Source organism: Streptomyces sp. NPDC104307 (genome assembly GCF_055584045.1).
This window is the reverse complement of record NZ_JBVJMU010000006.1, coordinates 114,829-170,135: the sequence shown is the minus strand read 5'-3', so window position 1 is coordinate 170,135 and position 55,307 is coordinate 114,829. Positions and strand designations below refer to the sequence as shown.

The 55,307-nt window shown below is 70.0% G+C and carries 54 protein-coding genes and 1 tRNA gene (1 of these 55 running past the window's edge); 41 read left to right on the top strand and 14 right to left on the bottom strand.

Going from position 1 to position 55,307, the window contains the following annotated elements; translation table 11 throughout:
* The 3 genes in view from repSA to ACZ601_RS18045 are tightly spaced (each overlapping or abutting the next) and all read left to right on the top strand, a layout consistent with a single transcriptional unit that may run on beyond the window.
* Positions 1-1,089 carry the 3' portion of a replication initiator protein RepSA gene (gene repSA / locus ACZ601_RS18055; RefSeq protein ID WP_469539496.1) on the top strand. The gene continues 303 nt to the left of window position 1, outside the view, so only the last 1,089 of its 1,392 coding nucleotides appear in the window; its start codon lies off the left edge, out of view; it ends in the stop codon at positions 1,087-1,089.
* Entirely contained in the window at positions 1,089-1,301 is a 213-nt protein-coding gene (locus ACZ601_RS18050) for an excisionase family DNA-binding protein (protein WP_469538827.1), read from the top strand. The genes repSA and ACZ601_RS18050 overlap by 1 nt, the downstream gene beginning before the upstream one ends.
* Positions 1,301-2,458, top strand: a complete 1,158-nt coding sequence (locus ACZ601_RS18045) for a tyrosine-type recombinase/integrase (RefSeq protein ID WP_469538824.1) — start codon at positions 1,301-1,303, stop codon at positions 2,456-2,458. The genes ACZ601_RS18050 and ACZ601_RS18045 overlap by 1 nt, the downstream gene beginning before the upstream one ends.
* A 51-nt stretch (positions 2,459-2,509) precedes the next feature.
* Here ACZ601_RS18045 and ACZ601_RS18040 read toward each other — a convergent pair.
* Positions 2,510-2,583, bottom strand: a tRNA-Gly gene (locus ACZ601_RS18040).
* Between the two features lie 489 nt (positions 2,584-3,072).
* Here ACZ601_RS18040 and dcd point away from each other — a divergent pair.
* Both dcd and ACZ601_RS18030 read left to right on the top strand, forming a co-directional pair.
* Positions 3,073-3,648 carry a dCTP deaminase gene (dcd, locus tag ACZ601_RS18035; RefSeq protein ID WP_328696417.1) on the top strand — a complete coding sequence of 192 codons (576 nt, stop codon included), beginning with the start codon at positions 3,073-3,075 and terminating at the stop codon, positions 3,646-3,648.
* A 6-nt stretch (positions 3,649-3,654) separates the two neighbouring features.
* Positions 3,655-4,155 (top strand): phosphoribosyltransferase, encoded by a 501-nt coding sequence (locus ACZ601_RS18030; protein ID WP_469538821.1) that lies wholly within the window; start codon positions 3,655-3,657, stop codon positions 4,153-4,155.
* A gap of 79 nt (positions 4,156-4,234) precedes the next feature.
* Here the strand turns inward: ACZ601_RS18030 and ACZ601_RS18025 are convergent, their stop codons facing one another.
* The 4 genes from ACZ601_RS18025 to ACZ601_RS18010 all read right to left on the bottom strand — a co-directional run bounded on the left by ACZ601_RS18025 (position 4,235) and on the right by ACZ601_RS18010 (position 9,886).
* The gene (locus tag ACZ601_RS18025; protein ID WP_469538819.1) at positions 4,235-5,185 is read right to left on the bottom strand and encodes a Yip1 family protein; all 951 of its coding nucleotides are present in this window, start codon (positions 5,183-5,185) and stop codon (positions 4,235-4,237) included.
* Between the two features lie 143 nt (positions 5,186-5,328).
* The gene (locus ACZ601_RS18020; protein WP_469538816.1) at positions 5,329-6,465 is read right to left on the bottom strand and encodes an FG-GAP repeat domain-containing protein; all 1,137 of its coding nucleotides are present in this window, start codon (positions 6,463-6,465) and stop codon (positions 5,329-5,331) included.
* A 255-nt stretch (positions 6,466-6,720) separates the two neighbouring features.
* A complete protein-coding gene (locus tag ACZ601_RS18015) occupies positions 6,721-8,988 on the bottom strand; it encodes a (Fe-S)-binding protein (RefSeq protein WP_469538813.1) in 2,268 nt (755 codons plus the stop codon).
* A gap of 115 nt (positions 8,989-9,103) precedes the next feature.
* Positions 9,104-9,886 (bottom strand): sugar transferase, encoded by a 783-nt coding sequence (locus ACZ601_RS18010; RefSeq protein ID WP_469538811.1) that lies wholly within the window; start codon positions 9,884-9,886, stop codon positions 9,104-9,106.
* Positions 9,887-10,244: 358 nt separating this feature from the next.
* Between ACZ601_RS18010 and dnaK the strand changes: the two genes are divergently transcribed.
* The 4 genes from dnaK (at position 10,245) to ACZ601_RS17990 (ending at position 14,525) form a co-directional block, all read left to right on the top strand.
* The gene (dnaK, locus tag ACZ601_RS18005) at positions 10,245-12,104 is read left to right on the top strand and encodes a molecular chaperone DnaK (RefSeq protein WP_390088015.1); all 1,860 of its coding nucleotides are present in this window, start codon (positions 10,245-10,247) and stop codon (positions 12,102-12,104) included.
* Complete coding sequence (gene grpE, locus ACZ601_RS18000; protein WP_469538807.1) at positions 12,101-12,760, top strand: nucleotide exchange factor GrpE; 660 nt, start codon at positions 12,101-12,103, stop codon at positions 12,758-12,760. The genes dnaK and grpE overlap by 4 nt, the downstream gene beginning before the upstream one ends.
* Positions 12,761-12,883: 123 nt before the next feature.
* Complete coding sequence (gene dnaJ / locus ACZ601_RS17995) at positions 12,884-14,077, top strand: molecular chaperone DnaJ (protein ID WP_469538804.1); 1,194 nt, start codon at positions 12,884-12,886, stop codon at positions 14,075-14,077.
* Position 14,078: 1 nt separating this feature from the next.
* The gene (locus tag ACZ601_RS17990) at positions 14,079-14,525 is read left to right on the top strand and encodes a heat shock protein transcriptional repressor HspR (protein WP_073733498.1); all 447 of its coding nucleotides are present in this window, start codon (positions 14,079-14,081) and stop codon (positions 14,523-14,525) included.
* Between the two features lie 60 nt (positions 14,526-14,585).
* Here the strand turns inward: ACZ601_RS17990 and ACZ601_RS17985 are convergent, their stop codons facing one another.
* Complete coding sequence (locus ACZ601_RS17985; RefSeq protein WP_469538801.1) at positions 14,586-15,605, bottom strand: helix-turn-helix transcriptional regulator; 1,020 nt, start codon at positions 15,603-15,605, stop codon at positions 14,586-14,588.
* 103 nt (positions 15,606-15,708) lie between these two features.
* Positions 15,709-16,683: a helix-turn-helix transcriptional regulator gene (locus ACZ601_RS17980; RefSeq protein ID WP_440577365.1), complete on the bottom strand. Its 975-nt coding sequence runs from the start codon at positions 16,681-16,683 to the stop codon at positions 15,709-15,711.
* Between the two features lie 140 nt (positions 16,684-16,823).
* On the opposite strand from ACZ601_RS17980, the gene ACZ601_RS17975 reads away from it, so the two are divergent.
* Both ACZ601_RS17975 and ACZ601_RS17970 read left to right on the top strand, forming a co-directional pair.
* A complete protein-coding gene (locus ACZ601_RS17975; protein ID WP_469538798.1) occupies positions 16,824-17,168 on the top strand; it encodes a hypothetical protein in 345 nt (114 codons plus the stop codon).
* Positions 17,165-17,485: a Rieske (2Fe-2S) protein gene (locus ACZ601_RS17970; protein ID WP_018522262.1), complete on the top strand. Its 321-nt coding sequence runs from the start codon at positions 17,165-17,167 to the stop codon at positions 17,483-17,485. The genes ACZ601_RS17975 and ACZ601_RS17970 overlap by 4 nt, the downstream gene beginning before the upstream one ends.
* Positions 17,486-17,596: 111 nt before the next feature.
* Here the strand turns inward: ACZ601_RS17970 and ACZ601_RS17965 are convergent, their stop codons facing one another.
* Positions 17,597-18,001, bottom strand: a complete 405-nt coding sequence (locus tag ACZ601_RS17965; RefSeq protein ID WP_469538795.1) for a pyridoxamine 5'-phosphate oxidase family protein — start codon at positions 17,999-18,001, stop codon at positions 17,597-17,599.
* 202 nt (positions 18,002-18,203) lie between these two features.
* Here ACZ601_RS17965 and clpB point away from each other — a divergent pair, with 202 nt between their 5' ends.
* Together clpB and ACZ601_RS17955 are read left to right on the top strand one after the other, a co-directional pair.
* Positions 18,204-20,798 carry an ATP-dependent chaperone ClpB gene (gene clpB, locus ACZ601_RS17960; RefSeq protein WP_469538793.1) on the top strand — a complete coding sequence of 865 codons (2,595 nt, stop codon included), beginning with the start codon at positions 18,204-18,206 and terminating at the stop codon, positions 20,796-20,798.
* 141 nt (positions 20,799-20,939) lie between these two features.
* Entirely contained in the window at positions 20,940-21,500 is a 561-nt protein-coding gene (locus ACZ601_RS17955) for a YbjN domain-containing protein (RefSeq protein WP_311304667.1), read from the top strand.
* Between the two features lie 129 nt (positions 21,501-21,629).
* Here ACZ601_RS17955 and ACZ601_RS17950 read toward each other — a convergent pair whose 3' ends face one another.
* On the bottom strand, positions 21,630-22,001 hold the full coding sequence (locus ACZ601_RS17950; RefSeq protein WP_469538790.1) for an Lrp/AsnC ligand binding domain-containing protein: 372 nt from the start codon (positions 21,999-22,001) through the stop codon (positions 21,630-21,632).
* Between ACZ601_RS17950 and ACZ601_RS17945 the strand changes: the two genes are divergently transcribed.
* Entirely contained in the window at positions 21,885-22,370 is a 486-nt protein-coding gene (locus ACZ601_RS17945) for a prevent-host-death family protein (RefSeq protein WP_469538788.1), read from the top strand. The genes ACZ601_RS17950 and ACZ601_RS17945 overlap by 117 nt on opposite strands.
* Positions 22,367-22,717: a hypothetical protein gene (locus ACZ601_RS17940; protein ID WP_469538786.1), complete on the top strand. Its 351-nt coding sequence runs from the start codon at positions 22,367-22,369 to the stop codon at positions 22,715-22,717. The genes ACZ601_RS17945 and ACZ601_RS17940 overlap by 4 nt, the downstream gene beginning before the upstream one ends.
* 79 nt (positions 22,718-22,796) lie before the next feature.
* On the opposite strand, the gene ACZ601_RS17935 is transcribed toward ACZ601_RS17940, so the two are convergent.
* Complete coding sequence (locus tag ACZ601_RS17935) at positions 22,797-23,981, bottom strand: pyridoxal phosphate-dependent aminotransferase (RefSeq protein ID WP_469538784.1); 1,185 nt, start codon at positions 23,979-23,981, stop codon at positions 22,797-22,799.
* Between the two features lie 136 nt (positions 23,982-24,117).
* Here ACZ601_RS17935 and ACZ601_RS17930 point away from each other — a divergent pair, with 136 nt between their 5' ends.
* The 16 genes from ACZ601_RS17930 (at position 24,118) to ACZ601_RS17855 (ending at position 41,157) form a co-directional block, all read left to right on the top strand.
* Positions 24,118-24,432 carry a hypothetical protein gene (locus tag ACZ601_RS17930; RefSeq protein ID WP_469538782.1) on the top strand — a complete coding sequence of 105 codons (315 nt, stop codon included), beginning with the start codon at positions 24,118-24,120 and terminating at the stop codon, positions 24,430-24,432.
* Between the two features lie 356 nt (positions 24,433-24,788).
* Entirely contained in the window at positions 24,789-25,310 is a 522-nt protein-coding gene (locus tag ACZ601_RS17925) for a DUF2617 family protein (protein ID WP_024494507.1), read from the top strand.
* Positions 25,311-25,394: 84 nt separating this feature from the next.
* Entirely contained in the window at positions 25,395-26,993 is a 1,599-nt protein-coding gene (locus ACZ601_RS17920; protein WP_469538779.1) for a polyamine aminopropyltransferase, read from the top strand.
* Positions 26,994-27,149: 156 nt separating this feature from the next.
* Positions 27,150-28,094, top strand: a complete 945-nt coding sequence (locus ACZ601_RS17915; protein ID WP_469538775.1) for an SRPBCC domain-containing protein — start codon at positions 27,150-27,152, stop codon at positions 28,092-28,094.
* Positions 28,095-28,115: 21 nt separating this feature from the next.
* Positions 28,116-28,913 (top strand): aldose epimerase family protein, encoded by a 798-nt coding sequence (locus ACZ601_RS17910; protein ID WP_469538772.1) that lies wholly within the window; start codon positions 28,116-28,118, stop codon positions 28,911-28,913.
* Between the two features lie 114 nt (positions 28,914-29,027).
* Positions 29,028-29,567, top strand: coding sequence for an orotate phosphoribosyltransferase (gene pyrE, locus ACZ601_RS17905; RefSeq protein ID WP_440578384.1), 540 nt, complete (start codon positions 29,028-29,030; stop codon positions 29,565-29,567).
* A 201-nt stretch (positions 29,568-29,768) separates the two neighbouring features.
* Complete coding sequence (gene fbaA / locus ACZ601_RS17900; protein WP_440578385.1) at positions 29,769-30,800, top strand: class II fructose-bisphosphate aldolase; 1,032 nt, start codon at positions 29,769-29,771, stop codon at positions 30,798-30,800.
* A 96-nt stretch (positions 30,801-30,896) separates the two neighbouring features.
* Positions 30,897-32,063: a MalY/PatB family protein gene (locus ACZ601_RS17895; protein ID WP_469538767.1), complete on the top strand. Its 1,167-nt coding sequence runs from the start codon at positions 30,897-30,899 to the stop codon at positions 32,061-32,063.
* Between the two features lie 188 nt (positions 32,064-32,251).
* Entirely contained in the window at positions 32,252-33,775 is a 1,524-nt protein-coding gene (locus tag ACZ601_RS17890) for an MFS transporter (RefSeq protein WP_469538764.1), read from the top strand.
* Between the two features lie 76 nt (positions 33,776-33,851).
* On the top strand, positions 33,852-34,265 hold the full coding sequence (locus ACZ601_RS17885) for a DUF3151 domain-containing protein (RefSeq protein WP_024493879.1): 414 nt from the start codon (positions 33,852-33,854) through the stop codon (positions 34,263-34,265).
* Between the two features lie 321 nt (positions 34,266-34,586).
* Positions 34,587-35,435, top strand: coding sequence for a tryptophan 2,3-dioxygenase family protein (locus ACZ601_RS17880; protein WP_469538761.1), 849 nt, complete (start codon positions 34,587-34,589; stop codon positions 35,433-35,435).
* The gene (gene kynU / locus ACZ601_RS17875) at positions 35,428-36,654 is read left to right on the top strand and encodes a kynureninase (protein ID WP_469538759.1); all 1,227 of its coding nucleotides are present in this window, start codon (positions 35,428-35,430) and stop codon (positions 36,652-36,654) included. The genes ACZ601_RS17880 and kynU overlap by 8 nt, the downstream gene beginning before the upstream one ends.
* Before the next feature lie 169 nt (positions 36,655-36,823).
* Positions 36,824-37,699 carry an alpha/beta hydrolase family protein gene (locus ACZ601_RS17870; protein WP_440576081.1) on the top strand — a complete coding sequence of 292 codons (876 nt, stop codon included), beginning with the start codon at positions 36,824-36,826 and terminating at the stop codon, positions 37,697-37,699.
* Positions 37,700-37,862: 163 nt separating this feature from the next.
* Entirely contained in the window at positions 37,863-39,113 is a 1,251-nt protein-coding gene (locus ACZ601_RS17865; RefSeq protein ID WP_469539493.1) for a sensor histidine kinase, read from the top strand.
* Positions 39,110-39,823 (top strand): response regulator, encoded by a 714-nt coding sequence (locus ACZ601_RS17860; RefSeq protein WP_469538755.1) that lies wholly within the window; start codon positions 39,110-39,112, stop codon positions 39,821-39,823. Before ACZ601_RS17865 ends, ACZ601_RS17860 begins: the two co-directional genes overlap by 4 nt.
* A 98-nt stretch (positions 39,824-39,921) precedes the next feature.
* Complete coding sequence (locus ACZ601_RS17855) at positions 39,922-41,157, top strand: cytochrome P450 (protein ID WP_469538752.1); 1,236 nt, start codon at positions 39,922-39,924, stop codon at positions 41,155-41,157.
* Between the two features lie 31 nt (positions 41,158-41,188).
* On the opposite strand, the gene ACZ601_RS17850 is transcribed toward ACZ601_RS17855, so the two are convergent.
* The 3 genes from ACZ601_RS17850 to ACZ601_RS17840 all read right to left on the bottom strand — a co-directional run bounded on the left by ACZ601_RS17850 (position 41,189) and on the right by ACZ601_RS17840 (position 44,162).
* Positions 41,189-41,521: a hypothetical protein gene (locus ACZ601_RS17850; RefSeq protein WP_469538749.1), complete on the bottom strand. Its 333-nt coding sequence runs from the start codon at positions 41,519-41,521 to the stop codon at positions 41,189-41,191.
* A gap of 74 nt (positions 41,522-41,595) precedes the next feature.
* On the bottom strand, positions 41,596-43,227 hold the full coding sequence (locus tag ACZ601_RS17845) for an ABC transporter permease (RefSeq protein ID WP_469538746.1): 1,632 nt from the start codon (positions 43,225-43,227) through the stop codon (positions 41,596-41,598).
* Entirely contained in the window at positions 43,224-44,162 is a 939-nt protein-coding gene (locus ACZ601_RS17840) for an ABC transporter ATP-binding protein (RefSeq protein ID WP_469538744.1), read from the bottom strand. Before ACZ601_RS17840 ends, ACZ601_RS17845 begins: the two co-directional genes overlap by 4 nt.
* A gap of 121 nt (positions 44,163-44,283) precedes the next feature.
* On the opposite strand from ACZ601_RS17840, the gene ACZ601_RS17835 reads away from it, so the two are divergent.
* Positions 44,284-44,841 (top strand): GbsR/MarR family transcriptional regulator, encoded by a 558-nt coding sequence (locus tag ACZ601_RS17835; RefSeq protein ID WP_469538741.1) that lies wholly within the window; start codon positions 44,284-44,286, stop codon positions 44,839-44,841.
* 24 nt (positions 44,842-44,865) lie between these two features.
* Here ACZ601_RS17835 and ACZ601_RS17830 read toward each other — a convergent pair whose 3' ends face one another.
* Entirely contained in the window at positions 44,866-45,723 is an 858-nt protein-coding gene (locus tag ACZ601_RS17830; protein WP_469538738.1) for a diacylglycerol kinase family protein, read from the bottom strand.
* 186 nt (positions 45,724-45,909) lie between these two features.
* On the opposite strand from ACZ601_RS17830, the gene ACZ601_RS17825 reads away from it, so the two are divergent.
* The 9 genes from ACZ601_RS17825 to ACZ601_RS17785 all read left to right on the top strand — a co-directional run bounded on the left by ACZ601_RS17825 (position 45,910) and on the right by ACZ601_RS17785 (position 55,211).
* Complete coding sequence (locus ACZ601_RS17825) at positions 45,910-47,193, top strand: adenylosuccinate synthase (protein ID WP_311304700.1); 1,284 nt, start codon at positions 45,910-45,912, stop codon at positions 47,191-47,193.
* A gap of 108 nt (positions 47,194-47,301) precedes the next feature.
* Positions 47,302-48,570 (top strand): AAA family ATPase, encoded by a 1,269-nt coding sequence (locus tag ACZ601_RS17820; protein ID WP_469538736.1) that lies wholly within the window; start codon positions 47,302-47,304, stop codon positions 48,568-48,570.
* Positions 48,570-49,316, top strand: a complete 747-nt coding sequence (locus ACZ601_RS17815) for an RloB family protein (protein WP_469538733.1) — start codon at positions 48,570-48,572, stop codon at positions 49,314-49,316. Before ACZ601_RS17820 ends, ACZ601_RS17815 begins: the two co-directional genes overlap by 1 nt.
* Positions 49,317-49,424: 108 nt before the next feature.
* The gene (locus ACZ601_RS17810; protein WP_469538729.1) at positions 49,425-52,145 is read left to right on the top strand and encodes a type I restriction-modification system subunit M; all 2,721 of its coding nucleotides are present in this window, start codon (positions 49,425-49,427) and stop codon (positions 52,143-52,145) included.
* Positions 52,135-53,343 (top strand): restriction endonuclease subunit S, encoded by a 1,209-nt coding sequence (locus tag ACZ601_RS17805; protein WP_469538727.1) that lies wholly within the window; start codon positions 52,135-52,137, stop codon positions 53,341-53,343. The genes ACZ601_RS17810 and ACZ601_RS17805 overlap by 11 nt, the downstream gene beginning before the upstream one ends.
* 35 nt (positions 53,344-53,378) lie before the next feature.
* Positions 53,379-54,230 (top strand): Scr1 family TA system antitoxin-like transcriptional regulator, encoded by an 852-nt coding sequence (locus tag ACZ601_RS17800; RefSeq protein WP_469538724.1) that lies wholly within the window; start codon positions 53,379-53,381, stop codon positions 54,228-54,230.
* A gap of 12 nt (positions 54,231-54,242) precedes the next feature.
* Entirely contained in the window at positions 54,243-54,431 is a 189-nt protein-coding gene (locus ACZ601_RS17795) for a DUF397 domain-containing protein (RefSeq protein WP_469538721.1), read from the top strand.
* 193 nt (positions 54,432-54,624) lie between these two features.
* Entirely contained in the window at positions 54,625-54,942 is a 318-nt protein-coding gene (locus tag ACZ601_RS17790; protein ID WP_469538719.1) for a hypothetical protein, read from the top strand.
* Complete coding sequence (locus ACZ601_RS17785; RefSeq protein ID WP_469538717.1) at positions 54,942-55,211, top strand: hypothetical protein; 270 nt, start codon at positions 54,942-54,944, stop codon at positions 55,209-55,211. Before ACZ601_RS17790 ends, ACZ601_RS17785 begins: the two co-directional genes overlap by 1 nt.
* Positions 55,212-55,307 lie beyond the last annotated feature (96 nt).

Here is a 55,307-nt window from a genome sequence, read left to right as displayed (position 1 = left end):
CGCGCCGGACTGACCGGCGACGTGAACAAGGGCACCCCGGTCACGGTGCGCACGCACCCCAAGGTCTTCGCCACGCTCACCGCCCCGTCGTTCGGCCCGGTCCACAACCGGCCCGCCCGTGGCGTCTGCCGGTGCGGCACCGACCACCCCGAAGGCTCCCCGCTGTTGGGCTCGGCGCTGAACCCGGGCACGTATGACTACGCGGGTGCGGTGCTGTGGAACAACCATGCCGGGGATCTCTGGCGCCGGTTCACGATCTACCTCCGCCGTGAGGTCGCCGCCCGCGCCGGCCTCTCCCAGAAAGCGGCGGCCGAGGTCTGCCGGGTCTCCTTCGGGAAGGTGGCCGAGTTCCAGAAAAGGGGCGCGGTCCACTTCCACGCGATCGTCCGACTCGACGGCCCGGACGGCCCCGACACCCCGCCCCCGTCCTGGGCCAGCGTCGCCCTGCTCTCCGACGCGATCCAGGCGGCTGCTGCCCGTGTGAGCGTGCCCGTGCCGCCCTCGGGGGACCAACCGGCCCGGACCCTGCGGTGGGGCGCTCAGGTGGACGTACGCCCGATCGGCGCGGACAACGCGAACGACGACCTGACCGAACAGGCCGTGGCCGCGTACGTCGCGAAGTACGCCACCAAGGCAGCCGAGACGACGGGCACCGTTGACCGGCGCATCGGAGAGCTGGCCGAACTCGACAAGCTCACCGACCTGCCCGACCATGCCCGGCGCCTCATCGGCGCGTGCTTCGACCTGGACGACGCCTACTCCGAACGCAAGCTCTGGCGGTGGGCCCACATGCTCGGCTTCCGGGGGCACTTCTCGACTAAGTCGCGCCGCTACTCGACGACCCTCGGCGCTCTGCGACAGGTCCGGGCCGACTTCCGCGCCCGACAGGAACGCCGCGAACGGGGCCTGCCCGACCCCGACGACGCCCCGGAGGGCTCCACACTCACCCTCGCCCACTGGACCTACGCCGGACACGGCCACACCCCCGGCGAATCCTGGCTCGCCGCCACCATCCACCGCGACATCTCTGGAGGACGACAGGCAGCCCGCGAGGCATGTGCAGATCTGACTGGCAACGAGGGGGAGTGATGACGGTGGAAAGACTTCTGACGGTTGATCAGGCTGGGGAGATCCTGGGCACGGGAGCGCGATTCCCTCGGCGTCTGATCGCTGAGCGTCGAATCACGTTCGTCAAGGTGGGGCGCCATGTCCGCATTCCTGAGACCGTGCTGAGCGGCTATATCGAGGCCAACACGGTCGATCCGGTGCAGCGGCGTATTCGGCATCGGAGGGCTGGCTGATGGGGAACGCCAAAGGCACCCGCCGGCGCTTCGGCTCCGTGCGGCAGTATCGATCCGGCCGCTGGACAGCCAGCTACCTCGATCCGGCAGGACTCGAACGCCGTGCGCCTGAGACCTTCGAGACGAAGAAGGACGCCGAGGTGTGGCTCTCCCAGGTCGAGGCGGACCTCACCCGTGGCAACTGGCAGGACCCGGATGCCGGGGCGGTGAACTTCAGGGAGTACGCCCTCCAGTGGGTCGATGAGCGCGGTCTCTCCGCGACGACCGACGAGCTGTACCGGCGGCTCCTACGGCTTCATGTCCTGCCCACCTTCGAGGACCTGGACCTGGACGAGATCACTGCGCCCCGTGTCCGTACCTGGCGGACCGAACGGCTCTCGTCCACCGGGGCCACGACCGTGGCCAAGTCGTACCGGCTGCTCAAGGCCATCATGGAAACTGCGGTCGATGACGAGCTGATCCGGCGCAACCCATGCCGCATCAAGGGCGCCGGGAAGGAGTCGTCCGCCGAACGCCAGATTGCCACCGTCGCCCAGGTCGACGCGCTCGCCAATGCCCTCGGCCCTCGGTGGCGGCTGATGGTCTTCCTTGGCGCGTACGGACCGATGAGGCCAGAGGAACAGGCCGAGCTGCGACGCAGGGATGTGGACCTGGACCAGATGACCATCCGCGTGCGCATGGCCGCCCCGGAGCTGACCACCGGCCGCCGCGCTCCTGGCGACACCAAGTCGGAAGCGGGTAAGCGCGTCGTGGTCCTGCCGACCTTTCTCCGGACCGACCTCTGGCGTCACCTGGACTGGTACGCCGAGAAGGGATCGGATGGGCTGCTGTTCGTGGGGGAGAAGGGCAAGCCGTTCCGCCGGTCGACTTTCGGGCGGAAGTGGCGCAAGGCCCGTGTGGCCGTTGGGATGCCGGACGGCTTTCGCTTCTACGACCTCCGCCACACGGGGCACACGCTCGCCACTCGATCCGGAGCCACCCTCAAGGACACGATGGTCCGGGCCGGGCAGACGTCGGAGAAGGCCGCGATGATCTACCAGCATTCCGACCTTGAGCGGCAGCAGGAAGTGGCCGGCGGCCTGGACGACCTCGTGCGCGTCGCCCGTGCGAAGGCCAAGGACAGGCCTTCTGGTGCGGATCTGGTGCGCGACGCCTGAAGTGGTCCAGACAACAAACAAGGCCCGGGTCGATGACCTGGGCCTTAGTCGTGGAGCGGGTGACGAGAATCGAACTCGCGCTCTGAGCTTGGGAAGCTCATGTTCTACCATTAAACTACACCCGCGTAACGCACTCGCTGATCAGCGATGCATCGTCCCGCACTCTACCCCATTGCGAGTCGCTCGTTGTGTCGTGCCCTGGTGTCGGTGGGGTGGGGGTGTGTGGTGGCGAGGGGTGGATGTGGGTGGGTGGGGCGGGAGTTGGGGGCGTAGCGTGGGTTGTCGGAGTGCCGCGTGGAGTGGCGTCCCGTTCATCCCCTAATGTGGCTTTCTCGTCCACGGCTTGATGGGGAAGGGACTTGATGGAGTCCATGGAGCGCACCGTCGTCCGCTGTGCCGAAGGGCACGTTTTCGCTACCGCCTCGTTCCCGATGCAGCAGCTCGGGTCCGGGCGGATCGGTCCCGGGCGGCTTATCCGCTGTCCTCGTTGCGCCCGGTTGCGGCATGCCGTGCCGGTGGGGTTCGAGGAGCGGTAAGGCTTTCGGGAGCGTGGTGACAGGCGCGCGGGGCGGCCCGATGTGGGTGGGTCCGCGCGTTCTGCGTATCCTCGGTGGGTGCTTCTCTCAGACAAGGACATCCGGGCCGAGATCGACGCCGGACGCGTACGTATTGATCCGTTCGATACGTCGATGGTGCAGCCGTCGAGCATCGATGTGCGGCTCGACCGCTACTTCCGGGTGTTCGAGAACCACCGCTATCCGCACATCGATCCCGCGGTCGAGCAGGTCGATCTGACCCGCACCGTCGAGCCGGACGGGGACGAGGCGTTCATCCTGCACCCCGGTGAGTTCGTGCTCGCCTCGACGTACGAGGTCATCTCGCTGCCCGACGACCTGGCGTCGAGGCTGGAGGGCAAGAGTTCGCTCGGCCGGCTCGGGCTGGTGACGCATTCGACGGCCGGGTTCATCGATCCGGGGTTCTCCGGGCACGTGACCCTGGAGCTGTCGAATCTGGCGACGCTGCCGATCAAGCTCTGGCCCGGGATGAAGATCGGCCAGCTGTGCATGTTCCGGCTGACCTCTCCGTCGGAGTTCCCGTACGGCTCCGAGCGGTACGGGTCGCGGTATCAGGGGCAGCGCGGTCCCACCGCGTCGCGGTCCTATCTGAACTTCCACCGGACGCAGGTGTGATGCCCGATGAGCGATGACGTGCGGGAGAATCTGACGTACGACGGCTTCGGGCACGCCGTGCGGGAGCTGGCGCAGGCCGTCGCCGATGACGGGTACGAGCCGGATGTGGTGCTGAGCATCGCGCGGGGCGGAGTGTTCGTCGCGGGCGGGCTGGCGTACGCGCTGGACTGCAAGAACATCCACCTGGTGAATGTCGAGTTCTATACCGGGGTGGGCACCACACTCGAAATGCCCGTCATGCTCGCGCCCGTCCCCAACGCCATCGACTTCTCGGACAAGAAGGTCCTGATCGCCGACGACGTCGCCGACACCGGGAAGACGTTGAAGCTGGTGCGGGACTTCTGTATCGATCACGTTGCCGAGGTGCGGTCCGCCGTCATCTACGAGAAGTCGCACTCGCTCGTGAAGTGCGAGTACGTGTGGAAGAAGACCGATCAGTGGATCAACTTCCCCTGGAGCGTGGAGAAGCCCGTCGTGCGGCGCAGTGGGCAGGTTCTGGACGCCTGAGCGGCGATGACGATGATGACGATGGACGTGGAAAGACCCCCGGGGCCGGCTGGCTCCGGGGGTCTTTTCGGCTCGGTCGTCAGATCGTGCCCAGCTTGAGGATCGACACCAGCGCGATCAGCTGGATCGCGCTCGCGCCCAGCGCCTTCAGCCAGGGCAGGTCGTGGGACTTGCTCACCATCGAGGTGAACAGGGCCGCCGCCGCCAGCCAGGTCAGCCAGCCGAGGATCTGGACCAGGGAGTTCTCGCCGCCCAGGAACAGCGCGAAGATCAGGCGCGGGGCGTCCGTGATCGACATGATCAGCATGGAGAGGCCCACCGTGGGCTGCCAGGCGCCGTCGCCGCCCAGCTGGCGGGCCAGCGAGTGGGTGACCGCGCCGAGCACCAGTCCGCCGATGACGAAGCCGGCGCCGGTGATGATGACGTAGGGGATGGCGTTGCCGACCGGGGCGTTGATCGCGTCGTCGCGGGCCTGGTCGAAGCCGAAGAGCGCCAGCAGGCCGTAGAGGAACGTGACGATGAGCGCCGGGCCCCAGACGGGGTAGTCCCGCATCTGCCAGAACGTCGCGGCGGGGCGCGTCACGATGCCGGTCAGCAACTGCTTCCAGTGCAGGCGCGGGCCCGACGGCTGGACGGGGGCCTGACCGGCGCGGTAGGTGTTCCCGTCGCCGTAGGGGTCCTCGTTGATGCTGAAGGCCTGCGTGTGGCCCGGGTTGTTCGCGTACGGGTCGCCACCCGGGTGCGGGTGCTGCGGCTGGGGGTACGGGTCGGCGAAGTACTCCGGCTCGTCCGGGCCGCCGCCCTGGTACCCGCCACTGCCCTGGTACCCGCCGTTGTTCTGGCCGCCTCCGTTGTAGCCGCCCTGGTAGCCGCCGCCGTTGTGCGGGGCGCCGTTTCCTCCCGTCGGCGGCCATTGCTGCTGTCCGTACGGCGGCGGTGCCTGATTGCCGTACGGCTGCTGCCGCGGTTGCTGCTGCGCTTGCTGCGGGGTGCGGTTGTCCCGGCCGCGTCCGATCCTGAATCCAGCCACGTAATCGAACGTACCTGGTCCGTCCGGGGTGGGTGGGAGGGGCGGGGGAACTGGGCCGCCTTTGAGGCTCAGCTGTGACATCCCCTAAGGGAACCCTGGGGGGTTGTCCGCAGTGGCGGGGGAGAGGGCCCGCGGGGCGGTGGTCAGCCCGCGTTGAACAGCGCGCTGGTGAACGTGATCAGCGGGCGGTCCGGGGTGGCCGCCGGGTACAGGGCGATCAGGTCGGCCGTCTCGCCGCGGCGGGTGCGCACCACCGTGTCCGGCTTCCGGTCGCCGTCGAAGTCCGCGTACCGCATGAGCAGGGTCGTTTCCGCGCGGGACCGCGCACCGGCCCCCGGACTCCCGCGCAGGGGCGCGGCCGGGAGCTTTCCGGCCGGGGCGCCGAAGCGGTACGGGCCGCCCGGCCGGGCCGGTCCGTCGGCGCTGCCGAGCAGCAGCGTGCCCTTGGCCGCCGTACCCGGCTCGTGGGGGCGGGCGGCGTACACCAGGTCGTCGTACCCGTCCCCGTTCACGTCCGTCCGGGGCTCGGGCGCGGACAGCACGGGACCGGCCCCCGGGATGGTGCCCCCGGCCTTGTGCGGGTGGCCGTCGCGGGTGAAGGGGCCGCGCAGGAAGCTGAGCCGGCCCGCGCTCGCCGTCACGGCCAGATCGGGTTTCCCGTCCCCGTCGAAGTCACCGCAGACGGGGTGGTCTGCCCACTCGTTGCCGAAGCGGGCCCGGTCCGGGATGTGGAGCGCGACCGCCTTGCCGGTGAGGCCCGCGGGGGAGCCGAAGAGGATCTGCAGCGGTACGGGCGGGCGCCCGATGCCGTTGTACGGGGGGTCGGTGGCCACGACCAGGTCGGTGAAGCCGTCCCGGTCCAGGTCGCAGGAGGCCTCCGCGTCGAACGCGGAGGGGAGGGTGTCGCCGATCTTGGCGGCGTTCGCGTGCGCGCTCAGCAACTGGCGTACCGACGGGTCCAGGCCGCGGGAGGCGGAGCCGTACACGATGCCGATGCCCGCGTCGTCGCCGTGGGCGTCGGCCGCCGGTTTCACCAGGTTGTTGAGGGCGAGGTCGCGGTGGCCGTCGCCGTTGAAGTCGTCGGGGGTGTGGCTGCCGGTGCCGCGCGGGACCGGGTGGCGCTGCGCGCCGGCGAGTCCGGACAGCGCGGTGGGCGGGGCGTCGCCGTTCTTGCCCGGTCCGGAGGGTCCGGCGGAGTCCGGGGAGCCCCCGCAGGCCGCCAGCAGGAGGGCGCAGGCGCAGCCGGCCGCGGCGGTGGCCGTCGCCCTCGCGATTCGCATCCGCACTGGAGTAGCCCGCCCGCCCTCATTCGTTCGTTCGTTCCGTGTGACCTGTTTGGCTCTGGGGGCTCTGTGCGCCCAGGGGACTGACTCTGCGCGCCCTGTGCGCCCTGCGTGTCCCCTGGGGCTCGTTGTGCCTCACGCGCCACGGTGGCCGCCCCACATGATGCGTCACCGGGCCGGGAAAGCAGAAGCGGCCGGTCCTGCCCCCGAGGCAGGTCCGGCCGCTTCCGTGACGCCGTGGAGCGTTGCCGGTTACTTCACCGGCTCGGGCTCCGGCGCGTCCGCCGTTTCCGGCTCGCCCGCCGGGTCGGCCGGGGTCTTGACGGAGTCGAGCAGCAGCTGCGAGACGTCGACCACCTGGATCGACTCCTTCGCCGTGCCGTCGTTCTTCTTGCCGTTGACCGAGTCGGTCAGCATGACCAGGCAGAACGGGCAGGCGGTGGAGACGATGTCCGGGTTGAGGGAGAGGGCCTCGTCGACGCGCTCGTTGTTGACGCGCTTGCCGATCCGTTCCTCCATCCACATCCGGGCACCACCGGCGCCGCAGCAGAAGCCGCGCTCCTTGTGGCGGTGCATCTCCTCGTTCCGCAGACCCGGGACCTTCGCGATGATCTCGCGCGGGGGCGTGTAGATCTTGTTGTGACGGCCCAGGTAGCAGGGGTCGTGGTACGTGATCAGACCCTCGACCGGCGTCACCGGGATCAGCTTGCCCACGTCCACCAGGTGCTGGAGCAGCTGCGTGTGGTGGATGACCTCGTACTCGCCGCCGAGCTGCGGGTACTCGTTGGCGATCGTGTTGAAGCAGTGCGGGCAGGTCGCGACGATCTTCTTCGTCGCCTTCGCCTTCTTCGTCGAGTCGTCTTCGTCGTCCTCGCCGAAGGCCATGTTCAGCATCGCGACGTTCTCCTGGCCGAGCTGCTGGAACAGCGGCTCGTTGCCCAGGCGGCGGGCCGAGTCACCCGTGCACTTCTCGTCGCCGCCCATGATCGCGAACTTGACGCCCGCGATGTGCAGCAGCTCCGCGAAGGCCTTCGTGGTCTTCTTGGCGCGGTCCTCCAGGGCCCCGGCGCAGCCGACCCAGTAGAGGTAGTCGACCTCGGTGAGGTCCTCGACGTCCTTGCCGACGATCGGGACCTCGAAGTCGACCTCCTTGGTCCACTCGACGCGCTGCTTCTTGGCGAGCCCCCAGGGGTTGCCCTTCTTCTCCAGGTTCTTGAGCATCGTGCCCGCCTCCGACGGGAACGCGGACTCGATCATCACCTGGTAGCGGCGCATGTCGACGATGTGGTCGATGTGCTCGATGTCGACCGGGCACTGCTCCACGCACGCACCGCAGGTGGTGCAGGACCAGAGGACGTCCGGGTCGATGACGCCGTTCTCCTCGGCCGTGCCGATCAGCGGGCGCTCGGCCTCCGCGAGGGCTGCCGCGGGGACGTCCTTGAGCTGCTCCGCCGTCGCCTTCTCGTTGCCCTCCATGTCCTTGCCGCCACCGGCCAGCAGGTACGGGGCCTTGGCGTGCGCGTGGTCGCGCAGGGACATGACCAGGAGCTTGGGGGAGAGCGGCTTGCCCGTGTTCCAGGCGGGGCACTGCGACTGGCAGCGGCCGCACTCCGTGCACGTGGAGAAGTCGAGGATGCCCTTCCAGGAGAACTGCTCGACCTGGGAGACGCCGAAGGTGTCGTCCTCGCCCGGGTCCTCCCAGTCGATCGGCTTGCCGCCCGACGTCATCGGCTGCAGCGCGCCGAGCGCGACCTCGCCGTCGGCGTTCCGCTTGAACCAGATGTTCGGGAAGGCGAGGAAGCGGTGCCAGGCGACACCCATGTTGGTGTTGAGCGAGACCGTGATCATCCAGATCAGCGAGACGCCGATCTTGATCATCGCGGTGAGGTAGATGAGGTTCTGCAGCGTGCCGAGCGCGAGTCCCTTGAAGGCGAGGACCAGCGGGTACGAGACGAAGTACGCCGCCTCGTAGCCGCCGACGTGGTGGATCGCGCCTTCGAGGCCGCGCAGGGTCAGGATCGCCAGGCCGATGACGAGGATGACGTACTCGACGAAGTACGCCTGCCAGGCCTTCGAGCCCGCGAACCGCGACTTGCGGCCGGCCCGGGAGGGCAGGTTCAGCAGCCGGATGGCGATCAGCACGAGGATGCCGACCGTCGTCATCAGGCCGATGAACTCGATGTACAGCTCGAACGGCAGCCATTCACCGATGACCGGCAGGACCCAGTCCGCCTTGAAGAGCTGTCCGTACGCCTGGAGCAGCGTCGGCGGCAGCGTCAGGAAGCCGATGGCGACGAACCAGTGCGCGAAGCCGACGATCCCCCACCGGTTCATCCGGGTGTGGCCGAGGAACTCCTTGACCAGGGTGATCGTGCGCTGTTTCGGGTTGTCCGTGCGACTGCCGGCGGGGACCGGCTGTCCGAGCGTGACGAACCGGTAGATCTGCGCGACGGCTCGGGCGATGAGCGCAACGCCGACCACGGTCAGCACCAGCGACACGATGATCGCGGCGAGTTGCATTGGGGGCTCCTCGGGCCTGCGAGGGTGGGGTTCAGCGGTGATCGCTGACTACTCAGATGGTTATTCAGATGCGTACTAAGCAGTAACTTAATCAGTCTGTGCTGACACTATCCACTTATTCCGCCGTGCTGTAGTTGGGCAGGCGGTGATCTGTGTCGCTCAGGCATACCTGGCCGCGCCGGGCGAGTCCGCGTACCGCCCGGCGCAGCGGACGGTGTACGGCCTCGGCCAGGATCGCCAGGTCCAGGGCGGTTCCCCGGTGCTCGGCGTAGTGCTGGTCGAGGAGGTCCGCCTCGTCCCACGGCATCGTGGAGCGGCGGCGTACCTGCGCCAGGCCGGTCAGTCCGGGCTTCAGTTCCCGCCGCCAGTCTCTCGCACCGGCGGCCGTGCCCCGTTCATCGCCCGGCGCGAGTGGTTCGGGGCCGACGAGGGAGAGCTCGCCCCGTACGACGTGCGGCAGCCGGGAGAGCGTGTCGAGCCGCAGCCGCCGGGTGCGCAGTGACCGCAGTACGAAGGGCGCGCCCGCCGGTCCGGTGCGCGGGGAGCGGTCCAGTACGCCGCCGGGGTGCCGCCGCACGGTGAGGACGAGGGCGGCCGCCGCGAGGGCGGGGGCGGCCAGCAGCAGGAGGGCCGAGCCGAGGAGTACGTCCAGGGTGCGCTTGGCGGTGGGGCGAGGCGGGGCGAGGGCGCTCAGGGTGGCGAGGGCCGCTCGGGCGCGCGCCGTGCGGGATGGTCGCGGGGGCTGCCAGGGGCGCCGCGCCGGGCCCGGCCGCTGACTCCAGCCCTGCCGTCGGCTCCGTGTCTGCCGCTGACTCCACCCCTGCCATCGGCTCCGCCCCCGCGTCTGCCGCCGACTCCGACTCGGCGTCTGCCGTCGTCCCGGCCTCTGCGTCTGCATCGTTCGCACCTGCCTGGTGTCGCTGTCCGGCATCGGATGCCCTGGGGTGGTCGAGTGCCTGTTTTGTGTGGCTCACGGCATTTTGTGACAGAACGATCCCATGGCGCGATGATGGTGGGGGGTGCGTGGCCCGCGAGGCGGGCAGGTGTCGCCGGGGGGCGGCTCGGATTCGTCCCATGTGGCACGTATGGGGCGTGTGCCTGACATGTGTCCGCCGTCACAAAGGTGGATAATTCGCTGGTGGCGCGAGGTGTGTGCACGATAGTTGAGTCGCCTCGACTCAGGTCTGTTGACTCCGGGAGTGATGTCATGCATCCTTGAGCCAGATCCACTCAAGTAGTCAGTTGGAGGAATTGAAATGGCACGTGCGGTCGGCATCGACCTGGGCACGACTAACTCCGTCGTCAGCGTTCTCGAAGGCGGCGAGCCCACCGTCATCACCAACGCCGAAGGCGCCAGGACCACGCCGTCCGTCGTCGCCTTCGCGAAGAACGGCGAGGTTCTGGTCGGCGAGGTCGCCAAGCGCCAGGCAGTGACGAACGTCGACAGGACCATCCGCTCCGTCAAGCGCCACATGGGCACTGACTGGAAGATCGACCTGGACGGCAAGAGCTTCAACCCGCAGCAGATGAGCGCCTTCATCCTGCAGAAGCTGAAGCGTGACGCCGAGTCGTACCTGGGCGAGAAGGTCGCCGACGCGGTGATCACCGTTCCGGCGTACTTCAACGACTCCGAGCGTCAGGCGACGAAGGAGGCCGGCGAGATCGCGGGCCTGAACGTCCTGCGCATCGTCAACGAGCCGACGGCCGCCGCGCTGGCGTACGGGCTCGACAAGGACGACCAGACGATCCTCGTCTTCGACCTCGGTGGCGGCACCTTCGACGTGTCGCTCCTGGAGATCGGTGACGGCGTCGTCGAGGTGAAGGCCACCAACGGTGACAACAACCTCGGTGGTGACGACTGGGACCAGCGCGTCGTCGACTACCTGGTGAAGCAGTTCGCCAATGGGCACGGCGTGGACCTGTCCAAGGACAAGATGGCTCTCCAGCGTCTCCGCGAGGCCGCGGAGAAGGCGAAGATCGAGCTGTCGTCCTCGACGGAGACCACGATCAACCTGCCGTACATCACGGCGTCGGCCGAGGGCCCGCTGCACCTGGACGAGAAGCTCACGCGCTCGCAGTTCCAGCAGCTCACCGCGGACCTCCTGGACCGCTGCAAGAACCCGTTCCACAACGTCATCAAGGACGCGGGCATCCAGCTCTCCGAGATCGACCACGTCGTTCTCGTCGGTGGCTCGACCCGTATGCCGGCCGTCGCCGAGCTCGTCAAGGAGCTCACGGGCGGCCAGGACGCCAACAAGGGTGTGAACCCGGACGAGGTCGTCGCCATCGGCGCCTCGCTCCAGGCCGGTGTCCTCAAGGGCGAGGTCAAGGACGTCCTGCTGCTCGACGTGACCCCGCTGTCCCTCGGTATCGAGACCAAGGGAGGGATCATGACGAAGCTCATCGAGCGCAACACCACGATCCCGACCAAGCGCTCCGAGATCTTCACGACGGCCGAGGACAACCAGCCGTCCGTGCAGATCCAGGTCTACCAGGGCGAGCGCGAGATCGCGGCGTACAACAAGAAGCTCGGGATGTTCGAGCTGACCGGTCTGCCGCCGGCCCCGCGTGGCGTGCCGCAGATCGAGGTCGCGTTCGACATCGACGCCAACGGCATCATGCACGTCGCTGCCAAGGACCTCGGCACCGGCAAGGAGCAGAAGATGACCGTCACCGGTGGCTCCTCGCTGCCGAAGGACGAGGTCAACCGGATGCGCGAAGAGGCCGAGCAGTACGCGGACGAGGACCACCGCCGCCGCGAGGCCGCCGAATCGCGCAACCAGGGCGAGCAGCTCGTCTACCAGACGGAGAAGTTCCTCAAGGACAACGAGGACAAGGTCCCCGGTGACGTGAAGACGGAGGTGGAGACCGCGCTCACCGAGCTGAAGGAGAAGCTCAAGGGCGAGGACACCGCCGAGATCCGTACCGCCACCGAGAAGGTCGCGGCCGTCTCCCAGAAGCTGGGCCAGGCGATGTACGCCAACGCCCAGGCCGAGGGCGGCCCGCAGGCCGAGGGCCAGCCGGGTGCAGAGCAGGCACAGGGTGACGCCCAGGACGATGTCGTCGACGCCGAGATCGTCGACGACGAGAAGGACACCAAGGGCGGTGCGGCGTGACCGAGGAGACTCCGGGCTTCGAGGAGAAGCCCGACGTCCCCTCCGGCGCCACCCCTGAAGACGCCGGGACGGGGGCCGCCACCCCCTCTTCGGAGGAGGCGGCGGCCCCCGCCGGGGACGCGAACGAGACAGCCGGTCTGACGGCACAGCTGGACCAGGTCCGCACCGCGCTCTCCGAGCGCACCGCAGACCTCCAGCGGCTCCAGGCCGAGTACCAGAACTACCGCCGCCGCGTGGAGCGGGACCGGGTCACGGTCAAGGAGATCGCGGTCGCGGGTCTCCTGTCCGAGCTGCTGCCCGTGCTCGACGACGTCGGCCGGGCCCGGGAGCACGGCGAGCTGCTGGGCGGGTTCAAGTCGGTGGCCGAATCGCTGGAGACGGTCGTCGCCAAGCTCGGCCTCCAGCAGTTCGGCAAGGAGGGCGAGCCCTTCGACCCGACGATCCACGAGGCCCTGATGCACTCGTACGCGCCGGACGTCACGGAGACGACCTGCGTGGCGATCCTGCAGCCCGGGTACCGGATCGGCGAGCGCACCATCCGTCCCGCACGGGTGGCGGTGGCCGAACCCCAGCCGGGGGCGACGCCCGCGGCCGCGAAGGACGCGAAAGAAGAGCAGGCAGCCGACGAGGAGAGCGGTGGCGGCGAGGAGGTCTGACATTCCGTCCGACCACCTGGCAGCACATCGCCCGGCCACCGGGCCTCGCGCACGGACCACGCCGCACACCGGCACGGTCCGTACGCGGGGCCCCGGGCCGGTCGTCCGGAAGGAGGGACGTCGATGAGTACGAAGGACTTCGTCGAGAAGGACTACTACAAGGTTCTCGGCGTCCCCAAGGACGCCACGGACGCCGAGATCAAGAAGGCGTACCGGAAGCTCGCCCGCGAGTTCCACCCGGACGCCAACAAGGGCGACAACAAGGCGGAGGAGCGCTTCAAGGAGATCTCCGAGGCCAACGACGTCCTCGGTGACACCAAGAGGCGCAAGGAGTACGACGAGGCCCGCGCCCTCTTCGGCAACGGCGGCTTCCGCCCCGGACCCGGCAGCGGTGGCGGCAACTTCAACTTCGACCTGGGCGACCTCTTCGGAGGCGCCCCGGGCGGCGGTCAGGGCGGCGGAGCCGGCGGCTTCGGCGGCGGTGGCGGCGGTCTGGGCGACGTGTTCGGCGGCCTCTTCAACCGGGGCGGCGGCGCCGGCACCCGGGTGCAGCCGCGCCGCGGCCAGGACATCGAGTCCGAGGTGACGCTCAGTTTCACCGAGGCGGTCGACGGGGCCACGGTCCCGCTGCGGATGTCCAGCCAGGCGCCCTGCAAGGCGTGCTCCGGCACCGGCGACAAGAACGGCACCCCCAGGGTCTGCCCGACCTGCGTCGGCACCGGACAGGTCTCGCGCGGCACCGGCGGCGGGTTCTCGCTCACCGATCCCTGCGTGGACTGCAAGGGCCGGGGCCTCATCGCCCAGGACCCCTGCGACGTCTGCAAGGGCAGCGGCCGGGCGAAGTCGTCCCGCACCATGCAGGTGCGGATCCCGGCGGGCGTCTCCGACGGCCAGCGGATCCGGCTGCGCGGCAAGGGCAGTCCGGGCGAGCGCGGCGGACCGGCCGGTGACCTCTACGTCATCGTCCACGTCGACGCCCACCCGGTCTTCGGCCGCAAGGGCGACAACCTCACCGTCACCGTGCCCGTCACCTTCACGGAGGCGGCGCTCGGCGGCGAGGTGAAGGTGCCCACCCTCGGCGGACCTCCGGTCACCCTCAAGCTGCCGGCCGGCACGCCCAACGGGCGCACCATGCGCGCCCGGGGCAAGGGCGCGGTGCGCAAGGACGGCAGCCGCGGCGACCTGCTGGTCACCGTGGAGGTGGTGGTCCCCACGGACCTGGGCACGGACGCCAGGGACGCCCTGGAGGCCTATCGCAAGGCCACCGCGGACCAGGACCCGCGGGCGGAGCTGTTCCAGGCAGCGAAGGGAGCTTGAGATGGACGGCCGCCGGCGTAATCCGTACCAGCTGACCGATGAGTCCCCGGTGTACGTGATCTCGATCGCGGCCCAGCTCTCGGGGCTGCATCCCCAGACGCTGCGCCAGTACGACCGCCTCGGCCTGGTCTCTCCCGACCGCACGGCCGGGCGCGGCAGGCGCTACTCGGCCCGCGACATCGAGCTGCTGCGCACCGTGCAGCAGCTGTCGCAGGACGAGGGCATCAACCTGGCCGGCATCAAGCGCATCATCGAGCTGGAGAACCAGGTCGCCGCGCTCCAGCAGCGGATCGCCGAGCTCTCGGCGGCCGTGGACGGCGCGGACGCGGCGCTCCAGCAGCGCGAGGCCCAGGTGCACGCCTCCTACCGGCGCGATCTGGTGCCGTACCAGGACGTGCAGCACACCAGCGCACTGGTGGTCTGGCGGCCCAAGCGGCCCAAGGACTGAGCGCTCCAAGGCCCAAGGCCCAAGCACTGAGCGGGCCCGGCCCGTTCGCGGCGGAGCCCGTCACCCCGGTCGATCCGGGGTGGCGGGCTCCGCCGTCGTTCCGTGCGGTGCGGTCCCGGCGATCCCCGAGCGGACGAGCAGGGCGCCGAGCTGGGTGCGGCTGGTGGCGTTGAGCGTGTGCATGAGCTTGGAGACGTGGGCGCGGCAGGTGCGGACGCTGATGCCGAGCTTTCCGGCCACGACCTGGTCGGTGTGGCCCTCGACCAGGAGGCGGGCGACGCTGAGCTGGACGGCGGTGACCGAGGTGCCGGCCGGGGCGGCCGGCAGCGGCTCCGTGAGCGGGATGGCCTGCGCCCACAGGACCTCGTACATCTGGATCAGATAGCGGACCAGCGCGGGGTGCCGGATCTCCAGCGCGACATCGCGCGCGGCGTTGGCCGGGATGAAGGCCACGGTGTGGTCGAAGACGAGCAGCCGGTCGACCGTCTGCTCCAGTGTGCGGATCTGGAGGAGGCCCGGCGGCATCTGCTTCAGATAGGACTTGAAGGCCTGGTTGTAGCGGACGGGGTGCTGGTAGATGTGCCGGAGCGGCGTGCCCCGCTCCAGGGTCAGCCTGGCCCGCGACAGGGCCCTCTGGAGCTGGTCGGGCGGTCGGGTGCTGCCCGGCTGCAGCGTCCGGATCTCCTCCGTGGCGCTCTCCGTCGCGTTCTGGACGGCGGCGTCGATCAGGGGCAGGCCTTCGAGGACCGTGATGGCGAGGTTGGGGTCCGTACTGGCCACGGTCGTCAGGGGTGCCAGCGAGTCGGCCAGGGCGGCCGAGAGGCTGAGGCGTTCGTGGATCTCCCGCACGACGGGCTGCAGGAGGTGGGCCAGGGCGGCGGAGGGCGGCACGGGACGCACCCAGGCCTCGTCCTGCGGGTCGGGGTGGACCAGCGCCAGGTCGGTGAGACAGGGCACCACTTCGATGGCGGCCCGGGGTATCCGTCCCGCGCTCAGCGCCTCGGTGTAGACGCCGACCGCCGTGTCGCACAGCGCACGGTCCTCGTGGGCGTGCGCCGGTGTGTCCTCATCCCTGCCCATTCGGGCCCCCCACTTTTTGCAGTGCAGCAAGATGACGGTGGTGGCAGCCTAGTTCGCGGTCCACTGTGGGTGTTGCGGGGGAGCCGGTAACTCTCCCGGCCGGTCAGGAGTCCTGATCGAGGATTCCCGACTGGGCGATCAGGTAGCCGAGCTGGGCACGGCTCGTGCTTCCCAGCACGGCGGACAGCTTGGCGACATGGGCGCGGCAGGTGCGGACGTTCATGCCGAGCCGACGGGCTATCGCCTCGTCGACGTGCCCCTCGATCAGCAGCGTGGCGATGGCGCGCTGGACGCCCGTGATGCCGTCGCGGGCCGGATCGTACGGAGCCGCCTCGTCCAGCGGGACGGCGCGGCGCCAGAGTTGTTCGAAGACCTTCGTCAGATAGGCGACCAGTGCGGGGTGGCGTATTTCCAGGGCGGTGGGCTGGTCGTCCTGGACCGGGATGAAGGCTACGGTGTCGTCGCAGATGATGAGGCGCTCGATGAGCTCCTCCAGCGTGCGGATCTCCATCCGGGCGCCCGCCATCAGGTCGACGTAGGCGAACGTGCGCTGGCTGTGCCGGACCGTGTGCTGGTAGAGAGTGCGGACGCTGATGCCGGAATCTATGAGAGGTTTGCTGCGGGTCAGCGCCTCGCTGAGGACTTCCTCGCTGCGCCTGCCTCCGGGCTGGACGGTCAGCACTTCCGTCCGGCTCTCGGCGATGGCCAGGTCGAGCGCTCCGTTGATCCGGTCAATGCCCTCCAGCACCGTGATCGCATGCGTGGGCGCGGGGCTCTGGGCGCTGATGGCCAGGAACGGTTCGAAGGCGTCGGTCAGCTCGACGGAGGTCCGCCGGCGATCCTGGATCTCGCGTTCCAGCGGGTAGAGGCGCTGAGCCAGGGCGGCGGAAGGCGGAACCGGACGTAGCCACGACGCGTCGTCCGGATCGGGCAGCAGAAGACCGAACTTGACGAGGCAGGGCGCCGACCTGACCTCGGCGCGGGCGAGGCGGCCCACGCTGAGCGCCGCCGCGTAAAGCCTGACGCCCTCGGTGCACAGGTTGGTGACCGCATGAGTATGTGTCGGTTTCGTGTCCATTATAGGCAAAACTCCACCCCCCAGGGTCCTGAACATTCAGGAACATGATGCATCGCTCCTGTGGCATTGACGCGTCCGAATAAGCCATCGTCTCTTGAAGAGCGGGGGAGAGGATCCATCAAGTGAGGACGAAGCCGACTATGAACAAGAGAATGCTTCGCTCAGTGCTTGGCACTGCGTTCGCGGCTGCTGCACTGCTGCTCGTGACGCACGGCTCTGCTCCGGACGTCGGATGGGGCAATGCGGAGGCAATCCCCGCCGTCGACTCCTACCAGGGTGACGTCGGTTGGGGCTATGTGTCGCCCGCCGCTGTCGGCGGTGTTCACCAGGCCGATGTCGGCTGGGGCAACGCGCAGCCCGTCGCTGTCGGTGCTGTCTACCAGGGCGATGTGGGTTGGGGCTATGTGTCGCCCGCCGCTGCCGGCGGTGCTCACCAGGCCGATGTCGGCTGGGGGAATTCCGTTGAGAACAGGGCCGAGTTGTGACCACTCCGCCGGACGACCGGACCTTCAGACGTGAAATGGCAACCGCCTACCGCTCAGGGTGGCATTTCATCGACCTCGTCACGGCACTCCCCCACCGTGGTGATTCGTTGATGGTCACCCTGTTCGGCGACCCGGTCGTCGTCGCTCGTGAGGACGACGGGGAGGTCCGCGCCTACCGCTGTCTCCGCAAGCCGCGCGGGGCGCCGCAGCCGGTGCGCTGCGCCATCCGGTACGACATGATTTTCGTCAACCTCGCACAGCGTGACCACCAGCTGTTCGAACCTGAAGCCATCTCCGCCACCCCCCGCAGTGCCTGAGCGATCCCCCGTCGTTCCACGTCGCTCAGACACTCCCCCACACAACGGCGTCACCGTGACCTGAACACGGTGACGCCGTTGTGCTGTGCCCGCCCGGAGGGCGCCCGCCGGTCAGCCGCGGCCCAGCGCCCGGTCCAGGGTGATCTCGATGGCGACGCGGTCCGGGTTGGGCTTCGGCGCGCGCCCGTAGCGGGCCGTCTTGCGGCGTTCCGCGTCCTCGACCCTGTCCCGCTCCGTGCGCACCCTGGCGACGCCCTCCAGGGTCGCCCAGCGGCGCCCTTCCGCCTGGCAGACCGCGACCCGCGCGCCGTCCGGTCCCGCGGCCAGGATGTTGGCGACCTTGCGGCTGTGCCTGCCGGTGATGATGCGGGCGAGACCCGCCTCCGGGTCGTACGTCACGCAGACCGGGACCACGTGCGGGGTGCCGTCGGGGCGGAGCGTCGTGAGGGTGCATACATGGGGCTCGCGCCAGAAGGCCAGGTACTCGGGGCCGGGATCGCGTACGTCGACTGCCATGGGGTCAGCGTAGGCAGCCCGGCGACGCCGCGCGGTGGCGGGCGGGCCGGTCGGCCGGTTCACTCGGACAGGAGGTGCGCGGCGGCGCGCGTGGTCCGCCGGGGACCGTTTTCCACCTTGAGTGGAATAGACTCAACTTTACGCACGTTGATCGTGTCAGAAGTGAGTACGGGCCAGTCGTCGCAAGGAGGAGAGAGGGCACGTGGACGCCGAGCTGACCAACAGGAGCCGGGACGCCATCAACGCGGCCACCAGCAGGGCCGTGAAGGACGGGCACGCCGATCTGACCCCGGGGCATTTGCTGCTGGCGCTGCTCGCGGGGGAGGACAACGAGAATCTCGTCGATCTGCTGGCCGCCGTCGACGCGGACCAGATCGCCGTCCGCACCGAGACGGAGCGGCTGCTGTCCGCGCTGCCCAGCGTGACCGGGTCGACCGTCGCACCCCCGCAGCCCAACCGCGAGCTGCTCGCGGTGATCTCCGACGCGGCGCAGCGGGCCAAGGAGCTGGGCGACGACTTCATCTCCACCGAGCACCTGCTGATCGGGATCGCCGCGAAGGGCGGTCGCGCCGGTGAGATCCTCGACGGTCAGGGGGCCAGTGCGAAGAAGCTGCTGGACGCGTTCGAGAAGAGCAGGGGAGGGCGCCGGGTGACCACACCCGACCCGGAGGGCCAGTACAAGGCCCTGGAGAAATTCGGTACGGACTTCACCGCGGCCGCCCGCGAGGGCAAGCTCGACCCGGTCATCGGCCGGGACCAGGAGATCCGCCGCGTCGTCCAGGTGCTCTCGCGCCGCACCAAGAACAACCCGGTGCTCATCGGTGAGCCCGGCGTCGGCAAGACCGCCGTCGTCGAGGGGCTCGCCCAGCGCATCGTCAAGGGCGATGTCCCCGAGTCCCTCAAGAACAAGCGGCTCGTCTCGCTGGACCTCGGCGCGATGGTCGCGGGCGCGAAGTACCGGGGCGAGTTCGAGGAGCGGCTGAAGACCGTCCTCTCCGAGATCAAGGAGAGCGACGGCCAGATCATCACGTTCATCGACGAGCTGCACACCGTCGTCGGCGCGGGCGCGGGCGGCGACTCCGCCATGGACGCGGGCAACATGCTCAAGCCCATGCTGGCCCGCGGCGAGCTGCGGATGGTCGGCGCCACCACGCTCGACGAGTACCGCGAGCGGATCGAGAAGGACCCGGCGCTGGAGCGCCGCTTCCAGCAGGTGCTGGTGGCGGAGCCGTCCGTCGAGGACACCATCGCGATCCTGCGCGGGCTCAAGGGCCGCTACGAGGCCCACCACAAGGTGCAGATCGCGGACTCCTCGCTGGTCGCGGCCGCGACCCTGTCCGACCGCTACATCACCTCGCGCTTCCTTCCCGACAAGGCCATCGACCTCGTCGACGAGGCGGCCTCCCGGCTGCGCATGGAGATCGACTCCTCGCCCGTCGAGATCGACGAACTCCAGCGCGCCGTCGACCGCTTGCACATGGAGGAGCTGGCCCTCAAGAACGAGACCGACGCCGCTTCCAAGCAGCGCCTGGAGAAGCTCCGCCGCGACCTCGCCGACAAGGAGGAGGAGCTGCGCGGCCTCAACGCCCGCTGGGAGAAGGAGAAGCAGGGCCTCAACCGGGTCGGTGAGCTGAAGGAGCGCCTCGACGAGCTGCGCGGACAGGCCGAACGCGCCCAGCGCGACGGCGACTTCGACAGCGCGTCCAAGCTGCTGTACGGGGAGATCCCGGGGCTTGAACGGGAGTTGGCCGAGGCCGCGGAGGCCGAGCAGGAGGCCGCGAAGGAGCCCAAGGAGACGCTGGTCAAGGAGGAGGTCGGCCCGGACGACATCGCTGATGTCGTCGGCGCCTGGACCGGTATCCCGGCCGGCCGGCTGCTGGAGGGCGAGACCCAGAAGCTGCTGCGCATGGAGGAGGAGCTGGGCAGGCGCCTCATCGGGCAGACGGAGGCCGTGCAGGCCGTCTCGGACGCGGTACGCCGCACCCGGGCCGGAATCGCGGACCCCGACCGGCCCACCGGCTCCTTCCTCTTCCTCGGCCCGACCGGCGTCGGCAAGACGGAGCTGGCCAAGGCCCTCGCGGACTTCCTCTTCGACGACGAGCGGGCCATGGTCCGCATCGACATGAGCGAGTACAGCGAGAAGCACAGCGTGGCCCGGCTGGTCGGCGCCCCGCCCGGCTACGTCGGCTACGAGGAGGGCGGCCAGCTCACCGAGGCGGTCCGCCGCCGCCCCTACAGCGTCGTCCTGCTGGACGAGGTCGAGAAGGCCCACCCCGAGGTCTTCGACATCCTGCTCCAGGTCCTGGACGACGGCCGGCTCACCGACGGACAGGGCCGTACGGTGGATTTCCGCAACACGATTCTGATCCTGACCTCCAACCTCGGCAGCCAGTACCTGGTCGATCCCCTGACCAAGCCCGAGGAGAAGAAGAAGCAGGTCCTGGACGTGGTGCGGGCCTCCTTCAAGCCGGAGTTCCTGAACCGGCTGGACGATCTGGTGGTCTTCTCCGCGCTGTCCGGCGACGAGCTGGCCCATATCGCGGGGCTCCAGATCGACCGCCTCGCGGGGCGCCTGGCCGACCGCCGGCTCACCCTCGACGTCACCCCGGCGGCCCTGGCCTGGCTGGCGGAGGAGGGCAACGACCCGGCGTACGGTGCCCGGCCGCTGCGCCGGCTCATCCAGACGGCGATCGGGGACCGGCTCGCGAAGGAGATCCTCTCGGGCGAGGTCACGGACGGCGACACGGTCCTGGTGGACCGGGACGGCGACGGTCTGTCCGTCGGCGCGGCGAACTGACCGGGACAGCACCCGGGTGACCGGCGGCCCCGGTCCGCACCGGCTGGATATCAGCTTGTGGCGGATCGGGGCCGTTCCCGCTTGCCATGCCCCGCCCGGCATGGGAGAGGATGGCAGCCAACCGCACGAAGGGAAATTACGGTGAGCATCGATCCGTCCTCGATTCCTAACTTCGGGGGCCAGCCCGAACCGCAGGCGGCAGGACCGGAGGGCCCCGTCGTCCCTGACCAGGACCTCGTCAAGCAGCTCCTGGAGCAGATGGAGCTGAAGTACGTCGTCGACGACGAGGGCGACCTCGCGGCGCCGTGGGAAGACTTCCGCACGTACTTCATGTTCCGTGGTGAGGGCGAGCAGCAGGTCTTCTCGGTCCGTACGTTCTACGACCGCCCCCACGACACGGACCAGCGCCCGGTCCTGCTCGACGCGATCGACGACTGGAACCGCCGCACCCTGTGGCCCAAGGTCTACACGCACACGCACGAGCCCGAGGAGGGCGCCGAGGACACCACCACCTCGGTCCGCCTGATCGGTGAGGCGCAGATGCTCATCGGCACCGGCGTCAGCCTGGAGCACTTCGTCTCCTCGACGGTCAGCTGGGTGCGGGCCTCGATCGAGTTCGACAAGTGGCTCCTGGAGCGCCTCGGCCTGGCCCCGGCAGAGGAGAAGGCGGAAGGCGCGGAGCAGGACGCTCCGGAGGCCTGAGCCTCAGCACGTACTGCCGAGCCCGGCGTGGCGGACGGCCCCATCGGACCGTTCCCCGCGCCGGGCTCCGGCATGGGTTTTCAGGGCGCGGTCCCACAGGCCCCGCGGCCCGTGGACAGGGGCGTCCCGTTACGAGGCTCGCTCGTAGGTCAGTTGCTTGATGTGACGCAGCACCGGCGACGTCTCGAAGTGCCGGATCCCGTCCAGGCCGCCGATTTCCCGCGTCAGGAAGCGGAACAGCTCCGCGCTGTCCCGTGTGAGGACGACGGCCACCAGGTTGCACGCCCCGCCCGCGAGCGCCGCGACGAAGGCCACCGCCGGGCGATCGGCGAGGGCGCTGCCCGCTCCCTTGAAATCAGATCGTGATCTGAGTATGCTCTGATCATGTCTACCGTGCGCCTGGAAGCAGAAACGGAATCCGTCTCCTTCACCGATCTCTCCCGCAACCCAAAAGGCGTCGCGGCCAGAGCTGCTGCCCTGGGACGGCTTCGGGTCACCCATCGGGACGCGCCGGACATGGTGCTGACCACGGCTGTACGCGCGGAGGGTGCGGAGGAGAACCTGACCACCGCCTCGCGGCTTTTCCTTGCGCTGATGAAGCAGGACGACGGTGCCAGGGCGCTCCTCCTCGCACTGCCCGAGGTGTTCCCCTGGGCGCGACACCTGGACGCGGAAGAGGTACGGGCCTTCACTGTCGAGCTTCTTGAAGCGCTGTCGGACGCCGCCGAACTGGGAGCGGGAGAGGCCGTGCATCGCGTGATCGTCTCCTGGCGCGCCACGGCTCGCATCAATGCTGATCCTGAGCAGCTCAGGGAATCACTCCGTCCGCTCGATGGTGATGACCTCGGCCAGGTCGAGGTGCGTGGGTGAGCCCGAAGAAGGGGGACCGAGTCAGCGTTCCGCCCCTCGACGGGTGGAACGTCGTCTTCGGGACCACAGAGGCGGTGACGGGCTGGGAGGAACTGTGCCGCGTGGCCCTGCCGAGCGCGCATCGGTGCCTGGATGCTCTCCGAAGTGACCCCCTGACCCGGTCCAACTGGAATCGCCAGCATCAGTTGCGCGGCAGGCACGCCACCAAAGCGTGGAAGGGTTCCGACCTGGACCAGTGGGAGTACGAGGTCACTAGCGGTGGTCGAGTGCGCTACCTGGTCAGCGCGGAGACTTCCACCGTGATCCTCGTGTACGCCTCCCCGCGACATCCCAAAGACACCGAGTGAACCGTGGTCGCTTCGGAAGCGGGGCCTGAGCAGGTCCCGCACCCCGAAGCGAACCGGCGGCGCTCTTTCCGCGCCCCTGTCAAACCGCCAATCGCTTGAGGCGGGTAACCGCTTCTTCCAACACACCCTTCCGCTTGCAGAACGCGAAGCGGACGAACGGCGCGCCCTGCTGCCGGTGGTCGTAGAAGACCGCGTTCGGTACGGCCACCACCCCACAGCGCTCTGGCAGCGACCGGCAGAACGCGAAGCCGTCCCCGGAGCTGTCCAGCGGGCGGATGTCAGTGGTGACGAAGTACGTGCCGGCCGGGCGGTAGACCTGGAAACCGGCCTCTGCGAGTCCGTCGCTCAGCAGGTCCCGCTTGGCCCGCAGATCCGCGCGCAGCGTGTCGAAGTAGCTGTCGGGCAGCCGCAGCGCCTCCGCGACCGCGTACTGGAACGGGCCCGCGGAGACGTACGTCAGGAACTGCTTCGCGGAGCGGACCGCCGTCACCAGCTCGGGGCTCGCGGTGATCCAGCCGACCTTCCAGCCGGTGAACGAGAACGTCTTGCCGGCCGAGCTGATGGTGACCGTCCGCTCGCGCATGCCGGGGAACGAGGCGAGCGGCAGGTGCTCGCCCTCGAATACCAGCTGCTCGTAGACCTCGTCGGTGACGACGAGGAGGTCGCGCTCGCACGCCAGGGCGGCGATCGCGGCGAGTTCCTCGCGGGTCAGGACGGTGCCGGTGGGGTTGTGCGGGGTGTTGAGCAGCAGCAGCCGGGTGCGGGGGGTGACGGCGGCGCGCAGCTCGTCGAGGTCCAGCCGGTAGCCGCCGGCCGTGGGCTCCGGGTGCAGGGTGACGGGGACGCGGGTGGCGCCGGCCATGGCGATGCAGGCGGCGTAGGAGTCGTAGTACGGCTCCAGCGCGATGACCTCGTCGCCGGGTTCCAGGAGGGCCAGCATCGAGGCCGCGATGGCCTCGGTGGCGCCCGCGGTGACCAGGACCTCGGTGTCGGGGTCGTACGCCAGGGCGTAGCGCCGCAGCTGGTGCTCGGTGATCGCGGTGCGCAGTTCGGGGACCCCGGGCCCCGGCGGGTACTGGTTGCCGTGGCCGGCGCGCAGGGCGCGGACGGCGGCCTCGCGGACCTCCTCCGGTCCGTCGGTGTCCGGGAACCCCTGGCCGAGGTTGATGGCGCCGGTACGGACGGCCAGCGCGGACATCTCCGCGAAGATCGTCGTACCGAACTCGGCGAGGCGGCGGTTGAGCAGCGGTCGTCCCTGTGTCATGACCGCCATCCTGCGCGGAAGCTCTGGAGTTGCTCAAGTCCGCTTTGGCCGAACGGGGGCGGGGGCATCTCTCCTGCACGCAGGAACCGGTGAGAAGCGGGGGACTCGCTTCGGGGGACGGAAGGACGTGAGGTCGGTGGAGCTGGCGATCGGTGCGGTACTCGTGCTCGTGGTCGTGGCGGCGGCGGTTCTCGTCGCGTCGATGGCGGACACGGCGAAGCGCAACAAGTCACTGGCCGGGAGCAAGGGCCGCCGTCGTGCGGCCGGTGGAGGCGCGGCGGGCGGCAGCTGGTGGGCGGGCGGCGGGGGCGGCTCTTCGTGCGGCAGCGGCAGCGGTCATTCGGGCGGTCATTCGGGCGGTCACTCCGGCGGCCATTCGTGCGGAGGCGGCCATTCCTGCGGCGGGGGCTCTTCGTGCGGTGGCGGGGGCGGATGCGGCGGAGGCAGCTGACACGGGGCGGCTGGTCCGCGGCCGGGCGGGGTGCACGCGAGCCCGGTGCCGGTGGAGGTGTCCGGCGGGATCGGGGGCGGTCATACCCCTAAGTCCCGCCGGACACCTTTTTGTTGGGCCGTACGGCGAGTCGCCGGTGAACAGGTGAACCGGAGGGCCCCCGAGGGGATGGAAACCACGTCAAGTTGGGTAAAAACACTGCGAGTACGGCTTAGTTCGTGATTCCCTCAGTGGAGAGAACATTCAGCCCTCGGACCCCAGTTGGACCTGATCGGGCGCTTCCCGCCTCCCACGTGCATCACGCTCGGGGGCGCCCCCCTGTCCATGTGTCCATGTGTGTTTTGCGGAGCCGACCCATGCTCACGACCCTCCATACGGCCTATTCCGACACCCGTGCCGCCGATCTGGCCTGGGCGCTGGGGCGTGAACCGCTCCCGGCGCTCGCCGTGCTCGATCTCCATCTCGCCGGTGCACAACTCCAGTTGCGCCTGCTCGGCGCCTCTCATCAGGTCCTCCTTGAGGAGGACAGCGGCAGCTGTTCAGAGACCGTCGCCTGTATGCCGGGCAGCAGCACCCCACTGCCCCTCGGCGTCTCCAAGCGACTCGGGGACTGGGAGTACGAGTTCGCGGCCCGGGTGGAGACGCTCGGCGCGGGTTCGTTCGCGGGGCGCGCGCAGGAGCTCCTGGCGCTCGTCTCCGACCATCCCCACGGACTGGCCGGGACGTTCCCCGGCAGCCCGCACGCCTTCACCGCCATGCTCGCCCAGCGGACCGAGGGGCAGGTGCGTTGGCGCACCTGGCACGCGTACCCGCAGGAGGGGCAGTTGGTGGTGACGCGCACCCGAGTGGGTGTGCGGATGCCGGCGGCTGTGCTGTGACGGGGGCCAACTCCGTTGCGGCTCAACCACTTACACCCTTGTGGGTGACAAGCGGCGACACTCCAGTGACGTAGCGTTCGCGGCATGATCGACCAGCAGGTGTCGCTGCGAGGGGGCGCGGCGCGGCTTCCCGTACGGCCGAGGACCGGCCGGTACCTCGTGCTGGCCGCGGTCTTCGTCTGCGCCGCGTGCGGTCTGGTGTACGAGCTCGAACTGGTCGCGCTCGCCTCCTATCTGATCGGTGACTCCGTCACCCAGGCATCCGTCGTGCTCTCCGTGATGGTGTTCGCCATGGGCATCGGTTCGTTGCTCGCGAAACGTTTATGCAGCCGGGCCGCGGTCGGCTTCGGACTGATCGAGGCGGCGCTGGCCCTGGTCGGCGGTTCCTCCGCGCTGGTGCTCTACGCGACGTTCGCCTGGATCGGGGAGTCGCGGTACGCCCTGGTCGGCTTCTCACTGGCGATCGGGGTACTGATCGGTGCGGAGATCCCGCTGCTGATGACGCTGATCCAGCGCGTCGACCGGCAGGACGCGGGCGGGGCCGTCGCCGATCTGTTCGCCGCGGACTACGTGGGGGCCCTGGTCGGCGGGCTGGCGTTCCCGTTCCTGCTGCTGCCGATGCTCGGACAGCTCACCGGGGCGCTGCTCACCGGAGCGGTCAACGCGGCGGCGGGCGGGGCGCTGGTGATGTGGGTGTTCCGGCGGGATCTCAGCTGCCGGTCCCGGTGGCTGCTCATCGTCGCCAACGTGACGGTGATCGCCCTGCTGGCCACGGTCGCGGTGCTGGCCGACGACTTCGAGCGGGCGGCGCGGCGGGCGGTGTACGGGGACCGGGTGCGGGTCGCCATGCAGACCGACGTCCAGGAGGTGGTGCTGACCGGTGCGGGCCGCAGCTCCCTGGACCTCTACCTGGACGGGCGGCTGCGGGTCAGCTCGCGCGACGAGTACCGGTACCACGAGGCGCTGGTGCACCCGGTGATGAACGGGCCGCACGCCCGGGTGCTGATCCTGGGCGGCGGCGACGGTCTGGCCGCCCGCGAGGTGCTGCGCTACCCCGGGGTGCGGAGCGTCACGGTGGTCGAGCTGGACCCGGCCGTCACCCGGTTGGCCCGTACGGACCGGGCTCTCTCCGCGCTGAACGCGCACGCGTACCGGGACCCTCGGCTGACAGCCGTCACCGGGGACGCGTTCAGCTGGCTGCGGGCGGCGCACGGCCGCTACGACGCGGTGATCTCCGACCTGCCTGACCCGGGGATCTCGGCCAGTACGAAGCTCTACTCGGCGGAGTTCTACGGACTGGTCGCCGAGGCCCTCGCGCCGGGCGGCCGGCTGGTGGTGCACGGCGGGCCGCCGGTCGCCCGGCCGCACACGTTCTGGACGGTGGAGGCGTCGATGAGGGCGGCGGGGCTGCGCACCCGCCCCTACCGGATCGGCGGCCGGTACGCCGGTTTCGAGTCGGGCCCCGACCGAGCGACGGGCGGCGGCACGCAGGCGCACGGCTGGGGGTTCGTCCTGGCCGCGCTTGGCCGGACCCCGGCGCTCGGCCTGGCCCCCCAGGCGCCTCGGCTGAGGTCCCTGACGGAAGCGGGTCTCCAGGAGGCGGGGCGGCAGGCGGAGTCCGGCCGGCTGCCGGGGATGGCGCCCTCGACCCTGGTGCACCCGAGGTACTGGGACGAGCCGTGAGCGGGGAGGCGGTGTCGGTGACTGGCCGTGGGCGGGTGAGGCGGCGACCGCGACGAGCTGTGAGCGGGGGACCGGCGTCCGCGACGAGCTGTGGGCGGGGTTTTCGGAGGGGATGAAGCGCTGACGGGACGGGCGGGGCTGAGTAGGCTCGGTTTTATGGAGCATGAGGTGTTCGTTCCGGTTCCGGTCCCCGTCCTGCGGCGGACGCTGGGCGATCCTGCCCGGGTCGCGCGCTGTGTGCCGGGGCTGCAGCAGGACGCCGACGCGTCCGCGGGCCCGCTGGCAGGCCGGCTCAAGGTACGGGTCGGTGGCCACACCATCACCTACCGGGGCGCGCTGCGGATCACCGAGGCGGCGGACGGCCCGGCGGGGGACTCCGCCTACGGCGTCTCCGTGACGGGCGAGGGCGTGGAGGCGCGCGGTACCGGCTCGGTGAAGCTGGCCCTGGCCGTCCGGCTGACCGAACGGAACGGCGGCACGGCGATCACGTTCGAGGGCACGGTGAGCGGCGACGGCCGCCTGGTGGAGCTGGACCCGGCGCCGGCGCTCGCCGCTGCCCACCGCCTGCTGGACCGGTTCGCACAGCAGCTGGTGACCGAGGCGCTCGCCGCGCACGGGGGCGATGCGGACGGCTCGGGGGGCAGGCCCGGTGGCGTGTCCGGTGCCGGCGCCGATGAGCGGTCCGTCGGGGACGCGGTGGAGGAGGCCATCGAGGAGGCCGCGGAGGAGGCGGACGACACCGGTGTCGGGGAGGCCCCGACCCGGCATGACGCCGCTGCCGACGAGGCGCCCTCCGGTGATCCGTCGTCGGACGGGGCCTCGGTCTTCGACTCCGCGGTGCCGCCGTCCTCGCTGGACCCGGTGGCCGGTATCGAGTTCACCGTTCCGGATCCCCCGGCCGAGGCCGCCCATGCCCGGCGCACCATGATCGGGCGCAGCGCCGAAGAGGTCGACCACGCCCCGCCGCGCGGCCGGTACGCACCCGTGCCGGCGCCCGGCTCCGCCGGTGCGGGCGCCACGCTGCGCTGGGTGGCCCCGGCCGCCGCGCTGGCCCTCGCCTCGGCCGTGGTGGTGGGCCGGGCGCTGCGGCGCCGGAGGTAGCCGCGCCAGTAGTGTCCTCGTGTGAGCAGCAGCGAGAAGGACGTCCGGCTGTCCGCCGGCGACGCAGAGTTGACCGTGAGCCCCGCCAACGGCTGCCGTATCAGCAGCCTGCGGATCGGTGGCACCGAACTGTTGCGGCAGGGGGAGCGGTACGGCTGCTTCCCGATGGTGCCGTGGTGCGGGCGCATGGAGAACGGGCAGTTTCGCAACGGCGGTGTGCCGCACCGGATGCCGCTGACCGCCCCGCCGCACGCCATCCACGGCACGGGCCGTGACACGGTCTGGCAGACCGACCGGGAGACCGGGACGGAGGCCTCGTTCCACTACGACCTGGCGGAGCCGTGGCCGTACCCGGGCCGGGTGACGCAGACCGTCGAACTGTCGGAGGACTCCGTCACGTTGGCGTTCGGCATCGAGACGTACGGGGACTCCTTCCCGGCGCAGGCCGGCTGGCACCCCTGGTTCCGGCGCGGTCTCGGCGGCGGCGAGGACGTCCGGATCGCCTTCGACGCGGCCTGGCAGGAGGAGCGGGGCGAGAACCATCTGCCGACCGGCCGCCGCATCCCGCCGCTGGACGGCCCGTGGGACGACGCCTTCGGGATGCCCGACGGAGTCGACGTGACCCTCACCTGGCCGCGGCAGCTGGAGCTGACGGTGAAGAGCCGGGCCGAGTGGGTGGTGGTCTACGACGAGCAGGCCGAGGCCGTCTGCGTGGAGCCGCAGTCCGGCCCGCCGAACGGGCTGAACACCGCGCCCCGCTACGTCACCCCGATCGATCCGCTGGAGATCGCGACGACATGGAGCTGGCGCAGGCTCTGAGTCCGGGCCCGGTGCGGGTGCGTCGGCCGGTGCGGGCGTGGGTGCCGGTCCGGGTGCGGCGGCCGGTGCGGGCGCCGGGGCAGGGTCGCTGCCGGGCGCCTTATCCTCGTAGCCATGACAGACGTACGCGCTGAGCTGCTGCAGCAGATCAAGGACAAGGCCGTCGTTCACGGCAAGGTGACGCTCTCCTCCGGCCTGGAGGCCGACTGGTACATCGACCTGCGCCGCATCACGCTGGACGGCAAGGCTGCTCCGATGGTCGGCCAGGTCATGCTCGACGCGACCGCGGAACTGGACTACGACTGCGTGGGCGGGCTGACGCTGGGCGCCGACCCGGTCGCCACCTCGATGCTGCACGCCTCCGCCGCCCGCGGCCAGGAGCTGGACGCGTTCGTCGTCCGCAAGGCGCAGAAGGCCCACGGGATGCAGCGCCGGATCGAGGGCGCCGAGGTCAAGGGCCGGCGCTGCCTGGTCGTCGAGGACACCTCGACGACGGGCGGTTCGCCGCTGACCGCCGTGGAGGCGGTGCGTGAGGCGGGCGGCGAGGTCGTCGCCGTCGCCGTGATCGTGGAGCGGGGCGCTGCTCCGGCTGTCGCCGAGGCGGGTCTCCCGTATCTCCACGTGTACTCGGTCGCGGACCTCGACCTGTCCTGACCTGCGGTTTCTTGCGAGGGTGGCCTGTTTCACGTGAAACAGGCCACCCTCGTCGCATGTCCGCTCCGAGGCGGCCCCGAATACGGGGGGATCCGCCGGGTGGAGCCGGACCAAGAGTCTGGGAAGATGGGGGCGACGATGACGTCGCCCCCAGGTCAGGGAACCAGCAACGCACACCCGCACATCCCAAGGAGCGGACAGATGCCCATCGCAACCCCCGAGGTCTACGCCGAGATGCTCGACCGGGCGAAGGCAGGCAAGTTCGCCTACCCGGCCATCAACGTGACCTCGACCCAGACCCTGCACGCTGCGCTGCGCGGTTTCGCGGAGGCCGAGAGCGACGGCATCATCCAGATGTCCACCGGTGGGGCGGAGTTCCTGGGCGGCCAGTACAACAAGGACATGGTCACGGGCGCCGTCGCCCTGGCCGAGTTCGCGCACATCGTCGCCGCCAAGTACGACATCACGGTCGCGCTGCACACCGACCACTGCCCCAAGGACAAGCTGGACACCTACGTCCGTCCGCTGATCGACGTCTCCGCAGAGCGCGTCGCCAAGGGTCTGAACCCGCTGTTCCAGTCGCACATGTGGGACGGTTCGGCCGAGACGCTGGCCGACAACCTCGCCATCGGCCAGGAGCTGCTGGCCAAGGCCGCCGCCGCCAAGATCATTCTTGAGGTCGAGATCACCCCGACCGGCGGTGAGGAGGACGGCGTCACGCACGAGATCAACGACGAGCTGTACACGACCGTCGACGACGCGCTGCGCACCGCCGAGGCGCTCGGCCTGGGCGAGAAGGGCCGCTACCTGCTGGCCGCGTCCTTCGGCAACGTGCACGGCGTCTACAAGCCGGGCAACGTCGTGCTCCGCCCCGAGCTCCTGAAGGACCTCCAGGTCGGCGTCTCCGCCAAGTACGGCAAGCCGGCCGGCAGCCAGCCGTTCGACTTCGTCTTCCACGGCGGCTCGGGCTCCACCGCCGAGGAGATCGCCACCGCGCTGGAGAACGGCGTCGTGAAGATGAACCTCGACACCGACACCCAGTACGCCTTCACCCGCCCGGTCGCGGACCACATGTTCCGCAACTACGACGGCGTGCTGAAGGTCGACGGCGAGGTCGGCAACAAGAAGACCTACGACCCGCGCACCTGGGGCAAGGCCGCCGAGGCGGGCATGGCCAAGCGCGTCACGGAGGCCTGCGCCAACCTGCGGTCCACCGGCACCAAGCTGAAGTAGTTCCGGACGGCTGTGTGCGTGGGCCCGGCATCCCTTGGGGTGCCGGGCCCACGGCATGTCCGCACCCGGCAGGAACGACGATCCGAGGGAACAGCTGTGAGCACGTCCTACGACTTCGACACCGTCATCGACCGCCGTGGCACCTGGTGTGTCCAGTGGGACGGGGTGGCGGACCGGTTCGGGGTGGACGGGCTGCTGCCGTTCACCATCTCGGACATGGACTTCGCGACGGCCCCCGAGGTGCTGGCCGCCCTGCGGACCCGTCTCGATCACGGCGTGTTCGGGTACACCGACTGGGACCATGACGACTTCAGGTCCGCGATCGCCCACTGGTACGAGACCCGGTACGGCACCACGATCGACACCGGCCGGATGGTGTACGCGCCGTCCGTGCTCAGCCAGCTGTCGCAGCTGCTCCAGATGTGGACGGCGGAGGGAGAGGGCGTCGTCGTCCACACCCCCACGTACGACGGTTTCCGCAAGGCGATCACCGGGCTCGGGCGGGAGCTTCGCGGGGTGCCGCTGGGGGACCCGGACGCGCTGGAGCGGGAGCTGGCCCGCGCGGACAGCAAGGTGCTGCTGCTCTGCTCGCCGCACAACCCCACCGGGCGGGTGTGGACGGAGTCCGAGCTCGCGGAGCTGGCCTCGCTCGCCGCCCGGCACGGGGTCGCGGTGATCAGCGACGAGATCCACGCGGACTTCGTGCACGGCGGGCGGCGGCACGTGCCGTGGACCCGGGTGGCGGGCGACGGGCGCTGGGCCCTCATCACGTCCGCGTCGAAGTCGTTCAACTTCCCCGCGCTGACGGGCTCGTACGGGATCGTCGGCCGGCCGGAGGACCGGACGGAGTTCCTGCGCCGGATGCAGACCGCGGAGGGGCTCGCCTCCCCGGCCGTGCTCTCGCTGACCGCGCACATCGCCGCGTACCGGGACGGCGGGGACTGGCTGGACGCGGTCCGCGCGTACGTCACCGGGAACCTGGCGTTCGTCGCGGAACGCCTGAACGCGGCCTTCCCCGAGCTGGAGTGGGAGCCGCCGCAGGCCGGCTACCTGGCCTGGATCGACCTGCGGAAGGCGGGCGTCGAGGACGAGGCGGAGCTCCAGCGGGTGCTGATCGAGCGGGAGCGGGTCGCGGTGATGCCGGGGAGCGTGTACGGGGCGGAGGGCTTCGTGCGGCTGAACGTGGGGTGCGCGCGGAGCAAGGTGGAGGCGGGGGTGGCCGCGTTGATCCGGGGGGTGGAGGCGGTGCGGGGCGCCGCGTAGCGCGGCGGGGTTGCGGGGTGCGGGTGTGGCGCGGGGCGTTTCGGGGGCGCTGCCCCCGGGCCCCCGCTCCTCAATCGCCGGAGGGGCTTGAATTGGCCGGGCTCGGTCTCTTGGAGGGGCTTCATCTGGCTGGGCTCGGCTTGAGTGTTCCGGTGGCCTCGGGGGGCGGTGGCGTCGATGCTGGGGGCATGGAGAAGAGTGACGCGGACGGGGGCGGGATTCGGGTCGCCTCCCGCGCCGGGCGGTGGGTTGTTCTCACGACCGTGCTCGGGTCGAGCATGGCCATGCTGGACTCCACCGTCATCAATGTGGCCCTGCCCCGGATCGGTGAGGATCTCGGTACCGACCTGGCCGCGCTTCAGTGGACCGTCAACGCGTACATGCTGACGCTCGCCGGGCTGATCCTGCTCGGCGGGGCGCTCGGGGACCGGTACGGGCGGCGGCGGGTCTTCGTCATCGGGGTCGTGTGGTTCGCCCTCGCCTCGCTGCTCTGCGGCATCGCGCCCAACGCCTTCGTGCTCATCGCCGCCCGTGCCCTCCAGGGCGTCGGCGGGGCGCTGCTCACCCCCGGCTCGCTGGCCCTGATCCAGGCGAGCTTCCACCCGGACGACCGGGCCCGCGCGGTCGGGCTCTGGTCCGGGTTCGGCGGGGTCGGGGCCGCTGTCGGGCCGTTCGTGGGCGGCTGGCTCGTCGACGGGCCCGGCTGGCGGTGGGTGTTCCTGCTCAACCTGCCGCTCGCCGCCGTCTGCGCGCCCATCGCGCTGCGCCACGTACCGGAGTCCCGCGACCCGTACGCCCGAGGCCGCTTCGACGTCCTCGGGGCGGCGCTCGGCGCGCTCTCCCTCGCGCTGGTGACGTACGCGCTGATCGAGGCGCCCGGGGCGGGCGCCTCCCCGGCGGTGATCGGGTCCGCGGTGGGCGGGGTGCTGCTCGGGGCCGTGTTCGTCCAGGTCGAGCGGCGGCGGGCGCACCCCATGCTGCCGCCGTCGGTGTTCGCGTCCCGGCAGTTCACCACCGTCAACATCGTCACTCTCTGCGTGTACGCGGCGCTCGGCGGCTACTTCTTCCTCTCCGCGATCCAGCTCCAGGTCGTCGCCGGGTACTCGGCGCTCGGCGCGGGCACCGCGCTGCTGCCGACGACCGTCCTGATGCTGCTGTTCTCCGCCAGATCGGGCGAGCTGGGCCAGCGCATCGGCCCCCGCATCCCGCTCACCGCCGGCCCGCTGATCGCCGCCACCGGCATGCTGCTGATGCTGCGCGTGGGGCCGGGCTCCAACACCGTCTCCGGGTACCTGACCGACGTGCTGCCGGCCGTCGCCGTGCTCGGCGTCGGGCTGGTCACCGTGGTGGCCCCGCTCACCGCGACCGTCCTGGCCTCCGTGGACACCGGCCGGGCCGGTCTCGCCAGCGGGATCAACAACGCCGCAGCCCGTGCCGCCGGGCTGATCGCGGTGGCCGCGCTGCCGCTGCTCGCCGGGATGGGGCCGGAGGCCTACCGGGACGCCGGGGAGTTCGCCGCGACCTTCCGGCGCGCGATGCCGATGTGCGCCGGGCTGCTGGTGGTGGGCGCCGCGATCGCCTGGGCGACCGTCCGCACACCCCACGCGGCCGTACAGGACGCCGCGCGCCCCGAGTGCACGGTGAACTGCGGCGTCACCGCCCCGCCGCTGGAACCGGCCCCCGGAACGGCACGCCGGGCGGACGACGCCTGAGCGGCTGACGGGGGCCGTGCGCCCCGGTGCCCGCCGTTTGTGCACCGGCGGCGCCGGTGCCAGGCACACTTGGACCATGTCGATCCACGAGAACCTGCTCGGGGGCCCCGCCCCGACCCACCTGCCCGACGAACCGGGACCGCGCGAACTGCTCGCCGCGGACGTCGCTCCCGCCGAGGTCGCCGCGAAGTACCCGACCTCCTCCCTGGCCTGGGCTCAGCTCGCCGACGAGGCGTTCGAGGGCGGCCGGGTCATCGAGTCGTACGCGTACGCCCGTACCGGCTACCACCGCGGCCTGGACGCGCTGCGCCGGGCCGGCTGGAAGGGCCACGGCCCCGTACCGTTCGAGCACGAGCCGAACCGCGGATTCCTGCGCGCCCTGCACGCCCTGGCGCGCGCCGCGCAGGCGATCGGTGAGAAGGAGGAGTACGAGCGCTGCTCGACGTTCCTCCGGGACTCCTCCCCGACCGCCGCCGAGACCCTCGGCTAGACAGCACCCGCCCCACCGGCCCCGTGGACGCACCGGCGTCCGCGGGGCCTGCGCGCTCCCAGGGACCGCCGCTCAGGGCCTGTATTTGGTTGTCCCGCGGCGTCACGGGGCTGGGCACGCACGCTCGCGGCGTTGCCGAAACGCCCTGGCAGCTCCGCTGCAAGAGCGTTTCGGCGCCTTGCGATCGCACGCACCCAGCCCCGCTCCTTCCTCCGCGCTACAACCAAATACAGGCCCTAGGATGCGAACAGGGGACCGGAGCTCCACTTCCTCATGGAAGGGGCGGACCGCTACCCGGAAGCTCGTGTCGAGGAGACAGCGATGTCGACGATTCCCCCCGACCCCGAAGCCACCGGTGCGGCGACCCCGCACCTCGACTTCGCGGGCACGACTCCGTACGAGGACTATGTCCAGGCGGATGTCCTGACCCACCTCCAGCACCTCCGCTCGGACGATCCCGGCGAGATGGTCTTCCTGGTCACCACCCAGGTCATGGAGCTGTGGTTCACCGTCATCGTCCATGAGTGGGAGACCGCCGCGCACGCGGTGCGCGAGGACCGTCTGGACGTCGCGCAGAACGCGCTGAAGCGGTCCCTGCGCCAACTGGAGGCCCTCAACGCCTCCTGGACACCGCTCGCCCAGCTCACCCCCGCCCAGTTCAACTCCTACCGGTCCTCGCTGGGCGAGGGTTCCGGTTTCCAGTCCGCGATGTACCGGCGGATGGAGTTCCTGCTCGGCGACAAGTCCGCGTCCATGCTGGTACCGCACCGGGGCGCGCCCCGCGTCCACGCGGAGCTGGAGAAGGCGCTCGCGGAGCCGGGCCTGTACGACGAGGCCCTCGCCCTGCTCGCCCGGCGCGGGTACGCGATCCCCGAGGCCGTGCTCGGCCGGGATCTGACCAAGAAGTACGAGCCGTCGCCCGAGGTCGAGGCCGTCTGGGCGGAGATCTACGCCAACCCCGACCAGAACGACGAGCTGGTCCGCCTCGGCGAGGTGCTCACCGATGTCGGTGAGCTGGTGTGGCGCTGGCGCAACGACCATCTGCTCGCCACCCGGCGGGCCATGGGCTCCAAGACCGGCACCGGCGGTTCGGCCGGCGTCGCCTGGCTGGAGAAGCGCGCCACCAAGAACGTCTTCCCCGAGCTCTGGACGGCCCGCAGCCATGTCTGACCTCCAGGAGCGCGCACGGGCGCTCGACACCGCCGACGAACTGGCACCGCTGCGCGAGCTGTTCACGCTCGACGACACCGTCTACCTGGACGGCAACTCGCTGGGCGCGCTGCCCCGCCACGTACCCGCCCGGATGCAGGAGGTCCTCACCCGCGAATGGGGCGAGCTGCGCATCCGGTCCTGGGGCGAGAGCGGCTGGTGGACCGCGCCGGAGCGGATCGGTGACCGGATCGCGCCCATCGTCGGCGCCGCCGCCGGGCAGATCGTCGTCGGGGACTCCACCAGCGTCAACGTCTTCAAGGCCGTCGTCGCCGCGACCCGGCTGGCGCCGGAGGGCCGCGACGAGATCCTGGTCGACGCGAACACCTTCCCCACGGACGGGTACATCGCCGGGTCCGCCGCCCGGATGACCGGCCACCGGATCGTCCCCGTGGCCCCCGCGGAGGTGCCGGACGCCCTCGGTCCGCGTACCGCGGCCGTCCTGCTCAACCACGTCGACTACCGCTCCGGCAGGCTCCACGACCTGCCCGCGCTCACCGCCGCCGCGCACGCGGCGGGCGCCGTCGCGGTCTGGGACCTGTGCCACAGCGCGGGCGCCCTGCCCGTGGACCTGGACCGGCACGGGGTGGACCTGGCGGTCGGCTGCACGTACAAGTACCTCAACGGCGGGCCCGGTTCGCCCGCCTACCTGTACGTTGCCGCCCGCCACCAGCCGGTGTTCGACTCGCCCCTGCCGGGGTGGACGTCGCACGCCGACCCGTTCGCCATGACCCCCGGCTACGAGGCGGCGGAAGGTGCCGCACGGGGGCGGGTCGGGACCCCCGACATCCTGTCGATGCTGGCCCTGGAGTCGTCCCTCGACGTGTGGGACGGGGTCGGGGTCGAGGCGGTACGGGCCAAGTCCCTAGCGCTGACGGACTTCTTCCTGGAGTGCGTCGCGGAGTACGTCCCCGCAGGACGAGTCACCTCGGTCACCCCGGCCGCCCACGCCGAACGCGGCAGCCAGGTCGCGCTGCGGTGCGAGGACGCCGAACCGGTGATGGCCGCGCTGATCGCACGCGGAGTCGTCGGGGATCTGCGCCGCCCCGATGTGCTGCGGTTCGGATTCACCCCGCTGTACGTGGGATTCGCGGACGCGGAACGCGCGGCGCGGCTCCTCGCCAACGTGCTGGACGGTCTCGCGGACGTGTTGGACGGTTCGGCCGCTCCGGTGGCGTAGGCTCCCGGGTCAGTCCGGCGACCGGCTCGCCCCGGTCGCCGGACGGGCTCCGGGCCCGTCGCGGGGTGGCCGCCCGTGGTGGCCGCCGCCGGGGCAGGGAACGCCTCCGTACTGATACCGTCCCCGCAGGTCAGCCCAGTTGGGCATTGTCAGGGACGGTTGGAGCAGCATGTCGGATTCTGCCGCGCGTGATCAGGACGCAGCCGAGACCGAGTCCGCGTTCTCGCATCCGGTCGTCGCCCCCGACGCCTCCGCCGCCTACGGCAGCCACCCGGACCAGACGATCGACTTCTACGCCCCGCACGACGGCCGCACCGGCGCACCCGTCGTGGTCGTCCTGCACGGCGGGGCGTGGCGGGCCCCGTACGACCGGCTCCACATGTCCCCGTTCGCGGGCTTCCTGGCCCGGCGCGGGTTCGCCGTCGCCAGCGTCGAGTACCGGCGCGGCAGCGAGCTCCCGCAGCAGCGCGGCTCGGGGCCGGTCGCCGGCCGCTGGCCGGAGACCTTCGACGACGTCGCGGCGGCGATGGACGCGCTGCCCGAGCTGCTGGCGCGGGAGCTGCCCGCGGCGGACGCCCGGCGGATCGTGGTCACCGGCCACTCGGCGGGCGGGCAGCTCGCCCTGTGGGCCGCCGCCCGGCACGTACTGCCGGAGGGCTCGCCGTGGCGGCTGCCGCGACCGCCCGCGCTGCGCGGGGTGGTGGCGCTCGCACCGATCGCGGACTTCGCCTCCGCCGTCGGGCTCGATGTGTGTTCCGGCGCGATCGGGCAGTTCCTGGGGACCGAGGAGGACTTCGCCGTACGGAGCGCGCAGGCCGACCCGGCGCAGCTGCTGCCCACCGGCATCGCGACCGCCGTGGTGCAGGGCACCACGGACCTGACGGTTCCGCAGGCGGTCGTGGAGGCGTTCGTCGACGCGGCGGCCAAGGAGGGCGAGACCGTGATGCTGACCCTGCTGCCCGGCGTCGGGCACTTCCCGCTGATCGATCCGGCGGCCGACGCGTGCGCGGTGGTGGCCGAGGAGATCGCCCAGCTCGCCTGGTGAATCCCGCGCTCGGTACGTGACCTGGACGGACCCGGGTAGTACTTGCGACGGACGGCCCAGGATCCGTATCTGTGCTGACGACCCCGCCCGCCGCGCCGCCTACCGTGGAAACGTGACCGAGACCAAGACCACGAACCCCGAGCTCCGGGCTGCCGCAGGAGCGATGGCAGGCCTGCGGCAGGACCTGATACACGATGCGTTCGCCTACCGCCCGCTGCCGCTCATGCGGACCGACGGGCCGCTGACCCGGCGGCTGCCGGCGCGGTTCCGGGCCCGTGCCGGGTGGACTCCGCACGCGATGGTGCTGGGCGCCGCGCTGATCGCGTTCATGGAGGGTTTCGCCGGCACGGGCAACGCCGGGGTCCTGCTGTCCGGGCTGCTCCCCGCCGTCTGTATCGCGATGACGCTGATCAGGCCGGTCGGAGCGTTCTGGCTGTCGATGGCGCTGATCCCGGCGACCTCGCTGTTCGGCGGCGGGGGCGGGCCATGGGGGCCGAGTTCCTTCTTCGCCCACCTGGTCGTGCTGAACGTCGTCGCGGCCCGGACCCGGCCGCGCACCGCCGTCTGGATGTGGGGGCTGACCCTGCTGCTCGGCACGTTCGTGGACAACTTCGCAGGACGGGACTCCTCCTCGGACACCGCCGCCATGGCCGTGGCCTCCGCGTTCGCGCTGCTCGTCGTGAGCCTGGTGCACATCCGCCGGGAGGCGGAGCGCGAGGTCACTGTGCAGCGCACCGTCACCGCCGTGGAGCGCGACCGGCGCACGCTGCTGGAGGAGCGCACCACCATCGCCCGCGAACTGCACGACGTGGTCGCCCACCACATGTCCGTCGTGGCGATCCAGGCCGAGGCCGCCCCGTACCGGGTGGAGAATCCGCCGCCCGAGCTGGAGCAGGCCTTCGTCACGATCCGGGAGAACGCCGTCGCCGCGCTCACCGAACTGCGCCGGGTGCTCGGCGTCGTACGGGCCGAGGGCTACGAGGCGCCGGACGCGCCCCAGCCCACCCTGGCCGAGCTGGACGGGCTCCTCGCCAACGTCGGGGAGGCGGGGCTGACGACGAGCAAGACGGTGACCGGTGCGGTGCGCGAACTCCCGCAGGGCGTCGAGCTGTCGGCGTACCGGATCATCCAGGAGGCCCTCAGCAACACCCTGCGGCACGCGCCGGGCGCCACCGCCGGGGTCGAGATCGGCTATGTGCTGGGCGGGCTCGGGCTGCGCGTGGTCAACGGCCCGCCGACCGGCCCGGTGAAACCCTCGCCGGGCGCCGGACACGGGATCACCGGGATGCGGGAGCGGGTCGGGATGCTGAACGGTGAGATGACCGCGGAGGCGACCGCGGACGGCGGTTACGAGGTCACCGCCTTCATCCCCGTCCAGCACATCCCCTCCGACGCCCCCGTGGAGCAGTCATGACGAACCCTCCGGCCGCGACGACTGCCCCGGCCGCGACGACTGCCCCGGACCCGGTGATCCGGGTCCTGATCGTCGACGACCAGATGATGGTCCGCGAGGGTTTCTCCGTGCTGCTCAACGCGATGCCGGGCATCGAGGTCGTGGGCGAGGCGGTCAACGGCCGTGAGGCGGTCTCGCAGGTCGCCGCGCTCCGCCCCGACGTGGTGCTGATGGACATCCGGATGCCGGAGCTGAACGGGATCGAGGCGACCCGCGAGATCGTCGCCGCCGACCGGGACGCCAAGGTGCTGGTGCTGACCACCTTCGACCTCGACGAGTACGTCTACCAGGCGCTGCGCGCCGGCGCGTCCGGCTTCCTCCTCAAGGACGCCTCGGCCCGGCAGCTCGCGGACGGCGTACGGGTGGTGGCCTCCGGCGAGGCGCTGCTCGCCCCCACCGTCACCAAGCGGCTGATCAACGAGTTCTCCAAGCTCGCGGCCGCCCCGCGCCCGCCCGCGCTCGCCCGGATCGGGGACCTCACCGAGCGCGAGACGGAGGTGCTGGTCCTCATCGCCCAGGGCCTGTCGAACGGGGAGATCGCCTCGCACCTGGTGGTCGCGGAGTCCACCATCAAGACCCATGTGAGCCGCATCCTGGTCAAGCTGGGCCTGCGCGACCGCACCCAGGCGGCCGTCTTCGCCTACGAGGCCCGGCTGGTCACGCCGTCCTGAGAGGCGGACGCGTCCCCGAGGCCCTGTGGGGGCACGGTCGGGAGGTACGGGAGGCAGCGGGGCTGGTCCGGTGGCGGGTGGCCGGTTAGCGTCGGTTCATGAACCAGCCCCCGCGTGCCGCCGCAGGCTCCGCCGCCCCCTTCGATCCGTGGTCGGCGGCGTTCGTCGCCGACCCGTATCCCGCCTACGCCGAGCTGCGCGCCACCGGCCGGGCGCACTACTTCGAGCCCACCGACCAGTGGCTCGTCCCGCACCACGCCGATGTGTCGGCGCTGCTGCGCGACCGCAGGCTGGGGCGGACGTACCTGCACCGGTTCAGCCACGAAGAGTTCGGCCGGACCGCCCCGCCCGCAGAGCACGAGCCGTTCGAGACGCTCAACGGGCAGGGGCTGCTGGACCTGGAGCCGCCGGACCACACCCGGATCCGGCGGCTGGTCTCCAAGGCGTTCACCCCGCGCACGGTCGAGCAGCTCGCACCGACCGTGCACCGGCTGGCCGCCGGGCTCGTCGACGACTTCGTGGCACGGGGCGGGGGCGATCTGCTCACGGCGGTGGCCGAACCGCTGCCCGTCGCCGTGATCGCCGAGATGCTCGGCATCCCGGAGTCCGACCGGGCCCCGCTGCGGCCCTGGTCCGCAGCGATCTGCGGGATGTACGAGCTGAACCCGTCCGAGGAGACCGCCCGCGCCGCCGTGCGCGCCTCGGTCGACTTCTCCGCCTACTTGCGCGAACTGATCGCCCAGCGGCGCGGCAACCCGGGTACGGACCTGATCTCCGCGCTCATCGCCGCCCACGACGAGGGCGAGCGGCTGACCGAGCAGGAGATGGTCTCCACCTGCGTGCTGCTGTTGAACGCCGGGCACGAGGCGACCGTCAACACCACGGTGAACGGCTGGTGGACGCTGCTGCGCCACCCCCGGCAGCTGGCCGCGCTGCGGGCCGACCACGGGCTGCTGCCGTCCGCGATCGAGGAGCTGATGCGGTACGACACCCCGCTCCAGATGTTCGAGCGCTGGGTCCTGGACGACATCGAGATCGGCGGCACGGTCATCCCGCGCGGTTCCGAGGTGGCGCTGCTCTTCGGCTCGGCCAACCGCGACCCGGCCCGCTTCCCGGAGCCGGACACCCTGGACCTCTCCCGGCAGGAGAACCCGCACATCACGTTCGGCGCCGGCATTCACTTCTGCCTGGGCGCCCCGCTGGCCCGAGTGGAACTAGCCGCCTCCTTCAATGAGTTGCTGCGCAAGGCGCCGGACATGCGGCTGGCGGCGGAGCCGGAGTGGAATCCGGGGTACGTGATCCGCGGCGTGAAGGAGCTGCGTGTCGAGCTGTGAACGGCGGGCTGGGCCGTGCCCGAGACAGTTGTCAGCAGGGCGAATAACCGCAGGGTGAGGGCGGCCCTTCGAGCACCTGGAACGTGACTCCGACGACTGCCAGGACCGCGAGGAGCGCTCCGAACGCGAGGGTCCGCCGCCATCGCCCTCGTACCAGGCACAGCGTGCCCAGCGCGGCCGCGACGCCGCCCAGCATCAGGACCGGCAGGCCCTGCCAGAGGATGCCCCACTCGGCCTCGCCCTCGAAGCCGCCCAGGATGCCGCGCCGCGCGTAGGGCGCCCAGACGAGCATCCCTGCGGCGGCCCCGGCCCCGGCCACGGTGAGTCCGACCAATCCGTCCAGGGCTTTCCTGCGATCATCCATACCGGCGTTGACGCCCACCGGGCCACGCGCGGTTGCGAGCGCGGGGCCGGGGCCGGGGCCGGAGCCGGGGCCGGTCAGTTCAGCATGTCGCGCCGCCGCAGCGCCGCCAGCCCTCCCGCGGTCAGGGTCGCCGCGAGCACGGTGAGCAGCACCGCCGGACCCCACACCAGCTCCGCCCCCGGCAGCTTCGGCAGGTGCGTGAACGGCGACAGGTCCATCACCGGCTGCGGCAGATCCAGGGCCGGGCCTATCCAGCCCAGCGCCAGGCAGACCCCCACCAGTCCCCAGGCGGCCGGGGCGGCCTTCGGCAGCGCCCCGTACAGCAGGGCCGTCACCCCGCCCAGCAGCCAGACGGCGGGCAGTTGTATCAGTGCGGCGCCGAGCACGGCGGGCAGCTCGTGCCCGTATCCGGCGGCGAGGCCGAGGCCGCCGGCCGCCATGATCAGGGCGGCGCCGCCGAAGGCGATGAGCAGATGGCCGGCCGCCCAGCCGATCCGGCCGACCCCGCCCGCCAGCACCGGTTCGGCCCGCCCGGCGGTCTCCTCGCCGTGCGGCCGCAGCACGGAGGAGACGACGTACAGCGCCGCGACCGTGCCGAGCACGGAGACCATCGAGGCGAGAAACGCGTCGGTCAGACCGGACTGGCCGCCCATCCGCTCGAAGATCGCCCTGGTCTTCTCGTTGTCCCCCACGAGATCGGCCGCTCCGCCGGTCAGCCCGCCGAAGACGGCGCCGACCGCGGCGAACGACACTGTCCAGCCCAGCAGCGCACCGCGCTGGAGCCGCACGGCGAGCCCGAAGGCGGTGGAGATCCGGCCCCGGGCGGGCCCCGGCCGGGTCGACAGGAAGCTCATGCCGACATCGCGGCGCCCGGCCAGTACGTATGCCGCGGCGCACTGCACGGCCACGGCTCCGGCGATCACCAGGAGCACCCACCACCGCTCGTCCGCGTACGGTCTGACGTTCTCCGCCCAGCCGATCGGGGAGAGCCAGGTGAACACGGACGAACCGTCGTCCGTCGCGGAGTCGCCCGCTGCCTTCAGGACGAACGCGGCGCCGACCACCGCGGCCGTCAGCCCCTTCGCGAGCCGGGCGCTCTCGGTGAACTGCGCGGCTGTCGCGGCGGTGCACGCGAACAGCACACCGACCCCGGCGACAGCCGACGCGATCGCCACCGCCCCCGCGCCGCCCGCCCCGGAGCCCGCCATTCCGGCCATGATCACCAGGGCCAGCGCGAAGTTGGCGACGACGGCCGCGAGCAGCGCGGCGGTCAGCGGGGCACGGCGGCCCACCATGGCGGAGGAGAGCATCTCCTGACGGCCGGTCTCCTCCTCCTCGCGGGTGTGCCGCACGACGATCACCAGGCTCATCACCGCGGCCAGCGCGGCGCCGAAGGCGATCATGCGCCAGCTGACGAGCCCGCCCACGGAGTCGCTGAACACCGGCCCGTACATCGCCCGGAGGGAGCTGTTGCCGTTCATCGAGGCGGCCAGCTCGGCGCGCTGGGCCCCGGTGTCGTAGAGCGAGGAGATGGACTTCCCGACGGAGGAGAAAGAGCCGCCGAGCACGATGACCCAGAGCGGCAGGATGATCCGGTCGCGCCGCAGGGCGAGCCTCAGCAGGGCCCAGGTCCCCGCGAGCTGTCCGGTGCCGGTTCCGGTCCGGCGCCCGGTGCCGGCCGGTGCGGTCATGGTCACGGCGGTCATCGCGCCGCCATCCCCGTGTCGGTCCCGGCCGCCGCGTCCGACCCGGCCCCCGCGTCCGCCGTGTAGTGCCGCAGGAACAGCTCCTCCAGCGTGGGCGGGGTGCTGGTCAGCGACCTGACCCCGGACGCGGTGAGCGATCTCAGGACGGCGTCGAGTCTGTCCGTGTCGACCTGGAGCGAGACCTGGTGCCCCCGCACGTCCAGGTCGTGCACCCCGGGCAGCGCGGACAGCCCCTCGGGCTCACCGGCCAGCTCGGCCCTGATGTTCGTCCGTGTCAGATGACGCATCCCGGCCAGCGAACCCGTCTCCACCGTCCGGCCCTGGCGGATGATGCTGACCCGGTCGCAGAGCGACTCGACCTCGCTGAGGATGTGGCTGGAGAGCAGCACCGTGCGCCCGCGCTCGCGCTCCTCGGCGACGCAGCTCTGGAAGACCTCCTCCATCAACGGATCGAGCCCGCTGGTCGGCTCGTCCAGGATCAGCAGGTCCACATCGGAGGCGAACGCGGCGACCAGGGCGACCTTCTGCCGGTTGCCCTTGGAGTACGTACGCCCCTTCTTGGTCGGGTCGAGCTCGAACCGCTCCACGAGCTCCGCACGGCGGGCGTCGTCCAGCCCGCCGCGCAGCCGCCCGTACAGATCGATCACCTCTCCGCCGGAGAGGTTGCGCCACAGCGTGACGTCACCGGGGACGTATGCCACCCGCCGGTGCAGTTCCACCGCGTCGCGCCAGGGGTCGCGGCCGAGCAGCTGGGCGGCGCCGGAATCGGCCCGGAGCAGGCCCAGCAGGACCCGGATGGTGGTGGACTTCCCCGATCCGTTGGGCCCGAGAAAGCCGTGGACCTCACCGGACTCGACGGTCAGGTCGAGCCCGTCCAGCGCATGCGTCCGGCCGAACGACTTGTGCAGTCCGGCCACGGTGATTGCCTTCGTCATGATTTTGAACGTACGCTACTTTCACAAACTTGTGAAGTTAAGGAAACGTATAAACTCGGACGAGTGACGGGGCCGGATGAGTCCGGGACGAGGACGGGTACGCAGGGAGACGATGGGGCTGATGAGCAGCGAATCCGCGGAGACGGCAGAAGACCGGCAGGACCCGGCCGGGGCGCCCGTGCGGCGGGACGCGGAGGCGGTCTCGCGCTTCGTCGAGCGGTTCGCGTCCGAGATGACGGAGGCGGGGATGCAGCGGATGGCCTCCCGGGTCTTCGCCGCCCTCCTCGCGGACGACGACGCCTCGATGACCTCCGCCGAGCTCGCCCTGGCGCTGCAGATCAGCCCGGCAGCCGTGTCCGGCGCGGTGAATTACCTCACTCAGGTCAGCATGGTCGGCCGGGAGCGCGAACCGGGCTCGCGCCGCGACCGCTACCGCCTGCACAACGAGATCTGGTACACCACCTTCGCCAGCCGCGACCAGGTGCTGACGCGCTGGGAGCGCACTCTCAAGGAGGGGGCCCGCACGCTCGGCGAGCACACGCCCGCAGGGGCCCGGATCGCGGAGACGGCGGCGTTCTTCGAGTTCCTGCAATCGGAGCTGGAAGGGCTGATGGCCCGCTGGCACGACCACCGCAAGACGCTCGACCTCCCGGCGGCGGACGGATACGCGGGTCCCTGAGCGCCACGCGGGGCGGGCCGCCCCCTACGCCGGCAGCATCAGCCCCCACGCCCCCGCCCGTACCGTCCAGGTGCGCGTCCGTACCGGCCCGCCGACCTGTATGTCCGCGCGGTAGCGGAAGTCGGGCCCCGAGACCGTGACGGCCTTGGCCCCGGTCCTCACCGGTTCACCGTCCGGCGGGTGGATCGTGATCTCCGCGAGGCCGCCGACGCCACCGACGCCGCACCCCGAGGTCACCGTCACCGCTTCGACCGGGCGGTCCAGATCGTTCAGCAGGACCCCGTCCGCTTCGATCCGCAGCCGGTGCGTGCGCAGCGGTGCGGGCAGCGCGGAGGGCGCCGGGTGCACCAGGGTCCGGACCAGGGAGCGGCAGGTGTCCCAGACCGCCGTGACGCCCGAGTGGGAGCCCTCCGTGCCCGGGGCGCTGCTCGGGGCCGGGATGCGCAGCGCGCCCAGGACCACGCCGTCGCTGTCGTCGACCATCAGGTCCAGCCGCCGCACGGCCCCGTCCAGCGCGGTGCGGGCCGCCGCCACCGCACTCGACGGCACGCCGAGCGAACGGGCCAGTTCCAGGGCCGCCGCCGCACCGACCGGGATCAGCGAAAGGGCGCTTCCGGCCGGTTCCCGTTCCCGGTGCAGCTGGGCCACCGCCCGCCGCAGCGCCCGGTCGTCACCGATCACCACCGGCCGCCGGGAACCCCTGCGGGAGAGGGCGCGGGCGAACTCCTCCGGCCCGTCCGGGAGGCAGATCTTGGCGTGCGAGCCCGCGCTCAGCACGTCCTTGGCGATACGGACGGACTCGCCGTCCGTCCGGCGGGCGACCGGATCGATCACCACCAGCAGATGGGGCGCACCGTTACCGGGGGGCTGGGCAGCCGACACCTCGGTCCTTCCTCGGGTAGCATCTTGGTGCAAGAGCCCCTTGCGCTATTGCGCCAGGGGCTTGGTCTATTCCGGGGCACCCGGTTCGACGGTTCAGGCCTTGTCGTACAACGTCGTACGGCATGTACGACGTTTACGTACGCCCCCTGACCTTGGACATGCCCCGCCCGGAAGGGGTGTACGCCTGTGCCCGCACTTGTGCTGCTCGGTGCTCAGTGGGGTGACGAGGGCAAGGGGAAGGCCACCGACCTCCTCGGTGGATCCGTGGACTATGTGGTGCGATACCAGGGCGGCAACAATGCCGGCCACACGGTGGTCGTCGGCGACCAGAAGTACGCACTGCATCTCCTCCCCTCCGGAATCCTGTCACCCGGGTGTACCCCGGTGATCGGAAACGGTGTCGTGGTCGACCCGGCCGTCCTGCTCTCCGAGCTGAGTGGGCTGAACGACCGCGGCGTGGACACGTCCAAGCTGCTGATCAGCGGTAACGCCCATTTGATCACCCCGTACAACGTCACCGTCGACAAGGTGACGGAACGGTTCCTCGGGAAGCGGAAGATCGGCACGACCGGGCGCGGTATCGGCCCGACGTACGCCGACAAGATCAACCGGGTCGGCATCCGCGTCCAGGACCTCTACGACGAGTCGATCCTGGAGCAGAAGGTCGAGGCGGCCCTGGAGCAGAAGAACCAGCTGCTGGCCAAGGTCTTCAACCGGCGCGCCATCGAGGCCCCCAAGGTCGTCGAGGACATGCTCCAGTACGCGGAGCAGATCAAGCCCTTCGTCGCCGACACCTCGCTGATCCTGAACGACGCCATCGACGCGGGCAAGGTCGTCCTCTTCGAGGGCGGTCAGGGCACGCTGCTCGACGTCGACCACGGCACGTACCCCTTCGTCACCTCGTCGAACCCGACCGCGGGCGGCGCCTGCACCGGTTCCGGCGTGGGACCGACGAAGATCAGCCGCGTCATCGGCATCCTCAAGGCCTATACGACGCGCGTCGGCGCCGGTCCGTTCCCGACCGAGCTGCTCGACGAGGACGGCGAGGCGCTGCGCAGGATCGGTGGCGAGCGCGGTGTCACCACCGGCCGTGACCGCCGCTGCGGCTGGTTCGACGCCCCGATCGCGCGGTACGCGACCCGGGTCAACGGCCTCACCGACTTCTTCCTCACCAAGCTCGACGTCCTCACCGGCTGGGAGCAGATCCCGGTCTGCGTGGCGTACGAGATCGACGGCAAGCGCGTCGAGGAGCTCCCGTACAACCAGACCGACTTCCACCACGCGAAGCCGGTCTACGAGATGCTGCCGGGCTGGTCCGAGGACATCACCAAGGCGAAGACCTTCTCCGACCTGCCGAAGAACGCGCAGGGCTACGTGAAGGCGCTGGAGGAGATGTCCGGCGCCCCGATCTCCGCGATCGGCGTCGGCCCCGGCCGGACCGAGACGATCGAGATCAACTCGTTCCTGTAGGGAACACCGTGAGGGGGCGGCCGACGTCACGACCTGTCGGCCGTCCCCGTACACCGGCACCCGCAGGCCGGGTGGTGTGACTAATGTGTCCGCCATGAAGGAGCCAGGATGCTGCTGAGATTCCGGGTGGCGAACGTCCGGTCACTGCGCGACGAGCAGGAGCTGTCGTTCGTCGCGTCCGAGGGGACCGAGAGGGAGCTGGCCGCGGCCCGCGAGACGGTGCTGTCCGACGGGCAGCACCTTCCTGTCCACACCGTGCTCGGAATCTTCGGCGCCAACGCTTCCGGTAAGTCCAATGTGATCGCCGCTCTGAAGAGCATGAAGCACGCCGTCATGCGCTCCTACGCCGACTGGACCTCCTACGACGGCATCCCCCGCGACGAGTTCGCCCTCGATCCCGAAGCGGCATCGCAAACGTCCCTGTACGAGGCGGACTTCGTCCTTGACGACGGTGTCCGCTGGACATACGGATTCGAGCTCGGCGCGCGCCGAGTCGAGGCGGAATGGCTTTACGCCTACCCCAAAGGCCGTCGCCAGGTCTGGTTCGAGCGGGACGCCGGTCGTGACAAGGACTTCGACTTCCCCGGTGAGCGGCTCCACGACCGCGCCCGGCTGGCCCGCACGACGCGGCCGGACGCACTCCTTCTGACGCGAGCGGCCAACGACGGGCACGAGCAGCTCACCCCGGTCTTCGATTGGTTCAAGAACAACCTGTGGGATGTCACTCCCGAGACGGAGCGCAGCCAGCGCGAGGACTACACGGCCGGGAAGCTGCTGCGGAGCGCAGACTTCCGGCGCCGGGCCGAGGAACTGCTCCGGGTCGCCGATCTCGGCATCGCGGGCGTGGAGGTCGAGCGGTCGTCGTCCGGGCGCCCGGTCATCCAGCTGATCCATACGAGCGGCGGAGAACGCACGGCGTTGGACTGGGCCTCGGAGTCCTGGGGCACCCGCTCCTGGTTCGCGTTGATCGGCCCGCTCCTCCTCGCCCTCGACACCGGCGCGGTCCTGCTCGTCGATGAGCTGGACGCGAGCTTGCACTCGCGCTTCGCGGCAGAGGTCGTACGTCTCTTTCAGACACCGTGGGTGAACCCCAAAGGCGCCCAGCTGATCTTCACAGGCCACGACCCCTCGCTCCTGCGGACGCCCGGCGGCGGCCGCCTCCTGGAGCCGGGGCAGCTGTGGCTCACGGAGAAGGACGAGAGCGGGGCCACGGAGCTGTCGTCGGTCGCGGACTGGGAGCCGACGGATGAGGAGGACCTCATGGCGTCGTATCTCGCCGGGTCCTTCGGTGCGGTGCCGAAGGTCTCCGAGGGGCAGATCGGGCGGCGGCTGGCGCGAACGGATGACATGGCGCGGATGGAGGCGGAAGAGGGCTGATGGCGAGGCAAAGGGGAGGGGACAGCATTTCCCGCAAGAAGGACGGCGGGAAGGGGCGCGCGAACCGCGCTCGTCAGGTGTACATCTTCACCGAGGGCGAGGTCACCGAGCCCGAGTACATCGACATCATCCTGAAGCACGGCACACCGGCCACTGCGGGCCGCAGTGTGGATCACCACTTCGAGAACGACAAGGCCGTGGGCAAGCACCGCAAGCCGTACCCCATGGTCAAGGACGCCGTCATCACGCTGCGCAAGGTTCGCCGCGAGGCCAAGGACGCCGGGCTGACGGCCAAGGACTGGAACTATCCCGAGGTGTGGGTCCTCTTCGACCGCGACGACCACCTGAACATCCGCGAGGCCATACAGCTCGCGGACAAGGAAGGCATCAAGGTCGCCTACTCGCATCCCTGCTTCGAACTCTGGCGGCTCCTGCACTACACGAACTACACCAGCAGTTTCGGCGGCGTATGCACCGACGCCAATGGCCGGCTCCGCTCCCGCCCCGGCTTCGCGGCGACGTACGGCCGCAACGTCCGCACCGTTTCGGAGCAGCAGTCGAAGCACATGCGCGAGGAGCAGGTGCTGACCAAGAAAACAGACAAGGCCGGGCAGCGGTACAAGGACGCCAAGAAGTACGCAAAGGCGATCAGCGATCGCGTCGAAACGGCCAATCCTGAGAAGTGGGACCCGTTCACCGATGTCTGGAATTTCATTGAGGAAGGCCTTCTTCTCAGCGGCTACTAGGCTGCGTGGAGATACGTCTTCGACGGTCAAGGCTGGGCGGCTCGCCGCCCCGCGTCCCCCCTTCTTCAGCTGCACAGCGCAGGCACCACCTCACCTTGGAGTCCGTCCGTGGCCAAGCTCACGCTCGATCAACTGGAGCGTCACCTCTTCGCTGCCGCGGACATCCTGCGCGGCACCATGGACGCCGCCGAGTACCGCGACTTCCTCCTGGTGCTGCTGTTCCTGAAGCGGGTGAACGACGAGTTCGACGCCGCCCGGGACCGGATCGCCGCCGAGGAGCGGGACGCGGGCGCGAGCGAGGAAGAGGCCCAGGAGGAAGCGGAGGAGCCCAACCGCTACACGGCCGACCGGATCATGTACGTCCCGGAGGAGGCCCGCTGGTCCCGGCTGGCCGGGGCGGTGGACGACGTGGCCACGAGCTACCTCCAGCCTGCACTGGACGCCCTGGAGGGGCAGAAGGGCAACGAGGGGCTTCGTGGCCTGTTCAGCCAGGTCAACTTCAACCGGATCGGTGGCGGCGGCGGGACCGGGACATCGGCGGCCAAGCTCGCGGACAAGCGCCTCTCCGCGCTCATCGGCCACTTTGGAACCTTGCGGCTGCGGGGCGAGGACTTCGAGTTCCCGGACGTCATCGGCGCCGCGTACGAGTACCTGCTGAAGGACTTCGCCGACTCGGCGGGTTCCAAGGGCGGCGAGTTCTACACCCCGCGCGCGGTGGTTCGGATGATGGTCGAGCTGGCGCGTCCGCAGGCCAACCAGCATGTGTACGACCCTTGTGTCGGTTCCGGCGGAATGCTCATCCACACCAAGGAGTACATCGAGGAGCACGGCGGCGACACCGAGGACCTGGCCCTGGCCGGCCAGGACGCGAACAACGGTTCCTGGGTGATGGCCACGATGAACATGCTGTTCCACGGCGCCAGCGACTTCGATCTGCGGACCGGGGACACGCTCACCAACCCGCTGCACGTCGACAAGTCGTACGACGTGGTTCTCAGCAACCCGCCGTTCTCCATGGACTACAAGGTCGAGGATCTGCCGCCCGGTCTCGAAGACCGTATGAAGTACGGCCACACCTCTGAAAAGGGCAAGGCCGACCTGATGTTCCTCCAGCACATGCTGTACATGGTGGAGGGACGGGGCGGCTCCGTCTTCACCGTCATGCCCCACGGCGTGCTCTTCCGCAGCGGTGCGGAGGGAGACATCCGGGCCAAGCTCATCGAGGCCGACATGCTGGAGGCCGTCATCGGCCTCCCGTCCAACATCTTCTACGGCACGGGCATCCCCGCCTGTGTGCTGGTGCTGCGGGCCGGGGGCCGGAAGGACGCGGACCGGCAGGGCCGGGTGCTGTTCATCAACGCCGACCGCGAATACCACTCGGAGCGCGCGCAGAACGTGCTGCTTCCGGAGCATGTGGAGAAGATCGTCTCCACGTTTCACGAAGAGGTCGGGGACGGTTCGGGCGTGCCCCGGTTCGCCCGCTGGGTGGAGCGGGAGGAGTTGAAGAAGAACGCGTACAACCTCAACATTCGTCGTTACGTCGACAACACCCCGCCGCCCGAGCCTCAGGATGTCCGCGCACACCTGACGGGCGGCGTGCCGAAGTCGGAGATCGAGGCCGAGGACAAGGCACGGGTGCTGGAGGCGTACCGGGTCGGGGTGAGCGATCTGTTCGCGGAGCGGGAGAACGACTCTGCGTACGTCGACTTCCTGCCGGAGGACGAACGGCCGGACGCCGACGGGCTGACCGCTCTGGCCCAGGGGCGGGAGCGGGAGTTGTGGGACGCGTTCGACAAGTGGTGGGCGGTGGAGACGGGACAGATCGCGTCCCTGGCCCCGCATGAGGGCGACGACCGCACAGAGTTCGAGAAGCGGTCCCAGCTTGCCCGGCTGCGTGCCGACCTCATCACCTCGTTCCGTCAGCTACTGCTCGGGGTGAACCTGCTGGACCGCTACGCCCTGTCGGGGGCGGTCGCCGGGTGGTGGCAGGACGCCAGGAACGAGCTCAAGGCCCTGGCCGGCAACGGCTTCAAGGGGGTCGTCGAGGGCTGGGTCGACACGGTCGAGACGCTGCTCGAACCGGAGCCGAACCCCTGGACGGGCGGCGCCCGCAAACGCTCGGGCACGGAGCGCCGCCAGGCGTACGGCCACAAGGTGGTGGCACGGATCGCCCCGGACTTCCTGCGCGAACTGGCTGAGGCGGATGCCCTCAAGGCGAAGCTGGACGTGAAGGTGAAGGCGGCCGAGGAGGCGGAGGCGGCGCGGGCGGCGGCTGCGGCGGGCGTTGCGGGGGAGGACGGCGAGGAGCCGGGGGCCCTTGAACCTGCGGTGGCGGATGCGCTGCTGAGTGAGCCCGAGCTGAAGAAGCTCAAGAAGGAGCGGACGGCGGCGGGCAAGGCGGTGAAGGCGCTGGAGGAGGCGTTCTATCCGTTGGACGGGATGGGGGCCGCCGCGAAGGCCGCCACTGCTGCCGCGAAGAAGAAGGCCGCAGCGGCGGAGTCTGCGGCCACCGCTTCAGCCGGTCAGGCGGCGCTGGACGTGACGATCGCCGATGTCAATGCCGACGAGGAGCGGCCTACACCCCGGTTGCATGAGGTACGGGACGCGCTGAGCGAGGCCGACGCGCGGGAGATCGTGCTCGGCATCCTCCGGGACGACTTGGCGTCGAATCTCGAAGGCCATGTGGTGCGGCGGCGTCGGGAGTTGGTCGACGTGTACCTGGGCTGGGAGCGGAAGTACCTGGTGTCCCTCCGGGATATCGAGGTGCGTCGCGCGGCGGCCTCGGAGCGGCTGGACGGGTTCCTGAAGGAGTTGGGCTATGTCGGCTGAACCGGTCCGACTTGTGCGGCTCGATCATTATCTCGCTGCTCCTCCCCGTAATGGTTATTCTCCCGTAGAGAGCGCCGCCTGGACTGGTATGCAAATGCTCGGGCTCGGTTGTCTGACGCCCGAGGGCTTCGCGCCTCGCCAGCTAAAGAATGCTCCACCTAATGTTCCTGAAGCGCATGCTGCAATTTTGCATGATGGAGACATTTTGATGAGCAGAGCCAACACCAGAAACCTGGTGGGTCTTGTAGGGATATACAACACTGTTGGCGTGCCGTGCATCTACCCGGATCTTATGATGAGAATTCAGGCGGCGAGTAATTGCGTCCCTGAGTTTTTGGAGCTCGCCTTGCGTGCGCCATCTGTGCGGCAGGAAGTGCGGAACTCGGCGCAAGGGACATCTGAGAGCATGGTGAAGATCTCTGCCGGTTCTGTATGTTCGCTGATGGTTCCAAATTTTTCCCTCGTCGAGCAGCGGAAAATTGTTGAAACGCTAGATTCAGCCAATGAGTCGGAGCGGGCGGTCAAGGCGGAGGTGGAGAAACTTCAGAGGGTTCGGGAAGTTCTCATCGAGCAGCTGGCACGCCATCCCATGATCCCCATGAGGGATATTATTGTCGACGGCCCCAAGAATGGGATCTACAAGCCCGAGAGCCAGTACGCTTACACGGGTTCACCTATTGTGCGAATTAATAGTTTTGAGGGCGGTCCATCCGACTTGACTCGTGACCTACTGCGAGTCAATGTCTCTGGATCTGATCTGCAAAGATATAGAATTTCTGTCGGTGATGTTCTGATTAATCGAGTGAATACCCCAGGGCTAGTTGGGAAATCCACTGTGGTTTCTGCGCTGGATGAGCCGACTCTGTTCGAGTCGAACATCATGCGATGCAGGGTTGATGAATCCAAAGTGCATCCGAAAATTATCGAGGCCTGGCTCTCTGGAGTGATGGTGCGCTCACATTTTGCGGCACGGACAAAGCCTGCAGTGTCCCAGGCCAGTATTAATCGGTCTGATGTTTTTTCTTGCCCTGTTCCCAACATGAGCAGAGAGGATCAGGTGAGGTTTCTGGATATGATTGCAAGCGTTGACTCCGTTATCTTTGAAAGTCGTGAGCGAGTGGCGAAGCTGAGAGTTTCGCGCCAGGGACTTGCCAGCGATCTGTTGAGTGGCAAGGTGTCGGCAAGGAGCCAGGCATAGGTATCTCGGTTCAGTAGCGGCAGAAAGGGAGGCTGATGGCCGTCAGGAAGCCGTCCACCGAACGGCAACGCCGCCTCGGCGTCGAGCTGCGCAGGATGCGCGAGCACATTGGGATGACGATCAACGAGGCCGCCACCCTCCATCGCACCGACCGCACCACGGTCAGCAACACCGAGTCCGCACGCTCCGGTGTCAGCAGTGACCGCGTCCGGGTCTGGGCGACGAACTACCGTTGCCCGGACGCGCACTATGTCGACGGCCTCGTCGCGATGGCCAGGGAGCGTGGGCCCAACTGGTGGGATGACTACCGGGGCTTGTTGCCCGCCGGCCTTCTGGACATCGCTGAGATGGAACACCATGCGGCGGTGTTGCTGTCGGCGCAGATCATGCATGTGCCGGGCATGCTCCAACTGCCCGACTACATGCGCGGGATCTTCGCGGAAGCGGTGCCGACCATGGACCCCGCGGATCTGGAGCGGCACATCGAGTTTCGCGTCAGGCGCTCCGCACTCCTCGATCGCTCCGACCCGCCGACGTGCGAATTCCTCGTTCACGAGTCAGCGTTGCGGATGCGGTTCGGTGATCGCAACGTGCTGCGTAGGCAGTTGGAGTTCTTGCTCGCGCAGACCGAGCGGTCCAACATCACGCTTCGTGTAGTGCCATTCGAGGCCGGAGGGTTCGCAAACGCGGGGAGCTCGACCTTGTACGCATGCGGCCCGGTTGCTGCACTGGACACGGTTCAGATCGATGTCCCCACCGGGGTGACCTTTCTTCACGCGGAGACTCACCTGGTGAACTACCGTGCGGCTCTTGATCGTATGCGCGAGCGCGCTATCGAGCCGGAGGGGTCCGTCGGGTTCATTCGGCGGCTGGTCAAGGGGATCTGAGAGTAGGAATCAGTGGAACGACAGTGGCGTAAGTCTTCCTTCTCCGCAGACACGGGGAGTTGTGTCGAGCTGGCTGAAGAGGGGGGAGACATCCTCGTGCGCGAGAGCGATGACCCCGAGGTGGTTGTCCGTACCTCGCGAAAGAAGCTGCGGGCGTTCCTTGCGGGCGCCAAGGCGGGGGAGTTTGACGACTTCGCGTAGGCGGGGGCGCCCCCATCGCGGCATATGCCAGTTCAGGCGGTTCGCGCAACATGTTGTCTCGCGCGACATGTTGGCTCTACTGTGGGTGTCGCATAGCTCACACGGTGTGTTGAAGGCCGGTGGGTTACGCAAAAGTGCCCCGGCGGTGTGCAACCACCCCGGGGCATGGCCAACGCCTCGAAGGAGCGTCAGCATGTTCCACCGTATCCGCACCCACCTGTCACGAACACTCGTGGACGTGGTTCTGCCCGTCCTGGCGCGCGTCCTGCGCGCCTTCCGCCTGCCCGACCCCGTAGCCTCCCCCGTAACTTTCACCGCACCCCAACCCCTTTACCCCCACAGCACCCTGCGCCTCGTCCGTCGTGCCCAGCCTCACCCCATCGACCCCGAACGCCGCGCCCGCCGCACCGCCCTGCGGCTCGCGCTCGACGGGTTCGTGGTCACCGCTGGGGCGGCGCAGGCGTACAGCACGGGCAGCCTCGTGCTCGCGACGACGAGGAGGGCGGCCTGATGAGCGGCTCGGAGCAGGTACGCGTCAGCCGGGTGCCAAGCAAGCCCGTGCGGCGGGAGGCGGACGGGTCGCTCGCCATCGACCTCTGGTTCCGTCGGGACGGTGCCTTCGAGGCGGACGCGGCACTGCGGCTGACGCCCGCCGAGGCCGAGACGCTGCACGCCCAGCTCTGCTGCGCGCTCGATGACGACACGGCCTCCCTCATCACCCGGGCCGCCAACCTCCCGGCCTGCCGGAAGACCACCCTCACCACCCGCCGTCAGGTCTGACGGCGGAAGTCCCCATCGCCAGGCCCCGCAACCTCCGCTGCGGGGCCTGGCCCGCATGCCCGAACCACCCCTGGCGCACAATGGACCCTCGCACGG

What these genes read in the sequence shown, in the direction of transcription:
- ACZ601_RS17980 (WP_440577365.1), bottom strand. Translation starts at nt 16,683, where the DNA reads ATGGACACGAAACCGACACATACTCATGCGGTCACCAACCTGTGCACC.
- ACZ601_RS17870 (WP_440576081.1), top strand. Translation starts at nt 36,824, where the DNA reads ATGTCGGATTCTGCCGCGCGTGATCAGGACGCAGCCGAGACCGAGTCC.
- kynU (WP_469538759.1), top strand. Translation starts at nt 35,428, where the DNA reads ATGTCTGACCTCCAGGAGCGCGCACGGGCGCTCGACACCGCCGACGAA.
- fbaA (WP_440578385.1), top strand. Translation starts at nt 29,769, where the DNA reads ATGCCCATCGCAACCCCCGAGGTCTACGCCGAGATGCTCGACCGGGCG.
- ACZ601_RS17935 (WP_469538784.1), bottom strand. Translation starts at nt 23,981, where the DNA reads ATGACACAGGGACGACCGCTGCTCAACCGCCGCCTCGCCGAGTTCGGT.
- ACZ601_RS17885 (WP_024493879.1), top strand. Translation starts at nt 33,852, where the DNA reads ATGTCGATCCACGAGAACCTGCTCGGGGGCCCCGCCCCGACCCACCTG.
- ACZ601_RS17950 (WP_469538790.1), bottom strand. Translation starts at nt 22,001, where the DNA reads ATGGGTGACCCGAAGCCGTCCCAGGGCAGCAGCTCTGGCCGCGACGCC.
- ACZ601_RS17880 (WP_469538761.1), top strand. Translation starts at nt 34,587, where the DNA reads ATGTCGACGATTCCCCCCGACCCCGAAGCCACCGGTGCGGCGACCCCG.
- ACZ601_RS17815 (WP_469538733.1), top strand. Translation starts at nt 48,570, where the DNA reads ATGGCGAGGCAAAGGGGAGGGGACAGCATTTCCCGCAAGAAGGACGGC.
- dnaJ (WP_469538804.1), top strand. Translation starts at nt 12,884, where the DNA reads ATGAGTACGAAGGACTTCGTCGAGAAGGACTACTACAAGGTTCTCGGC.
- ACZ601_RS17800 (WP_469538724.1), top strand. Translation starts at nt 53,379, where the DNA reads ATGGCCGTCAGGAAGCCGTCCACCGAACGGCAACGCCGCCTCGGCGTC.
- ACZ601_RS17850 (WP_469538749.1), bottom strand. Translation starts at nt 41,521, where the DNA reads ATGGATGATCGCAGGAAAGCCCTGGACGGATTGGTCGGACTCACCGTG.
- ACZ601_RS17975 (WP_469538798.1), top strand. Translation starts at nt 16,824, where the DNA reads ATGAACAAGAGAATGCTTCGCTCAGTGCTTGGCACTGCGTTCGCGGCT.
- ACZ601_RS17925 (WP_024494507.1), top strand. Translation starts at nt 24,789, where the DNA reads ATGCTCACGACCCTCCATACGGCCTATTCCGACACCCGTGCCGCCGAT.
- ACZ601_RS17820 (WP_469538736.1), top strand. Translation starts at nt 47,302, where the DNA reads ATGCTGCTGAGATTCCGGGTGGCGAACGTCCGGTCACTGCGCGACGAG.
- ACZ601_RS18020 (WP_469538816.1), bottom strand. Translation starts at nt 6,465, where the DNA reads ATGCGAATCGCGAGGGCGACGGCCACCGCCGCGGCCGGCTGCGCCTGC.
- ACZ601_RS18030 (WP_469538821.1), top strand. Translation starts at nt 3,655, where the DNA reads ATGAGCGATGACGTGCGGGAGAATCTGACGTACGACGGCTTCGGGCAC.
- ACZ601_RS18050 (WP_469538827.1), top strand. Translation starts at nt 1,089, where the DNA reads ATGACGGTGGAAAGACTTCTGACGGTTGATCAGGCTGGGGAGATCCTG.
- ACZ601_RS18045 (WP_469538824.1), top strand. Translation starts at nt 1,301, where the DNA reads ATGGGGAACGCCAAAGGCACCCGCCGGCGCTTCGGCTCCGTGCGGCAG.
- ACZ601_RS17785 (WP_469538717.1), top strand. Translation starts at nt 54,942, where the DNA reads ATGAGCGGCTCGGAGCAGGTACGCGTCAGCCGGGTGCCAAGCAAGCCC.
- ACZ601_RS18010 (WP_469538811.1), bottom strand. Translation starts at nt 9,886, where the DNA reads ATGCAGACGCAGAGGCCGGGACGACGGCAGACGCCGAGTCGGAGTCGG.
- ACZ601_RS17805 (WP_469538727.1), top strand. Translation starts at nt 52,135, where the DNA reads ATGTCGGCTGAACCGGTCCGACTTGTGCGGCTCGATCATTATCTCGCT.
- pyrE (WP_440578384.1), top strand. Translation starts at nt 29,028, where the DNA reads ATGACAGACGTACGCGCTGAGCTGCTGCAGCAGATCAAGGACAAGGCC.
- ACZ601_RS17965 (WP_469538795.1), bottom strand. Translation starts at nt 18,001, where the DNA reads ATGGCAGTCGACGTACGCGATCCCGGCCCCGAGTACCTGGCCTTCTGG.
- ACZ601_RS17860 (WP_469538755.1), top strand. Translation starts at nt 39,110, where the DNA reads ATGACGAACCCTCCGGCCGCGACGACTGCCCCGGCCGCGACGACTGCC.
- ACZ601_RS17855 (WP_469538752.1), top strand. Translation starts at nt 39,922, where the DNA reads ATGAACCAGCCCCCGCGTGCCGCCGCAGGCTCCGCCGCCCCCTTCGAT.
- ACZ601_RS17790 (WP_469538719.1), top strand. Translation starts at nt 54,625, where the DNA reads ATGTTCCACCGTATCCGCACCCACCTGTCACGAACACTCGTGGACGTG.
- ACZ601_RS17915 (WP_469538775.1), top strand. Translation starts at nt 27,150, where the DNA reads ATGGAGCATGAGGTGTTCGTTCCGGTTCCGGTCCCCGTCCTGCGGCGG.
- ACZ601_RS17985 (WP_469538801.1), bottom strand. Translation starts at nt 15,605, where the DNA reads ATGGGCAGGGATGAGGACACACCGGCGCACGCCCACGAGGACCGTGCG.
- ACZ601_RS17945 (WP_469538788.1), top strand. Translation starts at nt 21,885, where the DNA reads ATGTCTACCGTGCGCCTGGAAGCAGAAACGGAATCCGTCTCCTTCACC.
- ACZ601_RS17840 (WP_469538744.1), bottom strand. Translation starts at nt 44,162, where the DNA reads ATGACGAAGGCAATCACCGTGGCCGGACTGCACAAGTCGTTCGGCCGG.
- ACZ601_RS17865 (WP_469539493.1), top strand. Translation starts at nt 37,863, where the DNA reads ATGGCAGGCCTGCGGCAGGACCTGATACACGATGCGTTCGCCTACCGC.
- ACZ601_RS17920 (WP_469538779.1), top strand. Translation starts at nt 25,395, where the DNA reads ATGATCGACCAGCAGGTGTCGCTGCGAGGGGGCGCGGCGCGGCTTCCC.
- ACZ601_RS17890 (WP_469538764.1), top strand. Translation starts at nt 32,252, where the DNA reads ATGGAGAAGAGTGACGCGGACGGGGGCGGGATTCGGGTCGCCTCCCGC.
- ACZ601_RS17845 (WP_469538746.1), bottom strand. Translation starts at nt 43,227, where the DNA reads ATGACCGCCGTGACCATGACCGCACCGGCCGGCACCGGGCGCCGGACC.
- ACZ601_RS18015 (WP_469538813.1), bottom strand. Translation starts at nt 8,988, where the DNA reads ATGCAACTCGCCGCGATCATCGTGTCGCTGGTGCTGACCGTGGTCGGC.
- dnaK (WP_390088015.1), top strand. Translation starts at nt 10,245, where the DNA reads ATGGCACGTGCGGTCGGCATCGACCTGGGCACGACTAACTCCGTCGTC.
- ACZ601_RS17835 (WP_469538741.1), top strand. Translation starts at nt 44,284, where the DNA reads ATGAGCAGCGAATCCGCGGAGACGGCAGAAGACCGGCAGGACCCGGCC.
- ACZ601_RS17990 (WP_073733498.1), top strand. Translation starts at nt 14,079, where the DNA reads ATGGACGGCCGCCGGCGTAATCCGTACCAGCTGACCGATGAGTCCCCG.